The following is a 57,671-nucleotide window of genomic DNA, read 5'->3' on the forward strand; positions in this document are numbered from 1 at the left end:
CGGAAGGTGTACAAGGCGGACGTCCTGCCGCACGGCGGCTGGCTGTCGCGGAAGAACACCCTGCCACCGACCGAACTGCCCTTCCGCGACGGCCCCTTGCCGGACGGCGCGGTGCACCACTTCCTGCTCCCGGCGCTGGGGTGGGGCGCGGTCGCGGGGGAGGGCGAGGCGAAGAAGCTCGCCCCGGGGGAGGCGGCGGCGCTGGGGAAGTGGCGCAAGGGCGTGCAGCGGACGCCGAAGGGGCCGAAGCCGTTCCCGGAGAAGGGCGACGAGTCTCCCGAGGCGCGGCGGAAGCGATACGACCGTTGGGCCAAGGCAGCCGCGAGGACGGACCTCGGACGGCTTCAGGGTGTGGCCCGGCGCGTCGAGTTCCTGTGGGGCCTGGTCGCCAAGCGGCTCGAACTGTCCGAACGCAAGGTGTCCCGGCGGATCGACGTGTGGGGCGCGGACTGGCTGGAACCCTCGGCGGAGGCGACGGACAAGCAGAAGGTACTGGACGACCTGACGGTGACCGGCACGCCGTACTGGCGGCTGAAGACCGTCATGGACACGTGGTGCGCGCTCTGGTTCTGGCCGCTGGACAAGGTCGGCGAACTGGACGGCTCGGCGGGGAAGTACGCGACGGGCGGCATGGTCCGTGAACAGGACCTCGCGGCGCTGCTGTCCGGGGGCGTCCCTGACGTTGACGCTGCTCCCGAACCCGCACCGGACCCGGAGCCGAGCACGCCCGCACCGGGCGATCTCGCCTGGCAGGCCGCCGGACTCTTCGACAGCCCGGACGGCGAGCAGGGAACGCTCGCCGTGGACTCGGACAGCGAAGAGGGCCTGCGCACACCCTCGGCGGGCAAGACGCGTCTCCGGAAGCAGCAGATCAAGGAGGACACCCGGCGGCCGGTGATCCCGCTGAAGAACCTGACGGACTGGATCGAGTTCCTTGAGGCGATCCTCGGCTCGGCGGACATCCCGGACGGCTCCTTCCTGGCCAGCCTGGACGGCCTCTCGGTGGACGAGGCGCTTCCCCTGCTGGAGACGTACGAACGCGGCCTCGAAAGCACCCTCGCCATGGACGGCCCCTTGGCGCTGCGGGAACGCTTCCCCTGGCTCGGCACGGTGGAGGACATCGCCGGCACGAACGAACGCGACATAAGAGCCGAGGACGGCCACGGCTTCTTCCACTGGGACCTGCACTTCGCCCACATCTTCCGCAGCGAACGCGGCGGCTTCGACCTCCAGGTAGGAAACCCGCCCTGGGTTCGGCCGGATTGGGACGAGGCCATGGTACTGGCAGAGATCGACCCGTGGTTTCAGTTGTCCGACAAGCCTTCTTCGGAACGGTGGGGTGAGCATAAGGACGCGGCTCTTGAGGATGCTGGCCGAAGTGCCGCCTACTTTGGTGAGCTGGCGGCGACGAGCGGGATGGCCGGATTCCTGAGTGACCCCACGACATATCCGGTTCTCGCGGGAACGCGGCCGGACTTGTACCGTGCCTTTGTGTGTCAGGTTTGGCGTCACTTGGGAGCGGGCGGTGCGGCTGGCCTGATCCATCCTGATACACACTTCGGAGGGGTGAAGGAGAGGAAGTTGCGTGCAGCGGCATATCGGCACCTGCGAATGCACGGGCACTTTTCCAATCGACGCGCTCTATTCTCCGAGATTCATGCCAATACCGAGTTCGGCGTTCACATTTATGGCGAGGAGCGGAGTCCTCAGTTCTTGCACCTAAGTTGGCTTTTTGACCCGCAAACGCTCAGAGGATCACTGGGCCATGACGGGCAGGGTGAACTGCCTGGTATTAAGTTTAATGGAACGTGGGATTTGCGACCACATCGGGCGCGATTGGTCAACGTAAATTCGGAGTTGCTTGCGCGATGGCATCGGCTGGCAGGTGATAAGTCGACCCCAGCGAGTGAGGCGGCGCTTCTTTATCCAGTGACGATCGATGAGCAGGGTGCTATTTCTGTACTTTCCGGTATTGATGATCGACTGGGTGCCCATAAGCCTCAAATTACCGTTGGGATGTTTGAAAACCTCGCCACGAAAAAGCTTGGATTGTATCGCTGGGAAACATCGACTCCGAATTCTTTCAGTGAACTGATTCTCCAGGGTCCGCATTTCGGGATCTCGTCGCCTTTCAATAAGCAGCCCAATGTCCCTTGTCGGACTAACCGAGACTGGTCCGGCTGGGATCTGACGGACTTGCCCGTCGGCGCAGTGCCTCGGACTAACTATGTTCGCGATTGTACGCTTCTGAAATTCCGCCAAGTTCAAGATCGGTGGTTCGATTACTCCCGAAAGGAAGAAGCTTGGGAGCCCTCGGGCGAGGAGTGGGCGGGGCGCGCTGATCTTCTTGGGGAAGACGCACTGCTACTTCCTGTCGAGCAGCAGCGAAAACTTCTATGCGTGCGCCTGTGGCTCCTCAGGCCATATACGGAGTTTTTCCGGTTGGCATGGCGTGCGATGATTCCGTTCGATACGGAAAGAAGTCTCTTCGCGGCGCTCATCCCGCCCGGTCCTGCGCATATGCATACGGTGCAGTCGATGGCGCTGATTGATAATCGCACTACTGTGCTGAATGCCGGTTTCTGGGCGTCCTTGGTGCTCGACTATCTTCTCCGAATCACCGGCCGCTCGCATCTGCAAGTGGCCGAGGCGAAAAAGATGCCCGCAGCTAACCCCGCTCACCCTCTCGGCGGCGCGCTCCTGGTTCGAGTTCTCCGCCTCAACTGTCTGACCGAAGATTACGCTTTTCTGTGGATGGAACTGCACGACGAAAGCTGGGGAGACAAGGAAGACTGGGCCGTCAAGTGGTCCGGGCTTCCAGCGCTCGGAGTCTGTGAACGTACTTGGAAATATGCTACGCCCTTGCGTTCTGAATTTGAGCGTCGCGCTGCCCTTGTCGAAATCGATGCCTTGGTTGCAGTATGGCTTGGCGTTACGGCTGATCAGCTGGTAGCCATCTATAAGGCTCGTTATCCAATCCTTGTGGACTATGAGTCCGAGACCTGGTTTGACTGCAACGGACGAAAAATCGCTCGCAACCACAATGCCTACGGCTTTGGGCAGACGAAGGAGCATTGGGAGGAGTTCGTCGCGTTCCGGAAGGGGGAGCGTGCGGAGCCGCCGGAGGGGTATGTGGGGCCGTTTTACAAGGCTGAGCGGGAGAAGGAGATGCGGGTGGCGCATGCGTACTTCTCGGAGCGGCTTCAGCGGGCCATCGACAGCGGGGAGTGGACACCCCAAGCGTGACGCGACCGCGCCCCGCGCCGGAGTGGTCCGGGGCGGGGCGCGGGGGTTCGGCGGTCAGGCGCGGGTGGTCGCGTAGGTCAGCAGGCTGGTCCAGGCGGCAGGAGAGAGGGCGAGCTGCGGGCCCGTCCGGTCCTTGGTGTCGCGGACGTGGATGGTGTCCGGGCAGGAGGCCACCTCGACGCAGTCATCACCCGAGCCACCGCTGTAGCTGGACTTGTGCCAGGCCAGGGCCACCTCGACGCAGTCGTCGCCCGAGCCACTGCTGTAGCTGCTCTTGAACCAGGCCAGGTCGGTAGTGCTCACAGGGCTCCTCGCATCCGCTGCAACAGGCTCAGAGAATCGTCAAGGGAGAGAGCCTGTGAGCGCATTCTGGCATACCGCATCTGGAGCTTACTGACCACTTTCGGGTCGGAGATGAACTGGCCGTTCTCCTGGCCCTCGCAGTAGCCGAGCCACCGGTTGTCCGGCGTCTCCAGCAGCCGCACCGGACCGCCCAGACCCGCGTGGGTCTCCCGCATCAGCGGCATGACCTGCACTTCCACGTTCCGTAGCTTTGCGACTTCGAGCACGTGGTCGAGCAGACCGCGCGTGACTTCCGCCCCGCCCGTCTGCCGGAGGAAAAGGTGTTCCTCCAGGATGAAGCTGTACGCCGTGTTCGGCCGCTCGCGGAGCAGACGCTGCCGTTCGGCTCGCGCCGCCCACTGGGCTTCGATCTCGTCGTCGCTCAGTGGCGGCAACTGGGCCAGGAACACCGCACGTGCGTATGCCTCCGTCTGCAACAGCCCTGGCATCAGTCGGCACTCGTAGGTGTACAGACTCAGCGCCTCCGCCTCCAGCTTCGCCCACTGGCGGAACCAACTGGCCAGTCCCGGCCGCCGCGACAGGTGGCGCGCCGCGCCCTTCAGTGCGCCGAACGCGTCCAGGACCTCCTCCGCCCGTTCGATGAAGTCCGTCGGCGGGAAGCGTCGTCCCTGCTCGATCGACGCCACCGTGGGGACCGAGTAGCGCACCCGTGGCGCGAACTGTTCCTGTGTCAGTCGAGCGCGTTTCCGAAAAGCCTTGACGACTTCCCCGAACCCCTTCAGGCTGTCCGACGACTCCGGTTCACTCCCGGAGCCGGGCCCCGCGCCGTCGAACCCGCCCGTACTGTCCGTCACTTCAGGACACCTTTCGTGCACACCCATCCTGCTGGACACCTCAACCCGGCCATGCTCACAGCCGATCGCCCCGACTGTCCACTGGGAGTGCCCGTACGCTGACACAGCGTACGAGTCTGTGATCTGGCACACAGGGCTCGTTCCGCGCCAATTTGGGCCGCATGACACCACCCCCTACCTACCAACACTCCGCGCGTATGCGGGAGTTCGGTCAGCGCTTCACCTCGTCCCCGCTCGGTGCCCGGCTCGCACGGCAGTTCACCGTCCACCGCCTGCGCGAGTGGGACATCCCGTACGGCTCGGCCGTCTCCGACAACGCGGCCCTGATCGTCGCCGAGCTGGCCTCCAACGCCGTGACGCACGGCCTCGTCCCCGGCCGCGAGTTCGAGCTGCGGCTGATGCTCATGGGACACACGCTCCGTATCGACGTGTCGGACGCGAAGGGCGAACGGCGGCCCCCCGAGGCGGGCGAGGCGAGCGCGCCGCCGTTCCTGTCCGACAACGGGCGCGGCCTGCTGCTCGTGGACGCGCTCTCCGACCGGTGGGCGGTCCTGGACCGGCTCCCGATCGGCAAGACCGTCCGCGCCGAACTCGACCTGCCGCGCTGACGGCCGGGTCACCCCCGTCGTCTATAGGCTGGCCGGTGGACCGGAGGCGCACACGGCGAACCGAGGGCGACGGGGAGACATGGCAGGGCTGGACGACAGCGGCAGCGGACGCGCCGGGCGTGAGCGGGAGAAGGGCTTCCAGCGGTACCAGCCGCACCACGAGCCGCGGGAGCTGGACTCGTCCGGGCTCTTCTCCCTGCCCGTGCCGGTCGAGGTCGGCGACGACGGCCGTCCGACCGGCGTCGAGTGGGAGGAACCCCCGGACGAGCCCGGTCCCGCGCCCCGGCCGGACGACCCCGACGCGATCACCGCGCCCTTCCGGCCCGAGGACATCAAGATCGAGACCCAGACGACCACGGTCGATCTGCTCCTGTCCCGGCTGCGGGAAGGCATGATCGACCTGGCGCCGGACTTCCAGCGCCGGGCCGGCATCTGGAGCGACGTCCAGCAGAGCCGCCTCATCGAGTCGCTGCTGCTGCGCATCCCGATCTCGTCGTTCCACATGGCGCAGGACGAGCAGGACAACTGGGCGGTCGTGGACGGCATCCAGCGGCTCACCGCGATCGCCCGGTTCATGGAGCCCGAGGTCGTCAAGATGCCGCCCCTGACCCTGCGCGGCCTCGACTACCTGGAGCAGTACCACGGACGGGGCTACGAAGACCTGACCGGGCGGCTGCGCATCAGGCTGCGCGAGACGCAGCTGGTGGTGCACATCATCCAGCAGGCGACGCCCGAGGCCGTCAAGTTCAACGTCTTCTCCCGGATCAACACGGGCGGCATGCCCCTCAAGCCGCAGGAGATCCGGCACGCGATGATCCCCGGGGCCGTCCGGGGGTTCCTCGCCGACCTGGCCGAGGACCCGGCGTTCACCGAGGCCACGGGGGGCAGCGTGTCCAGTGAGCGGATGGCCGACCGGGAGATGGTGCTGCGCTTCACGGCCTTCCGGCTGGCCGACCCCGCCAAGCACACGACGCAGGACTTCGACCAGTTCCTCGTGAACTCCATGCACCGCATCAACGAGGCGGGCGAGGACGGGCGGGAACGGCTCGCACGGGAGTTCCGGCAGGCCATGAAGTGCGCCGTCGATGTGTTCGGTGAGCACGCCTTCCGCAAGTGGACCGGCGGCAGGGTCAAGTCACCGATCAACAAAGCGCTGTTCGAGACCGTCGCGGTCAATCTCGCCGCCCTGGACGATCAACAGCGTGCCCGTCTGGTAACGTCCCGTGACGCGGTCCGCAAGGGCTTCTTCGGACTGATGAAGGACTGGGACTTCGAACGCTCCATCTCCGTCGCGACCGGCGACCCGAAGAAGGTGCAGACCCGGTTCCGCAAGATGGGCGAGCTCTTCCAGGGGGTGGCGAGCGGTGATTGACCGGCTGACGCTGCGGAACTTCAAGGCGTTCCAGCACGTGGAACTGCCCCTCGGGCCGCTCACCCTGCTCACCGGTCTCAACTCCTCGGGCAAGAGCAGCGTGCTCCAGGCCCTCGCCCTGCTCCACCAGTCGTACGCCGCCGGAGACCTCGCCTGGTCGCTTGAGGAAAGCCACCCGGGGAACGGCTTCCTGCTCAACGGCGAACTCGTCAGCCTCGGCACCGGACAGGACGTCCTGCACGAGGACTTCACCGGCGACACCCCCGAGATCACCCTCGGAGTGGACGAGGGCGACTACCGCTACGCCTGGACCGTCGCCTACGAGCCCGAGCAGAACCTCCTCCCCCTGACCGGCACCTACCTGCCGCTGGACTCCGAAGGCCCGGCCGCGCCCACCGGGGAAGCGGCGGTCATCCCCGGCTGGTTCACCGCTGGATTCCAATACCTGCACGCCGACCGCATCGCCCCGGCCGAGTTCTACCCACGCGACCACCAGGTGGCCATCGGCAGGGGCTTCCTCGGCGTGCGCGGCGAACACACCGTCAACTTCCTGCGCCACCACGCGCGGCAGGAGGTCCCCGAGGGGCCGCTGCGCCACCCGCGCGCCGCGTCGGCGCTGCTGCTCCACCAGACCATCGCGTGGATGGGCGAGCTGTGCCCCGGCGTGGACATCGAGGCCGACGCCATCGAGGGAACGGACGCCGTCCGGCTGTCCTACGGCTTCACCGGGCCGGTGGGCGCGAGCCGCCGCCGCCGTCCCGGCAACGTGGGCTTCGGGCTGACATACGCCCTGCCCATCGTCGTGGCCTGCCTGACCGCACGGCCCGGCTCGCTCGTCCTCCTGGAGAACCCCGAGGCCCACCTGCACCCGCACGGGCAGACGCGCATGGCCTCCCTCGCCGCCGCCGCGGCGGCGCACGGCGCGCAACTGATCGTCGAGTCACACAGCGACCACGTGCTCAACGGGGCGCGGCTCGCCGTCAAGCACGGCCGGCTCGCGCCCGGACAGCTCGTCCTGCACTACTTCAGGGGCGACGGCTCGGGGGCCGCCGTCGTCAGCCCGCGCGTCGATCGCGACGGACTGCTCGACCAGTGGCCCGAAGGCTTCTTCGACGAGCTGGAGAACACGCTCGACCAGCTCATCGACTGACGACCGGGCTCCGGCCCCGAGGCACGTACGACACACGGAGGGGGACACGTGCCACTGATCTTCCTGAACGAGCTGTCCTGCGGCACCGCCTGCGCGCCGGCGCGCGCCGACCGGGCCATGACCGAACTCGTGCGGGCCGTCGCCGCCGTGGCCAGGTCCGACAGGCCCGGCACGACACTGGTCAGCAAGGACCCGATCACCGGCCTCCTGCTCGCCGAGGGGCACCCGATCGGCAAGTGGCACGGCAACCCGAGGAACAAGGAGCTGTGGCAGCGGCTCCTGCTGATGCAGTCCAAGTACCCCCACCGGGTCGTCTTCCCCGAGGGCACCGACGCCTACGACATCGAGTACCGCCACGAGGGCGATGTCGCGGAAGGGCTCGGCGCCGCCCACCTGATGGACGGCCTCGGCGTCTCCCTCCCCGTCGAAGCCCGCTGGGACGCGGACGAACTGACGCTGGAGCGCGAACAACTCGTCGAGGAGGACGACGGGAACACCGGCGCGCGGGTCAGCGCGGTCCGCGTCCGGCACCTGTCCAACCCGGAGCACTGCGCGACGCACCACGGCTGGATTCTCGAAGGCGTCGCGGCCGTCCGCGCGGGCGGTCTCGCGTCCGTACGACGGGGCGACGAACTGTGGGAACGGCGCGCGGAACTGTTCCCCCACCTCCAGTTCATCCCCCGGGTCGAACACGACCTGCGGCAGATGCCCGTCGAATGGGTCGCGGCGGTACGCAACCGGCTGCGGGACCTGGACGAGACGTCCGCCGCATGGGAGCGGGACGCGAGCCGGTCCGAGCCGGTGTGGCGGATCTGGGTGCGGCCCGAAGGGGAGACGCGGGAACTGTTCTGCCGGTTCGAGGACGAGGGCGTACGGCGGCTCTTCGAATGGCACTGCCGGTTCTCGCCGAAGCCGGGGCGTATCCACTTCCGGCTCGTCCCCGAGCAGCGCGTCCTGCGCATCGGCTACGTCGGACGCAAGCTCGGTGTCTGAGGCGCCGCCGCGCGCCGCGTCGTCGCAGGTCGCGGCCCCCCGTGGCGGCCGCGGGCGGCGAGGCCCCGGTTACCGTATGCACGTGCGCCACGCCTGACCCGCGCGCGGACGGCAGGACACCGGAGGACCGGCACAGAAGGAGAACCACGCGTGCGACCCACTCTCGCCGCCGAGCAGGTACGCGACAGCCTGAGCCAGTACCTCTCGACCACCTACGCCCTGGCCGACGAGAGCACCCGGCGCGCCCTGGAGCGCTTCCTCGGCGACCCCGAGGACGGCATCTTCCGCGGCCCCTACCTCCGCGTCCGCACCCCCTTCCGGCCCGCCGCCGACGACAGCTGGCAGCAGCACCTCACCTGGTGGCCGCGCGGCTTCCGCCCGCACCGCCACCAGGCACAGGCATGGGAACGGCTCTCCACCCTCCACGGCCCGGCCAGGCATACCGTCATCACCACGGGCACCGGCTCCGGCAAGACCGAGGCGTTCCTCGTGCCGCTGCTCGACCACTGCCGCCGCGCACGCGAAGCCGGCCGCGACGGGATCAAGGCCGTCCTGCTCTACCCGATGAACGCCCTGGCCACCGACCAGGCCCAGCGCATCAACGACCGCCTCGCCGACCGGCGCGACGCCAGACTGCGGGACGCGGGCGTACGGGCCGGGCTCTACATCGGCGACAGGGCCTCCAAGGACTTCCAGCGCGCCAACCCGCACGTCGCCGTCGACCGGGACGAGATCCGGCGCACCCGCCCTGACATCCTCATCACCAACTACAAGATGCTGGACCTCCTCCTCCAGCGCCCGGAGGACCAGCGCCTGTGGCAGGCCGAGGGCGGCTCCGCGCTCGCGTTCGTCGTGCTGGACGAGTTCCACACCTACGACGGCGCCCAGGGCACCGACGTCGCGATGCTGCTGCGCAGACTCGGCGCCGTCACGGGACTCGCCGAGCCAGGGCGGCCACTGGGCGGGGTCTGCCCCGTCGCCACCTCCGCCACCCTCGGGGAAGGCGGCCCCGACGGGGAAGCCGGCGCCATGCTGGACGTCGCCGGGCAGGTCTTCGGCGTGCCGTTCCCACCCGACGCCGTCGTGGGGGAGGACCGGCGCGGCGTCCAGGAGTTCGTCAGGGCCAGCGACTTCATGCTGCCGTTCCCCGGACCCCACGAGGTGGTCGCGCTCGGCGACCCCACCAAGGACCCGCACGCGCTCGACCGGCTGGCGGCGGCGTTCACCGGCAAGAGCGGCCTCACACCCGCCCAGCTCGGCAGGGAACTGCGCCGCCACCGGCTCACCTCCGCGATCCTGGAGATCCTGGACGGCCGCCCGCGCACCATGGCCGAGATCATGGAAGTCCTGCCGCGCCACGCCTACCACTGGGGCACGGCCGTGCAGCAGCACCCGACCGTCGCGGCGAAGGCGCTCGCCCGCTACATCGCGCTGCTCTCGACGGCCCGCGACCCCGACGACCCCGGCCGGCCGCTGCTCTCCATCGAGATCCACCACTGGGTGCGGTCCGTCTCCCGCGTGCTGCGGGGAATCAGCGCCTCCCGGGCCGAGTTCCGCTGGGACGACGAGCGCGTCGCACCAGGGGGGACACTGACCCGTCTCCCCAGCGGAGGCGCCGGGGCGCCGCGCCCCGACGAGGCGGCGGACGCGGTACCGGTGGGCGACAGCGCGCCGCCGCCCGCCCAGGTGTTCCTGCCCGCCGTCTTCTGCCGCGAATGCGGACGCTCCGGCTGGGCCGCGCTGTCACCCGAGGCCGACCCCGCGACCCTCGACATGAACGCCGCGAAGATCCGCAGCGCCTCCACCGGCCGCGACAAGCGCCGCGTACGGAACATGATCGCCGCCACCGTGCGGCAGGCGTACGACGCCGCCTTCGCGAGCGAACGGCCACGCAGCGGCCCGACCGTGCTGGTGCTCGACGGCCTGAACGGGCGCCTCCGCCCGCTGTCGCCCGAGACCGACTTCGAGGTGACGCCGGACGGCGCGGCGCCGCGCGTCGCCAAACCGCTGCACGACAGCGCGTTCGTCCTGACCGACCTGGCCGACGACCGGGCCGCCGAGGGGGACCAGTGCCCGGCCTGCCGCACGTTCAACGCCATCCGCTACCTCGGCACGGGCCTCGCCGCGCTCGCCGCCGCCTCCATCACCCAGCTGTTCACCGGCGGGGAACTCGACGAGGACCGCGACGAGGACAAGCTCCTCCTCTTCAACGACTCGGTCCAGGACGCCGCCCACCGGGCCGGCTACGTCGCCAGCCGCTCCTACACCTTCTCCTTCCGCTCCCTCCTCGCCAGCCGTATCGACGAGGACAGGCCGATCGCGCTGAACGACCTGGCCGCCGACCTCATCGCCGACGTCGTGGACAGCAGGGCCGCCCAGGCCGCCGTGATCCCGCCCGACCTGCACGTGGTGCGCGGCGTGGACACCCTGCTGGCCGGCCGCGGCCGCGGCTCGCGGTCCACCTGGGAACTCATCGCCCAGCGGCTCTCGTTCGCGGCCGTCCTCGAATTCGGGCTCAGATCACGGCAGGGCCGCACCCTGGAACTCACGCGCACCGTCGCGGCCGACGTCCCGCTGCGGGACCCGGACGGGGTCGCCGAGATCGTCCGCGAACTGCTGTACACCACCCCGGGCGAGATCGCCCTGCCGGACGGCTCCGCACCCGGACCCGAACGCTGGCTCGGCCACGTACGCGGCCTGCTGGAGCGGCTGCGCGTCCGCGGCGCGGTCCGGCACGCCTGGCTGGACGGCTGGATCGACCAGGCGGGCGTGCGGCGCTGGCTCGTCTGGGGCGGGCGCACCACCGGCATGCCCGCCTTCCCACCCGGCGTGTCCGCCCCCGCGTTCCTGCTGGGCGGCCCCAAGCAGGGCAGCGACGACTTCGACGTGGTCACGGGCCGGCTCGGCTGGTACCAGGACTGGACCCGGCGCAGCCTCGGACTGCGGCCCGACGCCGCGAACGCCTTCCTGGGCAGACTGCTGCCCGCGCTCGCCGACGCGGGCGTCCTCGCGGCACGCACCACGAAGGACGGCACGACCCGGGTGTACGGCCTCCAGCCGGGACACGTACAGGTCCGCAAGCTGGCGGACGACCGGCTGGCGGACGCGTCCGCGCACTGCCCCGTCTGCTCCTGGGAACAGACGATCCACCCCGACCTCGCGGACCAGTGGCACGGCCTGCCGTGCCCGCGCTACCGATGCCCCGGCCTGCTGCGTACGGGCGAGGACCTGGCGAGCGGCGTACGGCGCCGGGACTACACGGAGGACTTCTACCGGCGGATGTACCGGGAGGCGGGGGTCTGGACGATCAACACCGCCGAGCACACCGGCATGCTCAGCCGCCCGCGACGCGAAGCGGTGGAGCGCGCCTTCCGGGCCGGCACGCGGGCGCACTACGCCAACCCGCAGGTCCTCTCCTGCACCCCCACGCTCGAACTGGGCATCGACATCGGCGACCTGTCCGCCGTCGTGCTCGCCTCGCTGCCCGCCGGGCCCGCCAGCTACGCGCAGCGCGTCGGCCGCGCCGGACGGGAGACGGGCAACGCCTACCTCCTCACGATGGTCGACCGCCGTCCCCGGGACCGGTACTACCTGGACGACCCGCGCATGATGATCGCGGGCGACATCCGGCCGCCCGGCTGCTTCCTGTCCGCCGTCGAGATCCTGCGCCGCCAGTACACCGCACGCCTCCTCGACCTGGCCGCCGCGGACGAACTCCGCCTCCCGGGCGGCGAGGACGGGGGCGAGGGCGGGGGCGAGGGGGCGAGGCTCCGGCCCATGCCGCATCTCGCCACCGACCTGTTCGGCGAGTCCGCCTGGCTCACCGACTTCCGGGACGCCGCACTCGCGGCCGGCCCGCGCCTGGCGGACGAGTTCCTGGACCTCTTCCCGCCCTACGACGAGGCGAGGGGAACGGGCGTCAGCCCGCAGGCGGCCGAGGAGCTGAGGTCCTACGCGACCGGTGGCCTCGCCGCCGCCCTCGACCGTGTCCGCGAGCGCTGGGAGAGCGGACGGAACGAGCTGCGCCGTCGCGTCGAGGCCATCGACAGGGCGCACGCGGCGCTGGTCGCGGGCGACCCGGAGCACGAACGGCAGGGCCGGGAACTGCGCGCCGAACGGCGCGCCGTGGCGCGGCGTTCCCGCGAGATCAGCCGGGCCACCGCGCACGGCACCCTCGTCGATCTCGGCCTGCTGCCCAACTACAGCCTGGTCGACTCCGTCACGGAGCTGGAAGCCACGATCACCTGGCGCGAGAACACCGGTGGGGACGCCTCCGCGCACAAGAGCCCCGCGGACAAGAGCCCCGAACACAAGAGCAAGGTCCTGAAGTACGACCGACCGGCGTCCCTCGCGCTGCGGGACTTCGCCCCGGGCAACCACTTCTACGTGCAGGGCTACAAACACAAGATCACGGGACTCGACATCGGCAGCCCGGGGCGCCCCGCCTGGGCGTGGTGGCGGATCTGCCCCGACTGCGGGTACGTCCGCGACCACCGGGCGCGGCAGGACACCGACGCCTGCCCGCGCTGCCGTTCCGCCGCCATAGGCGACGCCGGCTGCCTCCACAGGGTGCTGGTGCCCCGCCGCGCGCTCTCCCGCGACGCGCGCGACGACATCCGGGTACGGGACGACAGCGACGACCGCGAGCGCCGCCACTACACCGTCGTACCGGCCGTGGACATCCCCCGGGAGACCGTCGAATCGGCATGGCGGCACAAGAAGGCGACCTTCGGCTGGGAGTTCTCCCGGCAGGCCGTGATCCGGCACATCAACGTCGGCGCCACGCGCGTCGAAGGAGGCTCGGACGACGCCTTCGCCGGGCGGCGGGTGCGCCTCAACCCCTTCTGGGTGTGCGACTCCTGCGGCTACGCCGACCCGGACGGCGGCCCCTCCCCGCACGACCGGGACGCGCTCGTCACGGTCCGGCAGACGAGGTACCACCGCCCCTGGTGCCCCGCACTGCGCGAGAACACGGACGGGACCAGGGCGGCACGGGCGGGCATCAGAGTCCTCCTCGCGCACGAACTCCGCAGCGACGCCCTGCGCATCCTGATCCCCGCCGTGACGGCGCACGAACAGGACAGGCTCATCACCTTCAAGGCCCTGCTCCTGGCGGGTATCGCCCGCAGCTACGGCGGTGACCCGGACCACCTGGCGGTCGTCACCGACTCGATGCCGGAACAGGACGACGCGGACCTGCGCAGGCACTTCCTCGTGCTGTACGACACCCTGCCCGGCGGCACCGGCTACCTCCACCGCCTCGCGGGCGGCGAGGGACTGCACGACGTGCTGACCCGGGCCCGCGCCGTCATCGAGGGCTGCGTGTGCGTCGCCGAGGGACGGACCGCCTGCCATCGCTGCCTGCTGCGGCACGTCGCCGACACCGAGTACGGCCAGGTGTCCCGCGAGCACGCGCTCGACATGCTCGCGGAACTCCTCGGCCGCTCGGGCGACGGCTGGGCCGTCGAGGAGGCGACGACCACACAGGACATCACCCTCGTCCCCCAGGTCGAGAGCGAACTGGAGGCGCTGTTCCGCGAAGGGCTGCTCAGCTGGGCGCGGGACGCGGACGAGGTGAGTGTGCGCACGGCCCTCACGGCGGACGGCACACACGACACCACCCTGCGGTTCACCGCGCCCGACGGCAGGGTCACGGGCTGGCGTATGGAGACACAGACCGATCTCGGGTTCACCGTCCCGGACATCGTGTTCCGCAGCCTCGACGACGACCGGCTGCGCGTCGCCGTCTACCTCGACGGCTACCGCTACCACGCGAGCCCCGCCCACAACCGCGCGGCGGGCGACGCGGCCAGACGCACCCGGCTGCGGTCCGAACACGGCTGGCAGGTGTTCCAGCTCACCTGGGACGACGTGCGCGCCTGGGCCGGCCGGGCGAAGCCGCCCGCGGAGCCGGTGTGGACGCCCTACCAGCACACGGCCCGGCGGACCGCCTCGGACATCCACCGGCGGCTGCACGGCGGCGACCCCCGGGACCTCACGCGCCTCGTCTGGACCAACCCGGTCGAGACCCTGATCGGCTACCTGACCCGGCCCGACGCCGGCCTGTGGCGGCGGCTCGTGCAGAGCGCCCTCGCCGGGTTCGCCACGGTGGCGGCGACCAGCAGGGCGCTCGCGGACGGCCCGGACATCGGCCGGCGGATCGGCGAGGCGCTGACGGGCGGACGCCTGTCCGGCGGCACGGGTGCCGTCCAGGTCATGGCGACCAGGGACGCCGGGGACTGCCCGCTGACGATCGCGCTCGACCTGCGCCGGGGCCAGGCCGCGGCGGCGTGGACCGCGCTGACCGTGCTCGACGACAGCCAGGCGGCCGTCGAAGGCGACGAGAACGCCCACCGGCGCCGCTGGCAGGCGTGGCTGTACTGGACCAATCTGCTCCAGTTCCTCAACGAGGGCGAAGGAGACGGTGTCCAGCTGACGACGAGTCAGCTGCCCGGCTTCACGGTCGGGGAACTGGCCGTGACCGGTGGCGCGGGCTGGCTGGAGTCCCGCCGGAGCACGCGCGAACCGGCCACCGCACCACCACAGCCACAGCCACAGCCGACGGCCGGGCGTGACCCCGCGTGGCAGGACGTGCTCGCCTACCTCGTGGACGAGCCGGGCTTGGCCGGACTGGCCGAGGCACTGGCCGCGGCGGGAGCGCCCGCGCCCGAGGCCGGGTTCGAACTGGGCGAGGCGGCCTGGCCGGCCGAACTCGCCTGGCCGCCGCACCGCGTCGCCGTCGTCCTGGCACACCGGCCCGGCGCCGGTGGCACGCCCGACCGCGACGCGGAGAACCGTGACCGGGCGTACGAGGCGGCGGGCTGGCGTGTCCGGCCCGCCGTCGAGTGGGATGCCGGGGAACTCCTTGACACACTGGCGCGGCCTCCCGCGGGAGACGGCCGCCCGACCGGCGGAAGCGACGACGAGGGAGACGGATGACGGGCAGCCGCGGCACGGGCGTGACGCTCCGCCTGCTGGACAAGGCGGACAGGGAGATCGTCAAGCTGGACCGGACGGTCATGGGGGCCGTCTACAAGTTCCAGCACGAGTTCCGCAGGAATCCATGGACCAACGGCATGGACTTCAAGCGGCTCAAGGGCCACGACCGGCTCTGGTCCGCACGGGTCAACCGGGAGTACCGCGCCCTGCTGCTGCGGCTGGACGACGACGACTGGCTGCTGGTCTCGGTCAAGCACCGGCGGGACGTCCACCGGAACCTCGACCGGCTGGCCTACGGCATCAACCAGGTCACCGGCGCGATCGACTACGTGGACCTCCAGGTCGTCGAGGCGGGCGTACGGGGACCGGACACCCCTGCGCCGGACGCGGCACCGGAGCCGGCCACGGCCCCCGAACCGGCAAGCGCCGAGACGCTGTTCGCGCGGTACGACGCGGAACAGCTGGCCGCCCTCGGCGTGGCCGAATCCCTCATCCCCATCGCCCTCAAGCTGACGACGGACGACGAACTGCTCGGCCTCGCCGAGCACGCGCCCCGCCACACGGGCGAGGTCCTGCTGCGGCTGTGCGACGGTGTCCCGTACGAGCAGGTGCGGGAGGAGGTCACCGAGCCCGTCGCGGTCGCGGGGGAGGACCGCCCCGACACCGAGGACTGGCAGGCGGCCGTCGCCCGGTCGCAGACGGTCGTCATCACGCACGACGAGGCGTTGCAGAGCGTCCTGGAGGAGGGGGACTTCGGACGGTGGAAGGTGTTCCTCCACCCGACGCAGGAGAAGCTTGTCCACCGGACGTACTCGGGCCCCGCGCGGGTCAGCGGCGGCCCCGGCACGGGCAAGACGATCGTCGCCCTCCACCGGGTCAGACACCTCGTGGACCGGCTTCCCCCCGGGCACAGCAGGCCGGTACTGCTCACCACCTTCACCAGGAACCTGGCCGCCGACCTGCGGGCGCGCCTCATCTCGCTCGGGGGCCCGGAACTGCTGGCGCGCGTCGATGTCGTCCACGTCGACCAGCTGGCCCAGCGTGTCGTCAGCGAGTCGGCGCCCGGCGGGACCCGGCGCAGGATCGACGACACGCAAGCCCTGCGCGAGTGGCGGGAACTCCTGGTGGAGGCGGGCGAGAGCCGCTGGGACGCCGCGTTCCTCAGCGACGAGTGGAACCAGGTGATCCTCGGCCAGGCGGTCGCCACGAGGTCCGACTACTTCCGCGTCAGACGGGCCGGCCGGGGCCGCAGTGTCTCGCGGGCCGACCGGGCCGAGATCTGGCAGCTCGCGGAGAAGTTCGTCCACCGGCTGGAGATCAAGGGACTGGAGACCCACCGGCAGGTCGCCGAACGGGCCGCCCAGCTGGAGATCGGCCGCGAGGCCAGGATCGAGGAACGGCGGAGGCGGCGGGAGGAACGGGGAGGGCTGGACAACATCCATGCCGAAGCCGGTTCCGGCGCCCGGCTCCGCCACCGGTACCGGCACGTCGTGGTGGACGAGGCGCAGGACCTCGCCGCCGCCCACTGGAAGATGCTGCGTGCCATGGTGCCGCACGCGCCGGACGACATCTTCCTCGTCGGGGACACCCATCAGCGGATCTACGACAACCAGGTGACGCTCGGCAGCCTGGGCGTCAACATCCGCGGCCGGTCGGCCAGGCTGACCCTCAGCTACCGCACGACGCGCCAGATCCTCGGCTCCGCCCTCGGGCTCCTGGAGGGCACCGGCTACGACGACCTGGACGGCGGCGACGAGGAACTGGCCGGATACCGCTCGGTGCTGAACGGCCCCCGCCCGACCCTGCTGGGCGCCGCCGGCTGGGACGAGGAGGTGGACGTGGTGATCGCCCAGCTGGACGCGTGGGACGACGTGGCACGGGAGGCCGTCGCGATCTGCGTCCCGACGAACGAGATGGCCGACGACGTCGTCTTCCGCCTCGGCCGCCGGGGCATCGCGGCGACGAAGATCACCTCGGACGGCACCCGGCGCGAGGAGGGCGTGCACGTCGGCACCATGTACCGCTTCAAGGGACTGGAGTACCGCCGCATGATCATCGCCGGTGTCTCGGAGGGCCTGGTCCCGCGCGCGTCGGTGGACGCGTGGGAGCGGACCGACCCGGCCCGGCACCGGCGTGAACTGCAACGGGCGCGCTCGCTGCTGTTCGTCGCCGCCACGCGGGCGCGGGACGGCCTCGTCATCACCTGGAACGGCGAACCGAGCCGCTTCCTGCGGCCCCTGCGGCCGGCGCGCGCGCGGCGGTGAGCGTGCCGGGCGTGCCCTTTTCTGACGGAAACGGGTGCTCGTTGTCAGAGCGACCGTTTAGCGTGGGTCGGGACGCAAGCGGCGGGGCGTGGCGGAAAGGGGCGGGAGGGCGTGCGCAGGGTTCCACCGGACATGTTCCGGTTCACCACGGGGGAGAAGGCCGACACCTACGGAGCGGTCCTCGACGCCTTCGGCGCCGCCGGGGAGAACCTGGAGACGGCGCTCGGCGCCGACGCCGTACGGGAGCGGCTGCGCACCGTCGGCTGGCTCGCGGCGATCGAGGACGGGGAACTGCACGAGACGCTGAAGCGGCTCGTCCACTGGGGGCTCCTCGACGTCGTGCAGAACCACGCCGAGAACTACCGCACGGCCGAGGAGTACGAACGGCGCAACGTCCAGTACTCCCTGACCCGCCGGGGCGAGGCGGCACTCGCCGGCGTACGGCACGCCCTGGACGTCCTCGCCTCGACCGGCGCGCTCCAGACCGCCGTCCTTGAGGCGATCGCCGACCGGCTCGACGAACTCGCCCTCCTGGCCGCCGAAACCGCGCCCTCGGCGGACCGCCGGATCTTCAGCACCCTGCGCGAGCTGGAGGGCCACCTGGAAGCCCTCGTCGAGAACACCAAGGCGTTCAACGGCGAGTTGCAGCGCCTCCTGCGCGCCGAGGGCGCGGACGCGGAGGTCTTCCGCGAGGTGAAGGCCGCCACCGTGGCGTATCTCCAGGAGTTCCTGGTCAACCTCGACCGGCGGGGGCGCGCCGTCGGTGAGGCGGTCGCCCGCGTGGAGGAGCGGGGCATGGCCCGGCTGCGGGAACGGGCGCTGCGCGGCGCCGAACTGCCCCCCGTCGCAGGACAGGACGCCGGTCCCGCGTGGCTGGAGAGCCGCCGGGCCCGCTGGGCGGGACTGCGCGCCTGGTTCCTGCCCGACGACGGCGCCCGGCCCAGGATCGAGGAACTGCACGCCATCGCCAGACGGGCCATCGTCTCCCTCCTCCAGGTCCTGGAGCGCATCAACGAGGCGCGGCGCCGCTCGTCCAGCGCCGTGCAGGACTTCCGGGAGCTGGCACGCTGGTTCGCCGCCGCACCGGGCGAGGAGGACCTGCACCGGCTCTGGGCCACCGCCTTCGGCCTCGGCTCCGCGCGCCACGCCCATCTCGCGCACGAGGACCCGGAACTGGTCCCCTCCTCGCTGTCCTGGACAGAGGCGCCGCCGGTGCGGGTGTCCGCGCTGCTGCGCACCAGCGGGAAGACCGAGCGGTTCACCCGTACCGCGAAGGTGCGCGACGTCAGGGCGATCCGGGCGGAGCGTGCCGCCCGCGCCCGGCAGGAGCGCGAAGAACTGGCGCGCGCGTGGCGGGACGTCGCCACCGAGGGCCAGGTGCGCCTGTCGTCCTTCGGGGAACTGGCCCCGGCCGTCTTCGAGCGGCTGCTCGACCTGCTCGGCCGCGCGCTGTCCGCCCGCCCCGACACCACCGGGCTGCGCCGCGCGACCACCGGGGACGGCCGTGTGGAGATCGTCCTCGCCCCGCCACCCGATGACCGCGCCGCCGTCCTGCGCACGGCACAGGGCGAACTGCGCGGCCCCGACTACCTGGTGAGTGTCTCGGCGCCGGGCGCCTGGGCGGACGGGCCCACGAGCCGCGCCACGGACGAGCCGGCAACGGCGGGGCGGGAGGCCACGGGATGAGCACACTCGCCAACCAGCTGGCCGCGGCCGAGCGGGAAGAGGTCGCCCGTGGCATCCGCCTGCTCCTGGCCCGCCCCCTGTTGACGGAGGCCGCCGACCCGCCGGGCTTCGCCCTCGTCCGGCGCCGGCGCGAGTCGCTGGCCGCGTGGTTCGACTACACCTGCGGATGGAGCCTTGTCGTCGAGCCCCGCCGGGGCTACGCGCGGCTCGGCAAGGTCCGCCCGGGGACGGACGCCTCCCGCCCGGCCCGCAGAACGCGGTCCGGGCGCGCCCCCTTCGACCGCAGGCGCTACGTGCTGCTGTGCGTGATCGCGGCCGAACTGCTGTCCGTTCCGATGACGACCATCGGCCTGCTCGCCGACCGCGTGATCGCGGCCACCACGGCCGACGAGGCACTGCCCGCGTTCGATCCCGTGCAGCGGCCGGAGCGTACGGCCTTCGTGGACGCGCTGAAGCTGCTGGAGTCCTACGGGGTGCTGCGCACCGTGGACGGCGCGACGGACGCGTACGTGGAGTCGGCCGACGCCAAGGTGCTCTACCGGGTGGACGCCACCCTGCTGATGCGGCTCCCGGCCGCGCCGGTCGGCGCCTCGCGCTCCGCCGTCCCGGCGGACGAGGTGCCGGCGCGCTTCGGGGAACTGCTCGCCGGTCTGGTCCGCGAGCGGCGCTACGGCATGACGCAGGACCCCCCGGGGGGCCGGCCGCCGGAGGACCCGCACGGTGAGCCCGTCGCCGCCTCGGACGCGCAGCGCAACCTGTGGCTGCGGCACTCCGTGCTGCGGCGGCTCTTCGACGAGCCGGTCCTCTACCGCGCCGGCCTCACCGACGAGGAGGCGGCGTACATCACCTCCCTGACGGGGCGGCAGATCCTGCGCCGTGCGGTGGAGCAGGCGGGCTTCCTCCTGGAGGAGCGTGCCGAGGGGTTCCTGCTCGTGGACCCGGACGCGATCGCCACCGATCTGCGCTTCCCCGACGACACGTCCACCGCCAGGGTGGCCGCCCTGCTCCTGCTGGAGCCCGTCCGCGCGAGGCCGGGCGGCATGCTGCCGGAGCAGGTCGCCGAGGCCGCCGCCGGGCTGCTGCGCCGGTTCCCCGGCTGGGCGAAGACCTACCGGTCCGAGGACGGCGCGGCACGGCTTGCGGAGGACGCCGTACGTGTCCTGCGCGACACCGGGCTCGTCCGCCGGACCGGCGAACTCGTCACGGCGCTCCCGGCGGCGCACCGCTACCGCGTGCCGGAGCCGGAGACGGCCGGCACGGACGGGCGGGGCGCGCGAGGCGGTCGCGGAGCCGCTGCCGGCGCGGGACAGGACGGAGAAGACACATGGTGAACGTGACCCCGCTTCCGGTGCCCCGGCAGGAGCGGCGCTCCGGGACGCCCGCGCCGGACGCGGTCCGTGACCGCTGGCAGCCGCAGCGGGCGGGCATCCTCAACGTCTGGCGGTACTACGACGAGACGTTCACGTTCCACCAAGGCCGCCTGCTGCTGCGCGGACAGAACGGCTCGGGGAAGTCCAAGGCCCTCGAACTGCTGCTGCCCTTCCTCTTCGACGCCAGTCTCCGCCCCAACCGGCTGTCCACGTTCGGCGGTTCCGAGCGCACCATGCACTGGAACCTGCTGGGCGAGGGCGCGGCGGGCAAGACCCGCGTCGGGTACGTGTGGATGGAGTTCCGCCGCGCCGGCGACGACGGCGGGGCGGAGCGGTGGTTCGGCTGCGGCGCCCGGCTCCAGGCGAGTGTGCACACCAGCGGCGTGCACACCGACTACTTCACCACCACCGACCGGCTCGCCCACCCGGGCGGCGTGCCGCTCGTCAACGAGTCCGGCCAGCCGCTGACGCGCGCGGCACTCGCCGAGGCGCTGCGCGGACGCGGAGAGGTGCACGCGTCGGCCGCCGAGTACCGCACCGCCGTACGGCGTCACTTGTTCGCCGGAATGGGTGAGCAGCGTTACGAGTCGCTGCTCACCGCGCTCCTCCAGCTCCGGCAGCCCAAACTGTCCGAACGGCTCGACCCGTCCCTGCTCTCCACCCTCCTGTCCCGGGCCCTGCCGCCGCTCGGCGAGAGCGAGATCTCCGAACTCGCCGAAGGCTTCGAGCGGCTGGACCGGCAGCGTGAGCACCTGCGGCAGCTCGACGCCGAGGTGGCGGCGGCCGAGACCGTCGCCTCCCGCCAGCGCGGGTACGCGCGGCGCGTGCTCAGGGCCGGCGCCGCCGCGCTGATCTCGGCGACGACCGACATGGACAACCGCACCCGGGACGCCCGCGTCAGCGCGGACGAGCACGAACGGGCCGACCGCGCACGCGACTCGCTCGAAGCGCGCCGTGCCGAACGCGGTGAACGCGCACGGGTCCTGGAGGAGACCATCGAAGGGCTGCGCGACAGCGAGGCGTACAAGCGGGGAGAAGAACTGGGGAGGCTGCGCCGGGAGGCCGAGACGGCTGTCGCGGCGGCCAGGACACAGGACCGGAAGGCCGCGCGGCTCCGGCAGGCCGCCGAGGCGGACCGGTCGCGCGCCGACGAGGCGGCAGACGGCGCCCGCACAGCCGGTGAGCGTGCCGGGGCGGCGGCGGACGACGCCCTGGCGGCGGCCCGGACGGCGGGCCTTGAGTCCGTCTTCCACGAGACGGGCGCGCTCCTGGCCGGCGGAAACACCGCCCCGGACCGGTCGGCCGAGGAACGGGCGCACGGCGCGCGGGCGCTGCTGCGCGGCGCGGTCACCGCCCGCCGGGAACAGATCGCCCACGTCACGGAAGCTGTGGAGGCGCACGAGCGGGCCGTCCAGGAGCGGGGCGGCGCCGAGAAGTCGCTCGACGACGCGCGCACCCGCCTCGCGGACGCGGCCCGCCGGCGTGACGATGCCGCCCGCGCCTGGGACGAGGCCCTGGCCCGCCAGGAGGAACGGCTGCACGCGTGGGTCGCGAAGTGCAGTGAGCTGCGGTTCGACGACCCGGCCGCACCGGCCGCCCACGCGGCCTCCGAGACGGAGGTGCGGGCGCTGACCGACGCCGCGGCGCTTCCCGTGGAACGGGAGATCACCGAGGCGGAGATCTCCACCGGGACCGCGAGGCGGGCCGCACGCGACCGGCGCGACTCCCTGGCGGCGGAACTGGCCAGGCTGCGCGCGGAGACCGACCTGCCGCCCGCGCCCCCGCCCACCCGTACCACGGACCGTTCCGCCACGGCGGGCGCGCCGCTGTGGCGGCTGGTCGCGTTCCGGGACACCGTGCCCGTCCCCGTACAGGCCGCGGTGGAGGCGGCGCTGGAGGCGTCAGGGCTGCTGGACGCCTGGGTGACCCCGCACGCGGGTGTCGTCGTCACCGGCCACGACACCCGCGCCGAGGCGGCCCTCGCCGTGGCCGCCCCCGGGCCCAGCCTGCTGGAGGTGCTGCGCCCCGAGGACGACATGCCCGTCCCGGCGGAGACCGTGACCCGGCTGCTCGCCGGTGTGGCGTACGGCGACCGGCTGCCGGACGGACATCCGGCGGCCGTCGGCGCGGACGGGACCTGGCGTCTGGCGCCCGCCACCGGGAGCTGGGCGAAGGCGGAGCCTTCCCACATCGGCGCCGTCGCCAGACAGCGCGCCAGGCAGCGCCGGATCGCCCGCCTGGCCGCCGAGGCGGAGGCCGCGGACGCCGCGCTCGACGCGCTCGACGACACGCTGCGCGCCCTGGCCGGGCGCCGGGCCGCTCTCGACGCCGACCGCGCGCTCCGTCCCGACCACAGGGAACTGGACGCCAGGGACAGGGACAGGACCGGTGCCGAGGAAGGGGTGGCCGCCCGCGACGACGCCGTACGGTACGCCGTGCTCCTGCTCGGGGAGTGCGAGACGGCGGTGGCCGGGGCCCTGCGGGCGCTCAGCGCGCGTTCGGCCGAGCACCGCCTGCCCACCGACCGGGCACGGCTGGGTCGATCGGCCACGCGCGTCGACACGTTCCGCGACGCGTCCGACACCTGGGTGGACGCCTGGCTGAGCGCGACGGCGGCGGACGTCAGCGCGGGGCAGCTCGCCGCTGTCGCGGCCGGCTCGCAGGCCGCCGCCACGGAGCAGGCCGGGGAAGCGGCCACGGCGCGGGACGCCGCCGTGGGACTCAGGGCGCGGCTCGACGCCGTGGAATCCACCGCAGGCGCCGACCACCGGGAGGTCGTCCGCCGCGTCACCGAGGCGCGGGCCGAACTGGACCGCTGCCGCGCGGAAGCGGGACAGGCGGCCGAGGACCTGCTGGCGCTCGCCGGGCGCATCGGCGAACTGCGCGCCACACGCGACGAGGACGCACGGCGCCGCGAGGACGCCGTCGCCGCCAGGGACAGCGCGGCACGGCGCTTCCGCCACCTCGCGCTCGTCGGCCTGGCCGAGGACGCCGGCATCACGCTCGAACTCGGCGACGAGTACGGGGCGAAGGCCACGCTGGAGGCCGCCCGCGCGACCGCCGCGCAGTGGCCGGACGCCCCGCACGCGCCCCGCAACCTCGGCGACGCCGCCACGCGACTGTCGGAGGCCGTCCACCAGGCCAGGCAGCACCTCGGCGCGCGCGCCGATCTCGACCTGGAATCCGACGACGACGTGCAGCTCTTCACCGCCACTCTGGACGGGACACGTGTCGGAGCCACGGGACTGCTGCGTACCCTCCGGCAGGAACGCGACCGCAGCGGTGCGGACATCACGACAGCCGAGCGCCGCCTGTTCGACCAGATCCTCACCGGGGACATCCGCCGCCACCTCGCCGCCCGCATCCGCCAGGCCACCGAACTCGTGGAGCGGATGAACGGCCATCTGGAGCGTGTCCGCACCGCCTCCGACATCGCCGTGCAACTGGTGTGGCAGGTACGCCCGGATCTGCCCGAGGGCACGCGCGCCGCGCGCGAGCTGCTGCTGAAGGACCCGGGCCGGGTCACAGGAGCGGACCGCGAGGCGCTGCACGCGTTCTTCCGTACGCGCATCGAGGAGGCCAAGGGCAGGGACACGGCCGCGAGCTGGGAGGAACAGCTCGGCGACGTACTCGACTACACGGCCTGGCACCAGTTCACCGTGCGGCTCGACCGGGCGAACGGCTCCGGCTGGCAGCCCCTGACCAAGAAGCTGCACGGCGCGCTCTCCGGCGGCGAGAAGGCCATCGCGCTCCATCTGCCGCTGTTCGCCGCGGTGGCCGCCCACTACGAGGCGGTACCGGCCGCACCCCGGGTGATCCTGCTCGACGAGGTGTTCGTCGGCGTGGACACCACCAACAGGGGACAGGTCTTCGCCCTGCTCACCGCGCTCGACCTCGATCTGATGCTCACGTCCGACCACGAGTGGTGCCACTACGCCGAGTTGCCCGGCATCGCCGTCCACCAGCTGCTCACCGGCGCGGACGACGACGCCGTCACCACCGCCCGTTTCGTGTGGAACGGCCACGGGATGGAGGCGGAGTGACGCCCGGCCGGCCGGCGCACGGGGAGCGGACCCTTCGCCGGCCCGAACTGCGCCCCCTGTGGCTGGCGGTCCACGAGCGGCTCTCCTCCGGCCGCACCGTCACCCGCGTGCGCGTGGGTCCGCTGGACGACGCCCAGCGCGAAGCGCTCGCCGACCTCCTCGGCCTCGACCGCCTGCCGGACGCGCGGCCCTCCGTAAGCCTGGCCGGTCTGGAGGAGGCCGTCGGCGAACTGTGGGGCCGTACGCTGCGCGAGACCGTCACCGCCCTGGTCGGCCCGCCCGCCGACCGCGCGGCCGAGCGGCACCGGCGGGCGGACGAACGGGCCGGACTGTGGGCCTGGCTGGAATCCCACGACACGGTGCGGGCACAGCCGGCGCTCGCCGCGTGGGCCGCCTCCTGCCGGACCGCCGGCCTGGTCGGCGGCTCCACGGAGCGCACCCGCGCGCTGCTCACCGACGCGCTCGCCGTACTGGCGGCCCTGCCCGCCCTCGCCGAGCCGCTGCCCGTCTTCGCCGCCCGCGTCCTGCGCGGCGACTCCCACGCGCTCGACGACGGAACACGCCTCTCCGCCCTCGTCCTGCGCGCCCTGGCCGCCCTCCGCGACACCGACCCGCCGCGATCCGCCGAGGCACGGCGGGCCCTCTGGGCCGCGGCGGGCATCGCCACCGACGAGTTGTCCGCCACCGTCCTCGCCGGCGGGCTGCGCCCGGGTGGCGGCGGGCTGGCCGCCCGGCTGACGGCGGCCTGCGCCGAGGAAGGCCAGGCCGCCAGTCTGACGCTCGCCCAGGTCCGGAACGCGGGTGAGTTCACCCTTCCCACGGCTCCGGAAGCCCCGGCACCCGTCGTCCACGTCGTGGAGAACCCGAGCATCCTGGCACTGGCACTACGCCGCTTCGGCCCCCGGTGCCCGCCGCTCGTCTGCACGTCCGGATGGCCCAACAGCGCCGCGATCCAGCTCTTGCGGATACTCGCGGACCGGGGCGCCGCACTCCGCTACCACGGGGACTTCGACGGCGAGGGAATCCGCATCGCCGCATACGTCCTGGACAAGACCCCGGCCCGCCCCTGGCGGATGTCGGCGGCGGACTACCGCGCGGCGGTCACGTCCCACCCGGGCGGCCCGCGGCCCGGTCGCGTCACCGCGGCGCCCTGGGACGCCGAACTGGCCGGCGCGCTGTCGGAACACGGCACCTCGGTGGTCGAAGAGCTGGTGGCGCCGGTGCTGCTGGCGGACCTGGCGCCGGACGGGGCGGCGGCAGCCGGCGCGATCCATCCGGTGCGGACGTGACAGCGCTGCGGACGGGCCCCGGGGGTCCGTCCGCAGCGGTGGTGTGCCGGTGTGGCGGGGTCAGTTCAGGCCGTTGCCGATGGCCCGGACCAGTTCGCCGTTGGTCGTGTCGCCGCTGAACTCCCAGGAGAACGCGCCGCCGAGGCCCTGCTGGTTGACCCAGTTCATCTTGCCCGCGATGGTCGCCGGGGTGTCGTACGACCACCACTGGTTGCCGCAGTGCGCGTACGCCGTGCCCGCGACGGTGCCGGTCGGCGGGCAGGAGTTGCGCAGGACCTTGTAGTCCTCGATGCCCGCCTCGTACGTGCCCGGCGCGGCGCCGGTGGCCGTACCGCCGGGTGCCGACTGGGTGACGCCGGTCCAGCCGCGCCCGTAGAAGCCGATGCCGAGCAGCAGCTTGGCCGCCGGGACGCCCTGCGCCCGCAGCTTGTTGATCGCCGCCTCGGACGTGAAGCCCTGCGTCGGCAGGCCGTTGTACGAGGTGAGCGGCGAGTGCGGGGCGGTCGGGCCCGTGCTCGCCCAGGCGCCGAAGTAGTCGTAGGTCATGACGTTGTACCAGTCGAGGTACTGGGCGGCGCCGCCGTAGTCGGCCGCGTCGATCTTGCCGCCCGTGGAGCCGTCACCGGTGATGGCGGCCGTGACGAGGTAGTCGGGGCCGAACTCGGTGCGCAGCGCCGAGACGAGGTTGCGGAACGCGGCCGGGCCCGAGGTGTCGCAGGTCAGGCCGCAGGCGTTCGGGTACTCCCAGTCGATGTCGATGCCGTCGAAGACGTCCGCCCAGCGCGGGTCCTCGACCACGGCGCGGCAGGAGTCCGCGAACGCGGCCGGGTTCTGCGCGGCCTGGCCGAAGCCGCCGGAGTAGGTCCAGCCGCCGAAGGAGTAGAGGATCTTGATGTGCGGGTAGCGCTGCTTCAGCTGCCGGAGCTGGTTGAAGTTGCCGCGCAGCGGCTGGTCCCATGTGTCGGCGGTGCCGCTGACGGACTGGTCGGCGGTGTACGTCTTCTCGTAGGCGGCGAAGGTGTCGTCCACGACGCACTGGCCGTTCCTGACGTTGCCGAACGCGTAGTTGATGTGCGTGATCTCGGCGGCGGTGCCGGAGGTGACGAGGTTCTTCACGTGGAAGTCGCGGCCGTAGACGCCCCATTCGGTGAAGTACCCGAGGTTGATCTTGTCGCCGCCGGGACCGGGGCCGGGGTCCTCGCCGCCGCCGGTGGTGCGGACGGACACCGCGCCGCTGGGCGGGCCGAGCTGGTTCGCGGTGTCGCGGGCGCGGACGGTGTAGGAGTACGCGGTGCCGGCGGTCAGCCCGGTGTCGGTCCAGGTGGTGCCGGTGACGGTGGCGACCGTCGCGCCGCCGCGCAGGACGTCGTAGTTGCGGATGCCGCGGTCGTCGGTGGCCGCCGTCCAGGAGAGCGTCACCGAGGTGTTGGTGACGCTGGAGGCGGTCGGGGTGCCGGGAGCGGAGGGCGGCTGGTCGCCCGGCTGGGTGGAGCCGTCACAACTGGCGCCGTTGAGAAGGCAGTTGGCGGGTGAGCCGGTGCCGGAGCCGTTGAAGCCGAAGGAGACCGAGGCGCCGGGGGCGAGGGTGCCGTTCCAGGACTTGTTCCTGGCGGTCCAGTGGGTGCCGGACGAGGTGAGGTCGGCGTCCCAGAAGGCGCCGGCCGTGGTGCCGGAGGGGAAGTCCCACTCGACGGTCCAGCTGGTGAGGGTGGTGGTGCCGGTGTTGCGCACCGTCCACTTGCCCTCGAAGCCGGAGCCCCAGTCGGAGACCTTGGTGTACGTGGCGGTCGCGGACGCCGCGGCCTCGGCGGGGCTCGCCAGTCCGACGAGTCCGGCGAGCGGGAGGAGGAGTGTGGCGAGGGCGGCGACGAGTCTGTGCCGGGAACGCGTGTGCCTGAAGCGCATGAGCGCCTCCCTGTTCTCGAAGGGAGTCGGGACCTGCTGGGCCTCACACAAGCAGTGCGCCGAACGATAGAAAGGTCTGAACCAATCGGTCAATAGGTCTGGACCACTGTTTTGTTGGCGTACGGTCAAACGCCAGATCAGCGCCGGTCGGCGGCCGGGCCGTGTCCGAGCGTCTCGCCACGCGGCCTTCCGCCGTTCCCCGTCAGCAGGGCAACGCCTGGTGCGCCGACAGGCGACGCGGTGGAAGGCGGGACGGCCTCCAGTGCGTACGGCAGCGCAGGGCTCGATCCGGGTGCCGTGCTTCTGGGCGTGGCCGTTCCGCCGGTGAGGGCGTGGACGGTGGGCGAGTAACGCGGTGGGCGCCACCGTGCGGCGTCGTCTCGGTCACGGCACGCACGCCCCGCGGTGTCTCAGTCCTCCGGGCCCGGCGCGTGCTGGAGCGCGACGGCCGCCTCGGCGACAGCCGCGTCCGCCGCCCCGTCGGCGAGCAGCAGTTCGCCCAGGTGAACACGCAACGGCACATCCTGCGGCACGGCGGCGACGGCGGCCCGCAGACTCTGTATGAGAGGTGACTCGCCCGGCACGGCGCCCACCTCAGGAGCCCGCCACGGCCTGACGGGTGGGGCGGCCCCGGTGGGCCAGAGGTGGCCGGTCATGTCCGGACCTCGTCCGTCCGCTTGTGGTTCGGGAACGGCGACGCGGTAGCCGTTGGGTCCGGTGGCGGCCTCGGTCTTCCGCAGCGCCGCCGCGAGACGGCGGCGTGCCGTCGAAGGCGTACGGCCCCCAGACGTCCTGTGCGCGCCGCCGCCGTCCAGCCAGGTGCCGGCCCAGGAGGGCGAAATGGTAGACCCGGGAGCCGGGGAATCCGGCCGGACGGCCCTGCGGGAGGCGGCGCGGTCGTCGCGAACAGCTGCTCCGCCGGAACGCGTGTGCTCCGGCCCACCGATGCCCCGGACCGTGCCCACGTCGCCCGTCAGCGCGGCGTGATCCAGCTCCGGCTGGGCGAGATTCCCGCTGAACCGGGGGACGCCCGGCGGATCGACCTGGTCAGGGCGTTGCGTTGCGCCTCGGCGGTCATCGCGAGGCCACCGTCCAGGTGCGCCATGGTCGCGGACGACGCGCCCTGCAACGAGGCGCCCGCGTGCAGCGCGACGTTGCCAGAATCGCCCGCGTCTGCCCGACGAACGCGGCGAGCGCGGCGCCCAGGCCCACCAGCTCCCGGCGGTCCCGGCGTCGGCCAGTGTGCCCGCCGCCGAGTAGGCGTGCTCCGCAGATGCTTCACGCGTGACCGCGCCGCCCGCGACCTGGTGCTCGCGGCGGCGTGGAGGGCCGTGCGGTGCCGCCTGACGGGGCGGCCGCCCGCCGGGTGGGGCACGGCGGAACCGGCCCGTGTCCCGTAGGCGGGCGGCGTCGAGCAGGACACGACGTTCGTCCTCGGCCTGCCGCCGGGCACCGAGCCGCCGCCAGCCGAACTCGCCGCGCGGACGCGGGAGTCGGCGGAGGAGCTGGTCACCGGGCACGGCCCGGTGTCCCTTCTCGTGCTGACCGTCCCGCCGCCCCTGGAGGGTGTTCCCGAGGCGGAGTCGACCGGGCGGCAGCGGGTCGGCGCCCGTGGCGCGGCCCGGGTTCCCCTACGCGCTGGACGGCGCAGGGTGGGGCGGGTCCACGCGGCTCGTGGGCCACTTGCGGGGTGACGCGGCCGCCGGGTGATGCCGGCGGCGGGTGGTGGCGCGGTGGGGTGGAGTTGGCATGCCCACTTCCGTCAACGCGCGTTGCTTGGTACACCGGTCGCGCAGTGATCCTGCCGATGGAGGCCCCCGTGAGACTGCCAAGATCCCTGACAGCCGCGTCCGTTCTACTGTTCACGCTCGTCCTCGCCCTGCTGGGCACGGGTCCGGCGAACGCCGCCGCGCCCGCCTATGTGGCGCTCGGCGACTCGTACTCGTCCGGCAACGGCGCGGGCAGCTACATCAGCGCCAGTGGCGACTGCCACCGGAGCAACAACGCCTACCCGGCGCTGTGGGCGAGGGCCAACAGCCCGGCGTCGTTCACGTTCGCCGCCTGCTCCGGCGCCGTCACCTCCGATGTGACGTCGGGGCAGCTCGGCGCGCTCAACGCGTCCACCGGGCTCGTCACCCTCACGATCGGGGGGAACGACGCCGGGTTCGCCGATGTCATGACGACCTGCGTGACCGGCTCGAACAGCACCTGTGTCAACCGCGTCAACACGGCGCGGAACTTCGTCAACAGCACACTCCCCGGGCGGCTCGACGCCGTGTACGGCGCCATCCGCGCCAAGGCGCCGAACGCGCGGGTCGTGGTGCTGGGCTACCCCCGCATGTACATCGAGCCCTCCTGGTGGTGCATCGGCATCGGCGAGACCAAGCGCGAGGCCATCAACGACGCCTCCGACGTGCTCAACACGGTGATCTCCGCCCGTGCCGCCGCGCACGGGTTCGCGTTCGCGGACGTGCGCGGCACGTTCGCCGGCCATGAGCTGTGCTCGGGCGACGACTGGCTGCACGACCTGGCCCTGCCCATCTGGGAGGCGTACCACCCGACGGCCCGCGGCCACTCGGGCGGCTACCTGCCCGCGCTCAACGCGAAGGACTGAACGCCCCTCCGGCCACGGCCACCCTCCCTGCCCGTCCTCCCAGACGCCGAGGGGCGGTGGCCGTGGCCGGAGCAGGTGCCGTGCGCGCGGTCCGCCGTCCTCAGGAGGGGGCGTACGCGGTGACGACGTCCATGACCCAGATGACGCCGAACTTGTCCTCCAGCATCCCGTAGAGCGGTGTCCACTTCTCCGGGCCGAGCGGTCGCAGCACGGTCGCGCCGTCGTCCAGGCGCTCCCACAGGGCGGCGAGCTCGTCGGCGCTCTCGCTGCGCAGCGAGACATAGAACGCGTGCGCGCCCCGGTCCCACGGCAGCTGCGGCGGCACGTCGTACGCCATCACGCCGATCCCGCCGGGCGAGACCACCTGGCCCCACATCACCTGGTCTGCCGGCGACGGGTCGGCGGTGTCACCCATGTCCCCGTAGGTGACCACCGTCAACTCGCCGCCGAACACGGACTGGTAGAAGGTGAGCGCGGCGCGGGCGTCGCCCCGGAAGTTCAGATGGGTCACAGCGTTGACGGTCATGGTCGTCTCCTCGTCCGCCGGCGGAACGTTCCCGCCGGTCCTGGGGACCACCGTCGCAGCAGTGGCGGACAGGTTGTGTCCGCCACCGGAGGCAGGATGGGAGCATGCCGAAGACCTCCGCGCGCCTGCTGTCCCTCCTGTCGCTGCTCCAGCTGCGCCGGGAGTGGCCCGGGGCGCTGCTGGCCGAGCGGCTCGGCGTCAGCACCCGCACCGTCCGCCGGGACGTCGAGCGCCTGCGCGAGCTGGGGTATCCGGTCGCCGCGGCCAAGGGGCCGGACGGCGGGTACCGGCTCGGCGCCGGGACGGAGCTGCCGCCGCTGCTGTTCGACGACGAGCAGGCCGTGGCGCTCGCCGTCGCCCTGGGGACGGCCTCCGTCAGCGGCGCCGCGATCGGGGACGCGGCGGCACGCGCGCTGGGGACCGTCCGCCAGGTGATGCCCGCCCGGCTGCGGCGGCGCATCGACACGTTCCAGGTGACCGCCGTCGAGCGGTCCGGGGTCCGCGCGCCCTCCCCGGTGGACAGCGGTGTGCTGATGGCGCTCAGCGCCGCCGTGCGGGCGCGGGAGACGCTGCGGTTCGACTACGCGCGGAAGGGCCGGGACGGCGCGGAGTCCGCCGTACGCCGGGCGGAGCCGCACCATCTCGTCACGTGGGACGGGCGCTGGTACCTCGTCGCCTGGGACCTCGAACGCGGGGACTGGCGTACGTTCCGCGCGGACCGGATCACCCCGCGCACCCCGGCCGGGCCGCGCTTCACGCCGCGGGCGCTGCCCGGCGGCGACGTGGCGGCCTTCGTCGCGGGCCGCTTCCAAGGGTACGGCCGCCAGGACGGCATGCCCTGCCGCGGCGAGGTCGTCCTCGGCCTGCCCGCCGCCGACGTCTTCCCCTTCGCGCGGGACGGCGTGGTCGAGGCGCTCGGCCCCGACCGCTGCCGGCTCGTCCTCGGCTCCTGGTCCTGGGCCGGCCTGGCCGCCGCCGTCGGCGCGTTCGACGCGGACATCGAGGTGGTCGGTCCTGACGCACTGCGGGCGGCCTTCGCACGTCTCGCCGGGCGCTGCGCCGCCGCGGCGGCCGGGGGAGAAGGTCGGCAGCCGGACGGGTGAACGGTGGGAGACCTCCCGGCCGGCACGCCCGCGGGCGGTACGCGGCGGCCCCCGGTGTGTGAACCGGGCTGTCACCTTCGCCTGGCCCTGGCCCTGGTTCTGGTCCTCAGGGAGGCGGCGACTGCCCCTGTCTGGACGATCATTGATCGGGTGTCTGTATGAAGAAGGCCGGGAAATCCGGCCGTTACAGTATCTTGACGCTCCATACATCGGATCTATAGCCTCCGCTGTGATCAACGTCACCCGCACCCCGCCGTCACCCGAGGACGAGGATCCGATGACCGAACGAGGCTTCCCCAGACGTGCTTTCGTGGCCGGCGCCACCACCGCCGCCGCCGCGCTCGGCCTCCCGGCCGTGAACGCGGGCTCCGCGCTCGCGGCCGGTCCCGGCCGGCCGCCCCGTCCGCAGGCCACCGGCCCGACGCTGTGGTACGACGCACCGGCCGCCGACTGGGAGTCCCAGTCCCTGCCGCTCGGCAACGGCGCGCTGGGCGCGGCGGTGTTCGGCGCGACCGCCAGGGAGCAGCTCCAGTTCAACGAGAAGACGCTGTGGACCGGCGGCCCCGGCTCGCCCGGCTACAACTTCGGCAACTGGACGTCGCCCCGCCCCGGTGCCGTCCAGGAGGTCCAGCAGCGCATCCGCGACGAGCGGCGCGTCGGCCCCGACTGGGTCGCCCAGCGCCTCGGCCAGGGCAAGACGGGCTTCGGCGCGTACCAGACCTTCGGCGACCTGTTCGTGACGATGACCCAGACACCCACCGGGGTGACCGGCTACCGCCGCAGCCTGGACATCGGCGAGGCCGTCGCCTCCGTCACCTACGCGTCCGGCGGTGTCACCTACACCCGCGAGTACTTCACCTCGGCGCCGGACAACGTGCTCGTCGGCCGCTTCACCGCCAGCCAGGGCGGCCGGATCAGCCTCACCGTCTCCGTCACCGCGCCCGCCAACCGCACGCGCAACATCGCGGCGCGCGGCGGCCGGATCACCCTCGCGGGGCGGCTCGACGACAACGGGATGCGCTTCGAGTCGCAGATCCAGGTCGTCAACCAGGGTGGCACCCGCACCGACAACGGCAACGGCTCGGTGACCGTCTCCGGCGCCGACTCGGTGACGATCGTCCTAGCCGCCGCCACCGACTACTCCGTCCAGTACCCCACCTACCGCAACGGCGTGGACCCGCACGGGCCCGTCACCCAGCGTGTGGACGCCGCGGTCGGCAAGGGCTTCTCCGCGCTGCGCTCGGCCCATGTCGCCGACCACCGGGCCCTGTTCGGCCGGGTGGCGCTCGACATCGGCCAGCAGGACCCGGGTATCCCCACCGACGCGCTGCTCGCCGCCTACCAGGAACGCAGCGCCACCCCGGCCGCGCGCAAGGCCCTCGAAGTGCTCCACTTCCAGTACGGCCGCTACCTCCTGATCGCCTCCTCACGCCCCGGCACGCTGCCCGCGAACCTCCAGGGCGTGTGGAACAACTCGACCAGCCCGCCGTGGAGCGCCGACTACCACGTCAACATCAACCTCCAGATGAACTACTGGCCGGCGGAGACGACGAACCTCTCCGAACTGACGGCACCGCTGTTCGAGTACACCGAGTCCATGGTGCCGCCGGGCCAGGTCACGGCCCGCGAGATCTACGACAACCGCGGCTGGGTCGTCAACAACGAGACGAACCCCTTCGGCTTCACCGGCCTGCACAACTGGGCGACGTCCTTCTGGATGCCCGAGGCCGGGGCCTGGCTCGCCCAGCACTTCTACGAGCACTGGCTGTTCACGCGCGACGCCGCGTTCCTGCGCGAGCGCGCCTACCCGCTGATGAAGGCGCTCTCCCAGTTCTGGATAGACGAGCTGGTCACCGACCCGCGCGACAACAGGCTGGTCGTCTCGCCCAGTTACTCGCCCGAGCAGGGCGACTTCTCGGCGGGCGCGTCGATCTCCCAGCAGATCGTCCACGACCTGCTCACCAGCACCCGGGCGGCCGCCCGCGAGGTCGGCGACACCAGCTCGTTCGTGCCCGAACTGGACGGCACGCTGCAACGGCTCGACCCCGGACTGCGCGTCGGCTCCTGGGGCCAGCTCCAGGAGTGGAAGGAGGACTGGGACGACCCGAACAACGACCACCGGCACGTCTCGCACCTCTTCGCCGTCCACCCCGGCCGCCAGGTGACGCCGCGCGAGCACCCGCAGTACGCCGAGGCGGCACGCGTCTCGCTGACCGCGCGCGGCGACGGCGGCACCGGCTGGTCCAAGGCGTGGAAGATCAACTTCTGGGCGCGGCTGCTCGACGGCGACCACGCGCACGTCATGTTCTCCGAACTGCTGCGCTTCAGCACGCTGGACAACCTGTGGGACACCCACCCGCCGTTCCAGATCGACGGCAACTTCGGCGCCACCGCCGGTGTCGCCGAGATGCTGCTCCAGAGCCACGGCCCCGCGATCGAACTGCTGCCCGCGCTCCCCGCGTTCTGGGCCACCGGCTCGGTACGCGGCCTGCGGGCGCGCGGCGACGTGACCGTGGACGTGGACTGGCAGGGCGGCACGCCCACCCAGGCGACGCTGCGCGCGGGCAGGACGGGCGACCTCACGTTCCGCAGCGGGCTGTTCGGCGGCCTCTTCGAACTGCGCGACCAGCAGAACGGCCGGCGGATCACGCCGACGCGCGACGGCGACACGATCACCTTCCGCGCCACCGGCGGACGTGTCTACTCGGCTGTCTCCCAGGTGCGGATGACGCTGACGGCGCCCGAACAGGGCGGTCAGGGAACGCCGTTCACCGCGCAGGTGCGGGTGGAGGCGGTCGGCGGGACCGTCCCGGCGGCCACGCTCGCACTCGACCTGCCGGACGGCTGGACGGCCGCCCCGGCGTCGCAGCAGGTCCCGCAGCTGGCCAGCGGCGGGAACCGCACGTTCACATTCCAGGTGACACCCAGGACGGGCGAGCGGCCGGAGAACCGGCTGCGCGCCGTGCTGAACGGCGGCAACTGGCGCACCGCCGCCGTCGCCCTCGTCACCGTGGACGTCGGGCCGCCCTGCCCGGTGCCGCAGGAGGGCCTCACCCTCGTCGCCTGGGACGCCACCTCGGGCGGGACGGTCGACGACCGGGGCGGCCAGAACCGGCACGCCACCGTCCAGGGCAACGCGTCGTACGAGTCCGCCGGCCCGACCGGCACCGCCCTGCGCCTCGACGGCCAGACGTTCCTGCGCACCGCGCCGACGACCCTCGGCTTCCTGCGCGTCGCGACGTTCGCCGCCGAGGTGCGGGTGGACGGCAGCGGCGGCTACCGGCGGCTGTTCGACTGGCAGCCGAGCGGCAACGACGGCAGCGACGGCGTGCTGATCGACCTCACGCCGTCCAACCAGGTCCGCTTCATCGGCGCGGGCACCGGCGTCACGACCTCGGCCGTCCTGCCGACCGGCCGGTTCGTGAACCTTGTGATCACCATGAGCGACGGCGGCCGCCTCACCGTCTACGTGGACGGCGACGAGGCCGCCACCGCCCAGGTCTCCGACGCGGGCATCAACGGCTGCGCCAACCGCCAGCTGCGCTTCGGCGCCGACCAGGACGGCGGCCAGCGGCTCACCGGCGCGCTCGACCGGGCGGCGGTCATCGCCGGCCACCTGAGCGCCGACGAGGTCAGGAACTGGCAGACGCGCGTCTTCGGCTGACACCCCGGATCCGCCACCCCCCACAGCCGTGTCGGGCATGGAGAGATGCAGAGGATCTGGTGATGTTTTACCGCCCCATCTGCATCTTTGTTGCTACGAAGTGACCAAAACTTGGCGTTCTGTTACATCGCGACATGGGTACCGGTCCCCCTGGTCCGAGGGTGAACGAGCCAGCGGACGGTACGAGGCGGCGCCGCCCGGCGCCGGGGCGGCGGAAGGTACGGGAATGGTCCGAGTTCATGTCGTGCACAGCGCGGATCTGCTGCGGTCGGCGCTGGTGGCGCTGCTGGAGCAGCAGGGTTTCGAGCCGACGGCGACGGCCGCCGCGGGCCCCGGCGACCTGAAGAGCGGAGCGGACTTCGACGTGCTCCTCTTCGACAGCGGCTGCCCCGCCGGCTCCGTCTACCTCGAACACCGCGCCCTGGGCGGCGGCGGGAGGCAGGGCGCCCGCACAAGCACGTCCGGCGCCACCCTCGTCGTCCTGGGCAGCGCCGACCACCCCCGCGTCCTGCGCACCGCCTACGCCGCCGGAGCCGCCGGCTTCGTGGACCGCAACGGCCCCGCCCCCCGCCTCGCGGAGGCCTTACGCCGCGTCGCCCACGGCGGGCGGTACGTGGACGACTCCCTCGCCTTCACGCTCCTGCGCGCCACCGAGATACCCCTGTCCCCCCGTGAACTGGGCGTCCTGGCCCGCGCCGCCGAGGGCGACACCATCGCCGAGATAGCCCGCAGCCTGTGCCTGTCCGACGGGACGGTCCGCAACTACATCGCCGCCGCCACCCGCAAGGTCGGCGCCCGCAACCGCGTGGACGCCATCCGCATCAGCCGCCTGGCGGGCTGGATGTGACGGCCGGGACGGCGGCCCCGGCCCGCGCGCGTCAGCCGCCGTCCTCCCACGCCCCCACCATCGCCCGGTAGGCGTCCGACTCCCGCAGCAGCCCGGCGTGCGTGCCCAGCGCGGGCCGCACGCCGTCGAGCAGCAGCACGCGGTCGGCCCGCGCGGCGGACGACAGGCGGTGCGCGACCACCAGCAGCGTGCCCGGCCGCGCCGCGAGCGCCGTCTCCGCGCGCTCTTCGGCGGCCGGGTCGAGCCCGCTCGTCGCCTCGTCGAGCAGCAGCAGCGGCGCGGGGGACAGCCAGGCGCGGGCCAGCGCCACCGACTGCCGTTCCCCGGCCGACAGCCGCGCCGGGTCGAGCGGCGCGTCCAGGCCGTCGAGGCGGTCCACGAGCCCGTCCAGTCCGAACGCGGCGACCGCCGCGCGCACCCGTTCCGGCGGCGCGTCCGGGGCGAGGTAGGCGAGGTTGTCGCGCAGCGGTCCGGAGAAGACGTACGCCTCCTGCGGCACCAGCGCGCGTAGACCGGCCAATTCCCGCCGGTCGAGACCGGCCACGGGACGATCCCCCAGGCACACGCGTCCCGTGTCCGGGACGAGGGTCCCGGCCAGCAGGGCGGTGAGAGTCGATTTGCCGATACCGCTCGGGCCGACGACGGCGAGGCGTTCGCCCCGGCGCAGCGTCAGGTCGAGGTCGCGGACGACGGGCTCCGCCGCCGGGCCGTGGGCGAAGGTGACGGACCGCAGTTCGGCCGCCGGGGCGTCGCGCCGGGGCGAACGCGGGCGGGGCGAACGCGGGCGGGGCGCGGTGCGTGCGGCCGGTACGGTCCTGGGCGCCGGGGGACCGGGTGCCGTGAGGCGGTCGAGCACGACCACCAGCCGCGTCCCCGCCGCGCCGAGCGCGGTGAGCAGCGCGTGCACGGCGGGCAGCAGCGCCGACGCCGCGTACGTCAGCGCGCCGATCAACTCCCCGCTGCTCACTCCCCGTTCCAGCAGCAGCGGCGCGCAGCCGAGCAGCGCCAGCACCGGCAGCTGCCCGGCGGCACCCAGGGCCACCGTCCGCACGGCGCCCCACCGAGCCAGCGCGGCCGCGGTGCGCCGTTCGGCCGCCACCAGCTCCGCGGTGCGTGCCGACGCGGTGCCCGCCGCCCCGTACGCGACGATCTGCCGCGCGCCCGAGTCCAGCAGCCCGGCGTGCGCGGCCAGTTCCTCGTCGGCGTCGAGCAGCGCGCGCTGCCGCGCCGCCATCGGGCGCAGCGTCGCCGCGAACAGGGCGAGACCCGCCAGCAGCGGCACGAGCACCACCGGCAGCAGCACGGGCGCGAGCAGCGCCAGCCCGGCGACGGCACCCGCCGCCGTGAAGACGAACGCCCGCGCCGTCAGCAGCAGTCCGGCCGCGCCGTCCCGGGCGATCTCGGTCTGCGCGGTCAGCCGCGACACGGCCGCCGTGTCCGCGCGCGCCGGGTCGGCCAGCGCCGCGGCGAGCGCCCGCGCCACGACGCGGCGCACCAGCGCGTCCCGCAGCGGCTCGACCACGCCGCCGAGCGCGCCGAACACGCCCCTGGCGGCGAGCCCGCCGAGCAGCGCGCCCACCGCCGACACGGCCAGCCACAGCAGGCCCGTGCCCGGCCGCCCGGCGAGGAAGCCGTCGTCCAGCGCCCGCGCGACGCCGAGGCCGGTGAGGAACGTGTGCACCGACTCCAGCACCGACCACCCGGCCAGGACGCCGAGGGCGCGCCGCCGCCCCCACAGGAACCGCCGCGCACCGGGCAGCAGCCGCCGCAACGCACCCCGCCCGGCGGGCGGCTGACCGTCACGGGCCGCACGGGTGGCGGCGGCCTGCGCGGCGGGGGTGACAGTGGCGGTCATCTCCCCGCCTCCCCGCCCCCGGCCGCGAACACCGCCCGGTACGCCGCCTCCCGCCACAGCCGCGCGTGCGGTCTCACCGCCCGGACCCGGCCCGCCTCCAGCCACACCACCACGTCCGCCCGCGCCGCCACCGCGACCCGGTGCGCCACCACCAGCCGCGTGCACGGCCGCACGTCCTCCGTCAGCGCGCGCGTCACCAGCCGCTCCGTCACGCTGTCGAGGCTCGACGTCGCGTCGTCCAGGATCAGCAGCCGTCCGGTGTGCGCGAACGCCCGCGCGAGGCCGAGCCGTTGCCGCTCGCCGCCCGACAGCGGCGCGTCCCGCAGCGCCGTCCCGTAGCCGTCCGGCAGGCGCCGGACGAACGGGTCGGCCCCCGCCGCCCGCGCCGCCGCCCGTACCTCCTCTTCCCCCGCCTCCCACGCCCCGGCGCCGATCGCCGCGCCCACCGACCCGCCGAGCAGCACAGGCCGCGCGAACGCGTACGTCACCTCCCGCCGCAACGCGCCCTCGCCCAGGGCCCGCAGGTCCACGCCGTCCAGCAGCACCGTCCCCGCGTCCGGCTCCTCCAGCCGCCCCGCGACCGCCGCCAGCAGCGACTTGCCCGCCCCGGACGCGCCGACCACCGCCGCCGTCGACCCGCCGTCAACCACCAGGTCCACGCCGTCGAGCAGCGTCCGCCCGTCCCGCACGACCCGGACACCGCGCAGCTCCAGCGTGCCGTTCCCGCCGGGCGGCGGCGCGTCCGTCCCGTACGCGGTCTGCCGCAGCTCCGTGACGGCGGCGAGGCGGTCGGTGGCGGCACGCGCCCGCACCCAGCCGTTCAGCGCGCCGACGACCGCGCCCGCGCCCGCCGCGAGGACGGTGTACCGGGCGACGGCGAGCAGTTCACCCGCCGTCAGGTGCCCGCCGGTCAGCCGCAGCCCGGCGACCGCGAGGACCCCGGCGGTCAGCAGCGGCATCAGCAGCCCCGCCGAGCCCGCCGCCCTGCCCTGCACCCGCCACGTACGCCGCCCCGCCGCCACCAGCCCGCCGAGCGGCGCGAGCACGCGCTCCCGCTCCCGTTCCTCCGTCCCGGCCGCCGCGATCGTACGGGCGCCTCCGAGTGTCTCCGCGAGCCGCCCGGCGACCTGCGCCTGGGCCTCCTGGTACGCGGCCAGCGCGCCCGCGCCGTCGCGCACCGACGTCCGCAGCACCAGCAGGAGCAGCGGCAATCCGGCCAGGAACGCGGCGCCCGCCCACACGTCCAGCACGAACAGCCCGGCAAGACCGCCCAGCGGCACGAGCACCGACGCCACCGCCCCCGCCGCGGCCACCGGGGCCGTACCGGCGTCCAGCGCGTTCACCGTCAGCCGCGTGGCAAGGCCGCCCGGCGTACCCGCCGCCGCGCCACCCGCTGCGACGAGGAACCGGTCGCCCGTCAGCCGCCGCAGCCACGCCGTCGTACGCGCGCTCCCCGCGCCGCCCGCCCACGCGGCCAGCGCGTCGAGCGCCACCTCGCCCGCCACCAGCAGCGCGCACAGCGCGGCCCACCGCCCTGCGCCCTCCCCGGCCAGCAGCGCGTCCACGGTGCGCGCCAGCACCAGCGGGAACGCGACGGCCGCCGCCGCGCCTGCCGCCGAGCAGGCGAGGACGGCGGCGGCCGGGGCCCGCCCGTACCGCAGGGTCCTGCGCAGCAGGGTGGGCGTGACGGCTTTCACGGGCGGCTCCGGCGGAGTGGGAAGTGGGGAGTGGGGAGTGGCGGCGGGCATGGGCAGGCCCCGGGCGGTCGGTGACCACCCGGGACCTGGGGACCACGGGCGGGCGGGCGCCGGAAGGGCGCCCGCCCGCATACCGCGACGACAGCAGCGTCAGAGCCGCAGTGTCACGGGGTGCAGAGGGTGACGCTCAGGGAGCTGTACTCACAGATCAGCAGGGACACCTGGCTACCGGTGGCGAGGTCGCCCAGCGCCTCGTCCTTGGGGGTGTCCATCGCCTGGAGGTCGAGAAGAGCCATGTCCGTCTCCTGTTCGGTGGGTTGATGTGGTGGTGCGCGGCCCTGGTGTCAGGGCCGGTCCTGGGGCCGCCGGTGCGGCGGCGGGAGGAACGGCAGGTGCGCGCCGGGGGCGCCGTGCGCGGCGCCGAGCGCCAGCAGGCAGCCGGCCGTTCCGGTGGCGAGGTCCATGGAGAGGCGGGACAACTGCTCGCCGGGGAAGGCGAGATGCCCCTTGTACGGGACGGCGTGCCAGCCGAGCAGCGCGCTCTGGCGGCGTACGTCGGCGGCCCGCCCGTCAGGGTCGCCCGGGGCGCCCGGCGCCGTCGTGCGCGCCAGGTGCAGCAGCAGGCCCGCGACGCCACGGAACAGGCCCGGCTGCACGTAGAAGGACGAGCGGGCCGCCCGCAGGATGCCCTGCCTGGCCGTCTCGAACGCGTCGTCGGCGCGGTGCGCGAGCCAGTCGTCCAGCACCAGACCGATCCCGGCGCTGCCCGCGCCCGCGTACGGCATCGTGCGGCGGCCCTCGTCCACCACGAGGGAGTCGTCGGGGCCGGTGACGCAGCGCGCGAGGTCGCGGCGCAGGGCGTCGGCCGCGGCGTCAAGCAGCGGTTCCTGGCCGGTGCGTTCGTACAGCCGGATGCACAGCAGCGCGGTGCCGGTCGGGCCGTGCAGCAGTCCCGCGCGGTCGCCGGGTACGGGGCGGCGCAGGGCGTCGAGGGCGGCCTGCGCGCAGCGGAGTCCGGCGCCGCGCAGGCCCTCGTCGCCGGTGGCGTCGGCCAGGTCGAGCAGGCCCAGGGCGACCCCGGCGGTGCCGGAGTGCAGCCCCGGCCCGAGGGCTTCGAGGGGCTGCCGCGCGATCAGGTGCCCCAGTTCGACGGCCGCCTCGCGGCGCCCCAGCCGGTCCAGCGTCCAGGCGACGCCCGTCAGCCCGTCGTAGAAGCCGACCGGGCTGCCGGACGCCGGCTCCTTGGCGCGCAGGACGAGCCACTCCTCGGCCTCGTCGCAGCGCGCACCGGCCGACGCGAGCGCGTGCAGCACGCCCGCCGTCCCGTAGCCGAACGACCAGCCGCCGCAGGGGGACGCGAACTGCGCGATGTCGCCGGGGAAGAAACGGTCCTCCCGCTCCGGCGACGCCGACGCCAGGACGGCCGCCACCATCGCGTCACGCCCGGCCGGCCACTCCCCGGGCCCCACCGGCAGGTACCCGCCGGGACCGTCCGCCCGCCCGCCGCCGATCTCCCGCACCGCCTCGTCCAGCACGGCACGGTCCACCGGGTAACGGGCGGCCGCCAGGTCCGCGAGGTGCGCCGCCTTCCTCCGGTCGAGCGGCAGCAGCGTCGTCAGCGGCACGAACAGCGCCAGCAGCAGGCACGCCAGCGCGTACCGGTCGATGTCCGTGCCCCGCCGGTCGGGCGGCGCGACGAACGCCGGGTTGGCCACGATCTGCCGCCGCCGCTCGTCCGCCGGGGCCGCCGCCTCGAAGTCCAGCAGCGTCACGGACCCGCCGTCCGGGGCGACCATCACATTGCTCATGTGGAGGTCCCCGAACGCGATGCCCCGCCCGTGCACGGCCGCGACCGCCTCGGCCACCATCGCGTGCGTCCGCAGCGCCCAGGCCGTGTGCTCCGCCAGGTCACCGGCGGACGGCTCGGCGTGCGACAGCGGGAAGCGGCGGGCGAAGACGGTGTTCAGCGTCGTGCCCTCGACGTACTCCATCGCCAGGAAGCAGTGCTCGCCCACCGCGTGCATCCCGTACAGCCCGGGGACGCAGGGCAGGCCCGACAGCCGTTCCAGCGCGCGGTGTTCGCGCTCAAGACGCTCGATCGCGTCGGCGCCGTCGGCGGCCAGACCCGCGTGCGGGCGCGCCTCCTTCAGCAGGACGCGCGCCCCCGTCGCCCGGTCGCGGCCCTCGTAGACCCCGCCGCCGTTGGAGAAGTGCAGGGCGCGTTCGACGGTGAACGGCAGCTCCGTCACGTCCTGCGCCGAGCGCGCCGCGACGTGCGGGGCGAGGAACGCGGGCACCTCCACCCAGTGCGGCACGCGGAACGCCGGGCCGCGCAGGTCGGGCACCAGCCGCCCGGACGGGTCCGCCACCGCCGGGACCGTCCCGCCGTCCGCCCCCTGCGCGAAGCGCTGGGCGAACGCGCCGTAGCGCACGTGGACCGGCCCCGCGCCCCAGCGCACGTCGCTCAGGACGTACGGGCCCGGCTCGCCGTCGAGGGCCGCCGCCAGCTCCTCGGCGAGGACGCGGCAGCGCTCGTCGTCCTCCGGGTAGACGGTGACGAACTTCCCGCTGCCCGCGCGGTCGGCGTACTTGGTGTTCCGGTGCAGCAGCAGGTACGGGCTCGGCAGGAACTTGAAGGCGGCGCCCCGCTCGACACACACCGCCGTCACCCGGTCCAGCACGCGCTCGGCGTTGTCCGGCGTGGCCGAGACGTGGACCTTCCAGCCCTGGTCGGGGAGCCGGTGGCCGAGCGGGGCGAGCGAGAGCCAGTCGCCGCGCCGCCGCCGTTCCCAGCCCTCGGGGGCGGGGCGGCGGGCGGCGGGGTACAGGGCGCCGCGCGGGTCGTCGGTCTCGGTGACGCGGCGCGGGGCGTCGTAGAACCAGCGGTCGGCGTCGCAGTAGAGCGCGTACTCCGGGTTCACTCGTCCCCCTCGATCGGTCCCGCGGCCGGTGACGACAGCTACGGTGCCGGAGCGCCGGGGGCCGGGAACAGTCGCCGATGTCACCGGCGGACCGTGCGAATCGCACGGTGGGGACATGCGGTCCTGTGCCCGCCCCGGCAGCGCGCGAGGTCAGCCGCTCGGCCCGGACGCCACACCCGAACCGCCCGACAGCGTCGAGGACTTCCGGCTCCCCGCCGCGCTCGCCCGGGTACTGGCGCGTCCGGCCCTCCTCACCGGCATCCGCGCCGCGCCGCCCCCCTGACCCGTGCCGTCTCCAGCGGCTTGCGCGCGTCAGCGCGGATCGGCATCGAGGGCGGCCATTCCCGCGCGGACCGCCGCCGCCGTCTCGTCGAGCCGGCGGCGCTCGTGCACCCGCCAGTCCGCTTGCAGGCGGAACGAGTCCCCTGCGAAGCGCGGGAAGACATGCAGGTGGACGTGGAAGACCTCCTGGAACGCCGCCTCGCCGTCGGCCAGGAAGAGGTTGACTCCTTCGCACCGCAGGCCGGACAGCCGCAGTGCACGGCCGAGCCGGTGCGCCACCGCCCAGACCCGCAGTCCGGCGTCATCCGGCAGATCCGCCAGCCCTTCGGCATGGGACTTCGGGATGACGAGCAGGTGCCCCGGGGTCACGGGCTGGAGGACCATGAACGCCATGACCGTGTCGTCCTCGAAGACGACGCTGGCTTCCTCCCGGCCTCGCGCGATCGCGCAGAAGACACATCTGTCGCCGGACAACGCGGCCTCCGTTCAAAGACGTTCCTCGCACCGACGACACCATGTGCCGGGGCCCGGCGCCAGTCGATTTCCGGGGATGCCGGACAGGCAGGGGTCCGGCGAGGACTGCGGCCGCGCGCCAGGGAAGTCGTCGGCGCCCGTGGCCGGCGATCACGCTGTCCGCGTCCGGAACGGGTGACCAGGCTGCGGTGGCCGGCGGCGTCCTGCGACATCTGCGGGGTCGTCTGCGGTGCAGGTGGCGCCGCGTTGTCCGTCCGGGCCGATCCGCCGGAGTCCGGCGAGGGCCCGGGGTGGGAGTGGTCGCGTCGCCCCGCCTGGCCGTCCGGCGCCGCGGGGTGGAACGGACGCGCTGGGTGATCTCCCTCGCGTCCCCGCTCAGTTCGGTCGGTCCGCCGACGGCGTCGGAACAGCGGCCGGGGCCGTCGTACTCCCGGCTCAGCGCGACGGAGCGCGGCTGGGACGCGCAGCGGGTCGTCCGCTCGCAGAGGATGCCGCCCTCCCAGGCGATCACCCGGCGTCGGATCAGAATCCATCCCCACCGGAGACCGATCAGAAGGCCGCGCCATCATTCCCCCTCGTCCACGGGCATCCACGGGCATCGCCCGCGTGACTTCCCTGACTTTCCCAGGCAGGACGCGAGGGGACTACCGCCGATTCCCCGGCCGGGCGGCCGGGGCACCGCGTTCCGCGCCCCGGGGGAGGGCGCCTCAGCCGCGTGGCCGTCCGGCGGATGCCGCCGCCGTGGCCACCGGCAGCGGGTCGGTGGCCGGGCGGCCCAGCAACGTGGCGAGGCCGGGGCCGGTGGCGTCCAGGAAGCCGTGCCGCACGGCCGTCGCGATCGAGGCGAGCATCGGCGGCTGGAACGGCAGCAGCCCCGGCGTCTCCGCCAGCAGCCTGCGCCGGTACTCGCCCAGGCCGATCGCCCGGTGCGCCACCCCGAGCCGCCCGGCGACGTCCGCCGCCGTGACCGGCGCGCCGACCAGGTCGTACGTCCGCCCGGCGTGCGCCGCCGGGTCGGCAGCGACCACCGCCGCCGCCTCGGCGAGGTCCGCGCGGGCGACCGCCGCCAGGGCGCCGTCGCCGAACGCCGACTCGACGTCCCCGTCCTCCGCCCACAGCAGCAGGCCGCCGAACAGCTCGGCGTACAGCCCGTTGCGCAGGATCGTCCACGGCAGGCCGCTCGCCTTCACCAGCCGCTCGGTCGCCCGGTGCGCCAGGGCGAACGCGAGGTGGTCCCCCGCGCCGGTCAGGCTCGTGTAGACGACGTGCCCCACGCCGTCCCGCACCGCCGCGTCGAGGACGGCGCCGTGCCGCGCCACGACCCGGTCGTCCTCCGCGTACCCGGCGGAGACCAGCAGCAGGGTCGAGACGCCGGTCAGGTCGATGCCCGCCGGGTCGTCGAAGTCGAGCCGCCGCTGCCCGTCGGCCGGGGTGCGGCTGCCGCCCGCCGCCTGCACGCCCCGCGCCCGCAGCTCCGCCAGGGTGGCCGAGCCCAGGTGTCCGCCCGCTCCCGTGACCAGGATCATCGCGCTGTCCTCCGTCGTGCTTCGCTCCGGTAACTACGATCGATCCTCGAACGCGCCGGGAACCGCCACAAGGAGGCAGTTCGATGTCACCCACGCACAGGGAAGTAACCACACCGGTCGTCGAGCCCGCCGCGCTCGACCCGTGCGGCCGCGCCGGCCACCCCGACTGCGGCATCCGCGACGTGCAGGACCGCCTCGGCGACAAGTGGACGGTCCTGGTCGTCGTGGAGCTGGCGAACGGGCCGCGCCGCTTCCGCGAGCTGCAACGCGCGATCGACGGCATCTCGCAGCGCATGCTCACCCTCACGGTCAGGCGGCTGGAGCGCGACGGCCTCGTCCTGCGCACCGTCTACCCGACCGTCCCGGCGCAGGTGGACTACCGGTTGACGGAGAGGGGTGCGGAATTGACACATCTGATCAAGGCCCTGACCGACTGGTCCCTCGCGCACCGCCCCGCCATCGCCGACGCCCGCGAGGCATACGACCTCGCCCACCCCGGGCACGACATCCGCTGACGCCGGGTGGCAAAAAGAAAAGGCGGGGGGAGAACACTTCCCCTCGCCATACTCAAGGTATAGCGCAAGGGGGGCCTTGCGGCAAGGCCCCCATGGTGCCGCACAATCGCTCTCTCGCAGGCCGGAAACCGCCGAAACAGGAGATACGCGAAGTGCGCACCCCTTTGTCCCCGCTCACCCCCACCGACGACCCCGCCACCAGCGCGTTCGCCCTCCCCGACACCCTCGCCGCCAAGGCGGACCCGGCCATGATCGCCGACGACGAGCGGCACTTCGCGGCCGTCGCCCGCAGCGTCGCCGAAGCCGTCGCCGACCTGTCCGCCCAGCTCGACGCCGCGCGCAAGGCCCCGGGCGGCATCGGCCGCGCCGCCATGGACCGCGACACCGAGGTCCACCGCCTGTCGGGCCGGCTGCGCACCCTGCGCCGCTTCGGCCTCGACCTGTGCCTCGGCCGCGTCGTCCACGCCGACGCCCCCGAGCCCGTCCACATCGGCCGTATCGGCCTCACCGACAGCACCGGCCGCCGCCTGCTGCTCGACTGGCGCGCGCCCGCCGCCGAACCGTTCTTCGCCGCCACCCACGCCCACCCCCAGGGCCTCCTGAGCCGCCGCCGCTACCGCTGGACCGGCGGCCGGATCACCGACTACTGGGACGAGGTCTTTACCGCAGAAGGACTCGAAGGGCACGCCGCGCTGGACGACCAGTCCGCGTTCATCGCCAGCCTCGGCGGCGAACGCTCCGACCGCATGCGGGACGTCCTGTCCACCATCCAGGCCGACCAGGACGCGATCATCCGCGCCGGTGCGCAGGGCGCCCTCGTCGTGGACGGCGGCCCCGGCACGGGCAAGACCGTCGTCGCCCTCCACCGCTCCGCCTACCTCCTGTACGCCGACCCCCGTCTGCGGCAGCGCCGCGGCGACGTCCTGTTCGTCGGCCCGCACCGGCCGTACCTGGCCTACGTCGCCGACGTCCTCCCCAGCCTCGGCGAGGACGGCGTGCGGACGTGCACGCTGCGCGACCTCGTCGCCGAGGGCGCGGCGGCGGCCGACGAGACCGACCCGGAGGTGGCGCGCCTCAAATCGTCGGCGGACATGGTGCGCGCCGTCGAACGGGCCGTCCGGATCTACGAGGAGCCGCCCGCCAAGGGCCTGACGGTCTCGACCGGCTGGGCCGACATGTGGCTGGGCGCCGACGACTGGGCCGAGGCGTTCGACGCGCCGGGCCCGAGCACGCCGCACAACGAGGCGCGCGAGCAGATCTGGGACGCGCTGATCGAGATCCTGTGGGACAAGTACGGCGACGAGGACGACGAGGACGTCACGCCCGAGAAGTTCCGCGCGGCCCTGCTCCGCGACGAGGCGCTGGTGACGGCCCTCCACCGCGCCTGGCCGCTGCTCGACCCGGCCGACCTCGTCGGCGACCTGTGGACCGTGCCCGCCTACCTGCGGCTGTGCGCCCCGCACCTCGGCGCCGACGAGGTGCGCGCGCTCCAGCGCGACGACCCGCACGCGTGGACAGCCTCCGACCTGCCGATCCTGGACGCCGCGCGGCAGCGCCTCGGCGACCTGGGCGCCGACCGCCGCCGGCGCCGCCGCGAGGCCGAACTCGCCGCCGAACGCGCCCGCATGACCGACGTCATCGACCACATCATCGCGGCCGACGCGGACGGCGAGGGCGCCGTGACGATGCTCCACGGCCAGGATCTCCGCGACACCCTCGTGGACGGCCTCGCCCCGCCCGCCGGCGATCCGGAACCCCTCGCCGGGCCGTTCGCCCATATCGTCGTGGACGAGGCGCAGGAACTCACCGACGCCGAATGGCAGATGCTCCTCCAGCGCTGCCCGTCCCGCAGCTTCACCATCGTCGGCGACCGCGCCCAGGCACGGCACGGCTTCACGGAGAGCTGGGAGGAACGGCTGCGGCGCGTCGGCCTCCAGCGCGTCACGGTCGCCTCCCTCACCATCAACTACCGCACGCCCGAGGAGGTCATGGCGGAGGCGGAGACCGCCATCCGGGCCGCGCTGCCGGACGCGAACGTGCCGACGTCCGTCCGCAGCACGGGAGTTCCCGTCACGCACGGGACCCCCGCCGACCGGGACGCCATCCTCGGCGCATGGCTCGCCGCGCACACCGAGGGCATCGCCTGCGTCATCGGCGACCCGTCGTTCCGCGCCACGCCGCGCGTCAGGTCGCTCACCCCCGAGCTGTCCAAGGGCCTGGAGTTCGACCTGGTCGTGGTCGTGGACCCGGACGGCTTCGGCGACGGCATCGAGGGCGCGGTGGACCGCTACGTGGCGATGACGCGCGCTACGCAGCGCCTCGCCGTCCTCACCACACCCTGACGGCGGCGGGGTCATGGCGCCGTGCCCTCGCACGACGCCCTGACCCCGGGCCCGCCCGCGACATCGGTCGCCACGGTCGTGCCGTCCACGACGATCTGACAGCTGACGTCGCCCGAACCACCGCCCGCCACCCGCACGTTGAACAGGATCAGGTCCCCGCGCGCGGCTTCGAGCAGCACCGGCCCCGTCGGCAGACCACGCAGGTCCTCGCCCGACCGCCCGTTCACCGACCAGGTGAGGGACACCGCAAGGACCACGCCGCCGGCGCGCAGCTCCACCTGGCGCGGATCGGATGGGTCCGGCGGGATGTAGGCCACGGCGAACTCACGGTCCACGGCCTCCGGTTCCTCCTCACCACCCCGCCCCCCACCACAGCCCCAGCGCACCCCCGGCGATCACGACAGCACCCACGATCCCCACCACACGCCCCGCGCCCACAGGCTCACCCCTCCACTCGCTCACGGCACGGTACCGGCACGGCGATGAGTCCCCGGCGCGGCCGGAGTCACTTCCCTCGAAGCGACCCGGCCGCGCGAGGGAGAGACATGACCGACGACAGGACGCAGATCCGCGAGCTGGTCGAGAGGTGGGCACGGGCGGTGCACGCGGGCGACCTCGACACGGTGGTGGCCGATCACGCCGAGGACATCGTGATGTTCGACGTGCCGCCGCCGTACGAGGGCGTGCGTGGCCTCGCCGCCTACCGGGAGGTGTGGCCGCCGTTCTTCGCCTGGCAGGCCCAGGGCGCGTCCTTCGCCGTCGAGGACATCGAGGTGACGGCGGGCGCGGACGTCGCGTTCGCCCACGCCCTGCTCCGCTGCGGCACCCCCGACGAACTCGCCGCCAGACCGGGCTTCCGCCTCCGGCTGACCCTCGGCCTGCGAAAGGAGGCGGGCCGCTGGACCGTGGCCCACGAGCACCACTCGTTCCCCGACCTCTCTGGCGCCTGACACTCACCGAGTCGGGTTGCTACTGCGGGCGTTGACGCTACCGTCCCACTCGCCCGTGGAGTTTGTGCCATTTGGTATGCCCACTTTGGAATGAGCGACGGTGAGACGAGCGCTCGTAAGAATCGGGACTCGGCGCCGTGGAAATATCCGTCTGTGCTGTTGACCTACATTGATGAGTCGTACGACCGGAACCGCTATTGGATGGTTGCGTTGATGGTCGCGGAGCGACGGCTCAGACCGTTGCAGCGCGCCCTGGACGCGGTGGTCGACAAGGCCGCCGACAGCTACCCCGTGGATCGGCATGCCGAACTTCACGGCCATGCGCTGGTGCAGGCGCAGGACGACTGGGAGTGGATGGGCAGCAAGGGGCGGGACATGGTGCGTGCCCGTATCGGTGTCTACGGCGATGCGCTCAAGGCGATTCGGGACCACGAGGCGCGGGTGGTTGTGAGGGGGGTTGACCGGAACGCGCATCGTGCCTGGCCGTCGGGCGCTTCCGAGTATCAACTGGTTCTGCGGCATCTACTCGAACAAGTGTGCCGTCATGTGGAGGCGCGGAACGAGCTGGCTCTCGTCATCGCTGACGAAGTGGAGGGGGCTGACGACCATCGACTGCACTTCCGCGACTATCAGCGTGTCGGAACCGGTGGCGTCATCAGCAGCATGCTGCCGTGCCTCGTGGACACCATCCATTTCGCTCCGTCGAAGGCAAGCCGCCTCCTTCAAGCCGCAGATCTGATCGCCTACCTGCATCGCCGTCTGGCGAGCGGACAGGATGGCGATCCACGCTCCCGCCGGGCGAACGAAAAGCTGTGGTCCTATGTGCAGCCCTGTCTGGTGCACCATCGATGCTGGAGCCCTGGCCCGGAGCGGGGGAGCCTCTGACCCGTTCGGGCAGCACAAAGGCCCCGCGCAAGCGGGGCCTGAGGCGAACCGGGCATCGGCATCAGGACTGAGTTCCGATGCGATGTCACCTGATGCCGACGCTAGCACGCGGTGCCAAGCGGGTGCACTGCGAACGAAGCCTGAGGTCAATCGAACAAGCTTGCGGCAATCGGGTCGGCTCCGTCACCCGTCTGCCTCCACGAGAGGGCGCTGCCGCTGCAAGGTTCCTTCACCGCTACGGTCGGCCAGGAGCTGTTCCCCTGCACCCGAGTTCGTCGCGGTCCGCGTCCACGATCGGGGTGATGAGGTAGCTCAGGATGCGGGCCGATTCCTCGTCGTCCTGGGGGTGGAAGGTCTCCAGGACGATCGAGTGGGAGGTCGCGTCCTGGGGGTAGCGCGTGTCCGTTCCCCGGTTGTCGCACGTTCCCCGCGCCACGGCGGCGTGCGGCCACACGACCGTCTCGTACTCGGCGGGCATCATCTTCCCGTCGCGCATCTCGTACTCGTCGCCCCAGGCCAGCAGGTACATGTCCGGGGCGCGCCCGTCGGACTGGCCGATGTCGAACCGCAGGACCGTCTCGTCATCGACGGACACGGTGCAGTAGCTCAACCACGTGGTGCCGGGGCGGCCGCCACTGACCTCCAGCCTGCGGCCCGGCGGGAACAAGCCCTCGTACAAGGCCTGTTCGACGCGGAGGCCGCACAGGGTGTCGGGCAGCGCGTACTCGCGCTCGGCGGGCGCGCGGTCATCCGTGCAGGAGGCGGTGAGCACGGCCAGGAGGACGGCGGACACCGCTGCCCTGGGCGCGCGCTCACGCGCGGCGGCCCGGCGGCGTGCGCGCAGTTGTCGTCTCACCAGTACGATCCCCCCTGCTGTCCGGCGCTCCGCCGATCGCGTCACCGATCCCGGGCCCCAGCTTCGCACAGCGTCGCACACCCGCTGTCAACGCCCGTGTGCGCTCCGGGTATTGTTCCGTGCGATCAGGGGGGTCTGATGGGACGACGGATGACGCGGCGCGCCTGGACGGCGGGGGCCGTGGGCGTGGTGGCGCTGGTGCTGGCCGGGGCGGGCGCCGTCGTGTGGTGGCCGGACGGCGGGTCCCGGGCCGAGGACTGCGCCGGGTTCGGCGACGAACTGCTGGGCGAGACGGGCATGCCGCTGGAGGCGTCCGAGGCTTCCGGCGGGCCCGAGCTGGGCCGGTACGACTGCGTCATGACGTTCGGCTCCCGGGGAGGGCCGGACATCCGGGCGGTGACGGTGACGGACCGCGCGGCGGTGGAGGCCCGGCTGACGCGGGAGACCCTGGTGCCGGGGGACGGGGTACCCGCGCCTGTCGCGCCAGGACTGCCCGGCGTGGTGAGCAGGGAGAACGGCGTCGTCCTGGTGCAGGACTGCCCGCAGGTCCCCTCGGGTGCCGTCCTCACCAGCGTGGGGATGCACAGCTCACTCGGCCCGCGGCTCCTGACCGCCCTGGCCGTCGCGGCGGCGAACGACGGGGCGCGGCGGATGGGCTGTGAGATAACCCCCCTGTCGGCGCCGTTCGAACGGGAGGAGCCCGGGACGGGTCAGGCGGGCGGCTGCTGGGCATTCGGAGGGGACGCGGTCGGGTCGGTCCCGGCGGCGGAGCTGGTCCTCGAAGCCGGGGCCCGGTCGCTCGTCGCACCGCTGACCGGCTGCGCCGTGGCGACGGGCGAGAGCCCTGACGCGGACACCCGCGTCGCGCTGAGCGGCGTCTTCGGCGGGTGGAGCCTGCCGTGGCTGTCCGGGACGCTGTACGACGAGGACCGGCCGGTGCCGGTGGCCGGGGCATGGGCGGCCGGTTCCGCCGGCTGGGACAGCTACGCGCTCGCGCGGTGCGACGGCGAACCCGCCGTGTTCCTCGGCCGGATCGTGTCGTACGCGAACGACTCGCCCGACCTGGAGTTCGCGCACGAGGCGCTGGTGGCGTTCGCCCGCGAGCAGGCCGGAGCACGGGACTGCACGGATCTGCAACTGCCGCCCGCACCAGGGCAGTGACCACCGGAAGGGGAGGGGACGTCATGGGATCACGGAATCTCCGTCGGCTGATCAGCGGCGCCGTGGTGCTCGGTTCGATCGTGGTGGCGGTGCCGGTCCTGTCGGTGCCGCACCTCTGCTGGAGACCGCCGCAGACGGTCGCCGAGTGGGCAGAGGACCCCGCCGCGGCCACGGCCGCGCTGGACCCCGGCACACCGTCGCGGCCCGGTGCCACGGACCTGCCCGTCCTGCTGCGGATGGCCGAGCTGCCGTCGTGCGCGGACGGGCCGGACGGCGCTGACCTCCTCGGACAGGCGCTCGTGGCGGCCGCCACCGGCCGGACGGTGGCGGAGCAGGACGAGCCGCCGCTGCCCCACACGGAGGCGATGGCCCGCACCGCCACGCGCGTGGTGGAGGACGTCGCCGGCCGCTACCTCCGGATCGAGGGCCCGCTGGCCGTGCACATGGCGCGGGTGCTCGCCGCGTACGCGCGGGACGTCTCGGCGGTCCTGTGGCTGGCCGAGCTGTACGACCAGCCGGAGACGGCCGACCCGGTCCTGGAGGGAGAGGCGGAGTTCCATCCGCAGCCGCAGCGCCCCGGCTGGGTGACCGGGGCCCTGGTCCGGCAGCTCGCCGCCGACCCGTTGGCGTACGCCGTCCTGGACGACGCGTTCAGGGCCGACACCGCCGCGTGGCTCGACAGCACGCGGATCGACTCCTCGGGACGGGTCGTCCAGCCCGACGGCGAACCGCTGGCCCCCGGGCGGTACGGGCAGTTCGGCGAGGTCACCATCGGCCTGGCCGTCCTCGCGTCGGGCCGCGAGCACGCCCTGCTGGACAGCGGTGCCGACGTGGACGACTACGACCGCCAGGTGCTGGACCACACGCGGGGGACCTTCGCGCCCGGCACCCCCGCCACCGGAGACCCCGACGCCCCCGGTCTCACCGGCGCCGCCACCTCCCGGCCCGCGAGCGGACCGGCGGACACCGGACACCACCTCGACGGCCACGCACAGGTCCTCGCCATGGTCCAGCAGTGGGCGCGGGACCGGGGCATCTCCGCCGATGAGGACAGCCCGCACGTCTCCGCCCTCCTCGGCCAGTACCTGGGCGGTGTGATGGCGGTGCAGATGAACGCCTTCGACGACCTGTAGCCGCGCCCGGCGCGACGGCACGGGCCCCGGCCTCCGGCACCGTCGCGGGGACGCCGGAGCCGGCGGGACCCCGTGGCGAGCCGTCCGGGTGGTGGCGGCCGTCGGTCCTCGGCGGGTGCGCGCGCGTCCGCCGGACGCGGGGTGGCTCACCGCGCCCCCGTCAGGGCGTGGCCGCACGCTGCCTCGCGGCCTCCCGCTCGCGGTGTTCGGCGCGGACGCGCTGCCACGGCCTGACGGGGGCGGCGGTGTCGATGTCGGTCAGGATGTCGTCCACTCGGCGACGGTGTCGTTGATCCGCTCGTCCGTTCCGCCGGCGTCGATCCGGCGCGGCACGCGGCCGCGCAGCGTGTCCACGCCCTTGGCGTCGCGGAGCTGGACCTGGAGGGTCCTGACGAATCCGGAGTCGGGGGAGGGCGAGAGCCGCCGGTGCTCCGCGGGCTCGGGCGCGAGGAAATGCCGCCCGCTCCGCGCCGGGCTCCCGAGTGCGGGCGACACCTCCGGTGAACGCCGCGTCGGGGCCTCTCAACCCTCCGGCGGCGTCAGGCGGTTCCGCCCGGCGGCGGGGTTCGGGTGCCCATCCACTGGTCGGCGCCCCACTCCTCGAAGCGCAGCGTCTCGGTGAAACCCAGCCTCGACGCGAGGCGCAGCGCGCGGTCGTTGGCGGTCTGGGTGCAGAGCACCACCGGTTCGCCCGGGAGTTGGGCGGTGTACCAGGCGAGTGCCGCCGCGCACGCCTCGGCGGCGTAGCCGTGTCCCCATGCCTGCGGCAGGAACAGGAAGCCCAGCTCGGCCTCCCCGCCGTCCGGGCGGACCCGACTGCGGTGTTGCTCGCCGCGCCGGTTCAGTTCCACTGTGCCGATCATCGTGCCGTCCCGCTCGACCACGAAGAGGCCGGGGCGCCTGCCGGGGATCTCCGGCATCGCGCGTTCCACCTCGTCACGCGGCCGGGCGCCGCCCACGTGGGCGCCCACCTCCGGCGAGGCGAACAGTTCGACGAATGCCGTACGGTCCCCGGCCTCCGACTCGCGGAGCACGAGCCGTTCCGTCCTGATCGGCGCGGGCGGCCAGGCGAAGCGCTGCGGTTCGGTCATACCGGGGAATCTACCGGCGGCCCGTGGGCGGGCGTACGCGGGTCAGCCGGTGAGGGGCTCGGGGCCGAAGCGGCCGATGGCGACGAAGAGGGCCAGGGCCAGGTAGGCCGCGTCGATCAGCATGTAGGTCAATTCGTGACGGCGTATGCGCAGCGCCGTCGCGCCGGCCATGATCACGGCCAGGCCGAGCGCGGCCGACGGCACGAGACCCGGTGCGATGTCCAGCAGGGCGGGCACGACGAGCCCGGCGGCGCCCAGGACTTCGAGCGCCCCGATGGCCTTGACGGTGCCGGGGCGGAATTCCGTCGCCCAGCGGGAGGCGTCGTTCATGCCGCCGAGTTTCCCGTGCGGTATGAGGAGTTTGGTGCTGCCGGAGAACAGATAGGCGACGGACAGCAGCCAGGCGACGGTCCACAGTGCGGTGTTCATGATGCGTGCGTTCCTCGGGGGTCGGAGGCCGGGCGGGTCCGGGGACAGCCGGGCCCGCCCGGTGGCGTGGGCCGTGGGGTCAGGCGTGCGCGCCGACGGCGTAGTCGCCGCCGACCTGGCGGGTGATCACGTTCAGCCGGTTGAAGGCGTTGATGATCGCGATCTGCGCGGTGAGAGCGAGCAGTTCGTGCTCGTCGAAGTGCTTGGCCGCGTCCGCCCACACCTCGTCGCCGACACCACCGCCGTCGGCGAGGCGGGTGCCCGCCTCCGTCAGGGCCAGCGCGGCGCGCTCCGCCTCGGTGAAGACGTTGGTGTCCCGCCAGGCCGCTATCAGGCTCAGCCGCAGCACCGACTCACCCGCGGCGGCGGCCTCCTTGGTGTGCATGTCCAGACAGCCCCCGCAGCCGTTGATCTGGCTGGCGCGGATCTTGACCAGCTCAAGGACGGCGGGCGGCAGGGTCGAGTCGGTCACGACCTTGTCGGCCGAGACCAGGTACTTCACGAGCTTGGGGGCGAGCGCGCTGCCGAAGACGTTGAGCCGGGCTTCCATGACGACCTCCGTCGTGGTGGTGGGTCCTTCACTCCTTATGACGGCCCAGCCCGCCCAGACGTGACAACGCCCAGGTCGGAGGCCCTTCCGGGCGGGGCGGCGCGGAGGGCCCGGACGTCGCGGAAGCCGCGCGGGCTACCGCGAGGACCTCACCCCGGGTGGGACGGGAGGGTCATGGTGGCGAGGCGGGACGGGTCGCTGACGGAGAGCATCTCGGTGATCCGGCCGTCCACGACCGTGCACGACATGATGCCGAGCAGCTTCCCGGCCCTGTTCCAGGTGACGAGTCCCGCCTCGCCGTTGACGAGTGCCGGCCGCGCCGTGACCGACGCGCGGGCGCCGTGCCGGACCCGGGCCGCCACCTCCTCCGCGCCCACGCGGACGACCACGCCGCGCGCGGTGTACGAACGCCAGGTCACCCCCGGGTCGAGAATCCGCACCAGCCCCTCGAAGTCCCCCTCCCGCGCCGCCGCGAGGAACGCGTCGACCACCTCGCGCTGCCGCCGCCGCTCGTCGGCCGGGCGGTACGTGCCCCGCACCTTGCGGCGGGCGCGGCTGGCGAGCGTCTTCGTCGCGTCCGCCGACTTCCCGACGACCGGGCCGATCTCCGCGAACGGCACGCCGAACATGTCGTGCAGCACGAACGCCAGCCGCTCGGCCGGGCCGAGGGTGTCCAGCACCACGAGCAGCGCCAGCCCGACCGACTCCGCCAGCAGCGAGTCGTCCTCCAGCGACGCGCCGCCGCCGTCCTCGGCCACCGTGATCTCGGGCAGCCGCTCCTCGTACGACTCCTCGGGCCTGGCCTGGCGCGACCGCAGCACGTCCACGCAGATGCGGCCGACCACGGTGGTGAGCCAGCCGCCGAGGTTGCCGATCTCCGCCGCGTCCTGGCGGGCCAGGCGCAGCCACGCCTCCTGCACCGCGTCCTCGGCGTCCGCCCGCGAGCCGAGCATCCGGTACGCCACCGCGACGAGCCGCCCGCGCTGCTCCTCGAACGCTCCGGCGAGTACGTCGTCCGGGCCCGCTGCCACCATGGCGTCACCTCTCTCGCACGCGCTACGTCAGCACTATGACGAACGGGCCGCCGCCGACGTAACAGCGGTCCGCCGACAGGCACGCCGCGGCATGTAATGGTAGATTCGATCTACGTAAGATTTGGTCTACCTTTTCAGGCGGTGGGTGCGGGTGGAGTTCCAAGGCCGGGGCGCGGATCTGGCGCTGCTCGCGGAGCAGTACCGCATCGTCGCGGACGGTGAGGGGAGCACGCGCGGGCGCGCCGTCACCATGATGGGGCGCCGCCGGGTCGGCAAGTCGCGGCTCGCCCAGGAGTTCTGCGACCGTTCGGGCGCCCCGTACGTCGTCTTCCAGGCCACGCGCGACCGCGACCCGGCGGCCGAGCGCGCCGACTTCGCCGCGACCGTCGGGCGCGCCCCGTTCCCCGGCGCGGAGCTGGTCGCCGGACTCCGGCCGCAGGACTGGAACCAGGCGCTCCGCTCCCTGGCGCTTGCCCTCCCCGACGACCGGCCCGCCGTCGTCGTGCTGGACGAGGTGCCGTGGCTGGTCGGGCAGGACCGGGAGTTCGAGGGCGCGCTCCAGACCGTCTGGGACCAGTACCTGTCCGCCAGGCCCGTCCTGCTGCTGCTGGTCGGCAGCGACGTGTCCGTGATGGAGGCGCTCCAGACCTACGGCCGCCCGTTCTTCGGCCGGGCGACGCCCATGACCGTCCGGCCGCTCGACCCGGCGGACGTCCGGGACATGACGGGGCTGGGCGCGGCCGAGGCGGTGGACGCCCACCTGATCACCGGCGGGTTCCCCGAGATCGTCCAGTCGTGGCGGCCCGGCATGGGGCGCGCGGACTTCCTGCGCGCCTCGTTCGCGCATCCGCTGTCCCCGCTGCTGGCGGCCGGGGAACTGTCGCTGCTGGCGGAGTTCCCCACGGCGTCGCACGCGCGGGCCGTGCTGGAGGCGGTCGGCAGCGGCGAGCGCACGTTCGGCGCCATCGCCGCCCAGGCCGGTGGCTCGGGCGCCCTGCCGTCCGGGACGCTCACGCCGCTGCTCACCAGGCTGCGGGACAAGCGCATACTGGCCGCCGACCTCCCGCTGTCCACCAAGCCCGACAGCAAGAACAAGCGGTACCGCATCGCCGATCCGTACCTGCGGTTCTGGCTGGCCTTCCTCCAGCGCTCGATCCCGCTCATCGAGCGCGGCCGGGGCGATCTGGCGCTCGA

General features: G+C 73.3%; 43 protein-coding genes (2 of these 43 running past the window's edge). 24 read left to right on the forward strand and 19 right to left on the reverse strand.

Features of this window, described 5'->3' with window-relative positions; translation table 11 throughout:
• Nucleotides 1-3,246 carry the 3' portion of a DNA methyltransferase gene (locus ACL02R_RS14970; RefSeq protein WP_412797376.1) on the forward strand. 2,313 nt of this gene lie to the left of the window's left edge, so 3,246 of the gene's 5,559 nt are visible here — the last part of the coding sequence; the start codon falls outside the window, past its left edge; the stop codon is at nucleotides 3,244-3,246.
• A gap of 54 nt (nucleotides 3,247-3,300) precedes the next feature.
• Here ACL02R_RS14970 and ACL02R_RS14975 read toward each other — a convergent pair whose 3' ends face one another.
• On the reverse strand, nucleotides 3,301-3,549 hold the full coding sequence (locus tag ACL02R_RS14975; RefSeq protein WP_412797377.1) for a DUF397 domain-containing protein: 249 nt from the start codon (nucleotides 3,547-3,549) through the stop codon (nucleotides 3,301-3,303).
• Nucleotides 3,546-4,430 carry a helix-turn-helix domain-containing protein gene (locus ACL02R_RS14980; protein ID WP_412797378.1) on the reverse strand — a complete coding sequence of 295 codons (885 nt, stop codon included), beginning with the start codon at nucleotides 4,428-4,430 and terminating at the stop codon, nucleotides 3,546-3,548. Before ACL02R_RS14980 ends, ACL02R_RS14975 begins: the two co-directional genes overlap by 4 nt.
• A gap of 134 nt (nucleotides 4,431-4,564) precedes the next feature.
• Here ACL02R_RS14980 and ACL02R_RS14985 point away from each other — a divergent pair, with 134 nt between their 5' ends.
• From ACL02R_RS14985 to ACL02R_RS15030, 10 genes are all read left to right on the forward strand, one after another.
• Nucleotides 4,565-5,011, forward strand: a complete 447-nt coding sequence (locus tag ACL02R_RS14985) for an ATP-binding protein (protein ID WP_412797379.1) — start codon at nucleotides 4,565-4,567, stop codon at nucleotides 5,009-5,011.
• 79 nt (nucleotides 5,012-5,090) lie between these two features.
• Entirely contained in the window at nucleotides 5,091-6,383 is a 1,293-nt protein-coding gene (locus ACL02R_RS14990; RefSeq protein WP_412797380.1) for a DUF262 domain-containing protein, read from the forward strand.
• Nucleotides 6,376-7,533, forward strand: coding sequence for an AAA family ATPase (locus ACL02R_RS14995; protein ID WP_412797381.1), 1,158 nt, complete (start codon nucleotides 6,376-6,378; stop codon nucleotides 7,531-7,533). Before ACL02R_RS14990 ends, ACL02R_RS14995 begins: the two co-directional genes overlap by 8 nt.
• Before the next feature lie 48 nt (nucleotides 7,534-7,581).
• On the forward strand, nucleotides 7,582-8,526 hold the full coding sequence (locus tag ACL02R_RS15000) for a hypothetical protein (protein WP_412797382.1): 945 nt from the start codon (nucleotides 7,582-7,584) through the stop codon (nucleotides 8,524-8,526).
• Nucleotides 8,527-8,676: 150 nt separating this feature from the next.
• On the forward strand, nucleotides 8,677-15,465 hold the full coding sequence (locus ACL02R_RS15005; protein ID WP_412797383.1) for a DEAD/DEAH box helicase: 6,789 nt from the start codon (nucleotides 8,677-8,679) through the stop codon (nucleotides 15,463-15,465).
• A complete protein-coding gene (locus ACL02R_RS15010; RefSeq protein ID WP_412797384.1) occupies nucleotides 15,462-17,729 on the forward strand; it encodes a UvrD-helicase domain-containing protein in 2,268 nt (755 codons plus the stop codon). The genes ACL02R_RS15005 and ACL02R_RS15010 overlap by 4 nt, the downstream gene beginning before the upstream one ends.
• Before the next feature lie 132 nt (nucleotides 17,730-17,861).
• Complete coding sequence (locus ACL02R_RS15015) at nucleotides 17,862-19,415, forward strand: TIGR02677 family protein (protein ID WP_412797385.1); 1,554 nt, start codon at nucleotides 17,862-17,864, stop codon at nucleotides 19,413-19,415.
• Entirely contained in the window at nucleotides 19,412-20,746 is a 1,335-nt protein-coding gene (locus ACL02R_RS15020) for a TIGR02678 family protein (RefSeq protein WP_412797386.1), read from the forward strand. Before ACL02R_RS15015 ends, ACL02R_RS15020 begins: the two co-directional genes overlap by 4 nt.
• Nucleotides 20,743-24,828: a TIGR02680 family protein gene (locus ACL02R_RS15025; RefSeq protein ID WP_412797431.1), complete on the forward strand. Its 4,086-nt coding sequence runs from the start codon at nucleotides 20,743-20,745 to the stop codon at nucleotides 24,826-24,828. Before ACL02R_RS15020 ends, ACL02R_RS15025 begins: the two co-directional genes overlap by 4 nt.
• On the forward strand, nucleotides 24,825-26,117 hold the full coding sequence (locus tag ACL02R_RS15030; RefSeq protein ID WP_412797387.1) for a TIGR02679 family protein: 1,293 nt from the start codon (nucleotides 24,825-24,827) through the stop codon (nucleotides 26,115-26,117). Before ACL02R_RS15025 ends, ACL02R_RS15030 begins: the two co-directional genes overlap by 4 nt.
• A gap of 60 nt (nucleotides 26,118-26,177) precedes the next feature.
• Here ACL02R_RS15030 and ACL02R_RS15035 read toward each other — a convergent pair whose 3' ends face one another.
• From ACL02R_RS15035 to ACL02R_RS15045, 3 genes are all read right to left on the reverse strand, one after another.
• Complete coding sequence (locus ACL02R_RS15035) at nucleotides 26,178-28,022, reverse strand: glycosyl hydrolase family 18 protein (RefSeq protein ID WP_412797388.1); 1,845 nt, start codon at nucleotides 28,020-28,022, stop codon at nucleotides 26,178-26,180.
• Between the two features lie 410 nt (nucleotides 28,023-28,432).
• On the reverse strand, nucleotides 28,433-28,678 hold the full coding sequence (locus ACL02R_RS15040) for a hypothetical protein (RefSeq protein ID WP_412797389.1): 246 nt from the start codon (nucleotides 28,676-28,678) through the stop codon (nucleotides 28,433-28,435).
• 317 nt (nucleotides 28,679-28,995) lie between these two features.
• Nucleotides 28,996-29,169: a DUF6507 family protein gene (locus ACL02R_RS15045; protein WP_412797432.1), complete on the reverse strand. Its 174-nt coding sequence runs from the start codon at nucleotides 29,167-29,169 to the stop codon at nucleotides 28,996-28,998.
• On the opposite strand from ACL02R_RS15045, the gene ACL02R_RS15050 reads away from it, so the two are divergent.
• Nucleotides 29,126-29,422 carry a DUF6177 family protein gene (locus ACL02R_RS15050; protein WP_412797433.1) on the forward strand — a complete coding sequence of 99 codons (297 nt, stop codon included), beginning with the start codon at nucleotides 29,126-29,128 and terminating at the stop codon, nucleotides 29,420-29,422. The genes ACL02R_RS15045 and ACL02R_RS15050 overlap by 44 nt on opposite strands.
• A gap of 419 nt (nucleotides 29,423-29,841) precedes the next feature.
• Nucleotides 29,842-30,636 carry an SGNH/GDSL hydrolase family protein gene (locus ACL02R_RS15055; protein ID WP_412797390.1) on the forward strand — a complete coding sequence of 265 codons (795 nt, stop codon included), beginning with the start codon at nucleotides 29,842-29,844 and terminating at the stop codon, nucleotides 30,634-30,636.
• A 100-nt stretch (nucleotides 30,637-30,736) separates the two neighbouring features.
• On the opposite strand, the gene ACL02R_RS15060 is transcribed toward ACL02R_RS15055, so the two are convergent.
• The gene (locus ACL02R_RS15060; RefSeq protein WP_412797391.1) at nucleotides 30,737-31,162 is read right to left on the reverse strand and encodes a VOC family protein; all 426 of its coding nucleotides are present in this window, start codon (nucleotides 31,160-31,162) and stop codon (nucleotides 30,737-30,739) included.
• A gap of 104 nt (nucleotides 31,163-31,266) precedes the next feature.
• On the opposite strand from ACL02R_RS15060, the gene ACL02R_RS15065 reads away from it, so the two are divergent.
• The 3 genes from ACL02R_RS15065 (at nucleotide 31,267) to ACL02R_RS15075 (ending at nucleotide 36,776) form a co-directional block, all read left to right on the forward strand.
• Entirely contained in the window at nucleotides 31,267-32,265 is a 999-nt protein-coding gene (locus ACL02R_RS15065) for a helix-turn-helix transcriptional regulator (protein ID WP_412797392.1), read from the forward strand.
• A 277-nt stretch (nucleotides 32,266-32,542) separates the two neighbouring features.
• Nucleotides 32,543-35,929: a glycosyl hydrolase family 95 catalytic domain-containing protein gene (locus ACL02R_RS15070; protein WP_412797393.1), complete on the forward strand. Its 3,387-nt coding sequence runs from the start codon at nucleotides 32,543-32,545 to the stop codon at nucleotides 35,927-35,929.
• 226 nt (nucleotides 35,930-36,155) lie between these two features.
• Nucleotides 36,156-36,776 carry a DNA-binding response regulator gene (locus tag ACL02R_RS15075; RefSeq protein WP_412797394.1) on the forward strand — a complete coding sequence of 207 codons (621 nt, stop codon included), beginning with the start codon at nucleotides 36,156-36,158 and terminating at the stop codon, nucleotides 36,774-36,776.
• A gap of 31 nt (nucleotides 36,777-36,807) precedes the next feature.
• On the opposite strand, the gene ACL02R_RS15080 is transcribed toward ACL02R_RS15075, so the two are convergent.
• The 4 genes from ACL02R_RS15080 to lanKC form a co-directional block, all read right to left on the reverse strand.
• A complete protein-coding gene (locus ACL02R_RS15080) occupies nucleotides 36,808-38,631 on the reverse strand; it encodes an ATP-binding cassette domain-containing protein (RefSeq protein ID WP_412797395.1) in 1,824 nt (607 codons plus the stop codon).
• Nucleotides 38,628-40,379: an ATP-binding cassette domain-containing protein gene (locus ACL02R_RS15085; protein ID WP_412797396.1), complete on the reverse strand. Its 1,752-nt coding sequence runs from the start codon at nucleotides 40,377-40,379 to the stop codon at nucleotides 38,628-38,630. Before ACL02R_RS15085 ends, ACL02R_RS15080 begins: the two co-directional genes overlap by 4 nt.
• A 113-nt stretch (nucleotides 40,380-40,492) precedes the next feature.
• Nucleotides 40,493-40,624 (reverse strand): SapB/AmfS family lanthipeptide, encoded by a 132-nt coding sequence (locus tag ACL02R_RS15090; RefSeq protein WP_362960290.1) that lies wholly within the window; start codon nucleotides 40,622-40,624, stop codon nucleotides 40,493-40,495.
• A gap of 48 nt (nucleotides 40,625-40,672) precedes the next feature.
• Entirely contained in the window at nucleotides 40,673-43,249 is a 2,577-nt protein-coding gene (gene lanKC, locus ACL02R_RS15095; RefSeq protein ID WP_412797397.1) for a class III lanthionine synthetase LanKC, read from the reverse strand.
• A 115-nt stretch (nucleotides 43,250-43,364) separates the two neighbouring features.
• On the opposite strand from lanKC, the gene ACL02R_RS15100 reads away from it, so the two are divergent.
• Entirely contained in the window at nucleotides 43,365-43,532 is a 168-nt protein-coding gene (locus ACL02R_RS15100) for a hypothetical protein (RefSeq protein WP_412797398.1), read from the forward strand.
• Nucleotides 43,533-43,561: 29 nt separating this feature from the next.
• Here the strand turns inward: ACL02R_RS15100 and ACL02R_RS15105 are convergent, their stop codons facing one another.
• Complete coding sequence (locus ACL02R_RS15105; RefSeq protein WP_412797399.1) at nucleotides 43,562-44,005, reverse strand: HIT family protein; 444 nt, start codon at nucleotides 44,003-44,005, stop codon at nucleotides 43,562-43,564.
• Nucleotides 44,006-44,712: 707 nt separating this feature from the next.
• On the reverse strand, nucleotides 44,713-45,531 hold the full coding sequence (locus ACL02R_RS15110) for an NAD(P)H-binding protein (RefSeq protein ID WP_412797400.1): 819 nt from the start codon (nucleotides 45,529-45,531) through the stop codon (nucleotides 44,713-44,715).
• Nucleotides 45,532-45,614: 83 nt separating this feature from the next.
• Here ACL02R_RS15110 and ACL02R_RS15115 point away from each other — a divergent pair, with 83 nt between their 5' ends.
• Together ACL02R_RS15115 and helR are read left to right on the forward strand one after the other, a co-directional pair.
• Complete coding sequence (locus ACL02R_RS15115) at nucleotides 45,615-46,046, forward strand: winged helix-turn-helix transcriptional regulator (protein ID WP_412797401.1); 432 nt, start codon at nucleotides 45,615-45,617, stop codon at nucleotides 46,044-46,046.
• A 152-nt stretch (nucleotides 46,047-46,198) separates the two neighbouring features.
• Nucleotides 46,199-48,388, forward strand: coding sequence for an RNA polymerase recycling motor ATPase HelR (gene helR, locus ACL02R_RS15120; RefSeq protein WP_412797402.1), 2,190 nt, complete (start codon nucleotides 46,199-46,201; stop codon nucleotides 48,386-48,388).
• Nucleotides 48,389-48,399: 11 nt separating this feature from the next.
• On the opposite strand, the gene ACL02R_RS15125 is transcribed toward helR, so the two are convergent.
• Entirely contained in the window at nucleotides 48,400-48,723 is a 324-nt protein-coding gene (locus ACL02R_RS15125; RefSeq protein ID WP_412797403.1) for a hypothetical protein, read from the reverse strand.
• Between the two features lie 210 nt (nucleotides 48,724-48,933).
• Here ACL02R_RS15125 and ACL02R_RS15130 point away from each other — a divergent pair, with 210 nt between their 5' ends.
• On the forward strand, nucleotides 48,934-49,338 hold the full coding sequence (locus ACL02R_RS15130; RefSeq protein WP_412797404.1) for a nuclear transport factor 2 family protein: 405 nt from the start codon (nucleotides 48,934-48,936) through the stop codon (nucleotides 49,336-49,338).
• Between the two features lie 153 nt (nucleotides 49,339-49,491).
• A complete protein-coding gene (locus ACL02R_RS15135; protein ID WP_412797405.1) occupies nucleotides 49,492-50,223 on the forward strand; it encodes a DUF3800 domain-containing protein in 732 nt (243 codons plus the stop codon).
• 235 nt (nucleotides 50,224-50,458) lie between these two features.
• Here ACL02R_RS15135 and ACL02R_RS15140 read toward each other — a convergent pair whose 3' ends face one another.
• Entirely contained in the window at nucleotides 50,459-51,079 is a 621-nt protein-coding gene (locus ACL02R_RS15140) for a hypothetical protein (protein ID WP_412797406.1), read from the reverse strand.
• A 138-nt stretch (nucleotides 51,080-51,217) separates the two neighbouring features.
• Here ACL02R_RS15140 and ACL02R_RS15145 point away from each other — a divergent pair, with 138 nt between their 5' ends.
• Entirely contained in the window at nucleotides 51,218-52,240 is a 1,023-nt protein-coding gene (locus ACL02R_RS15145) for a hypothetical protein (protein ID WP_412797407.1), read from the forward strand.
• 23 nt (nucleotides 52,241-52,263) lie between these two features.
• Nucleotides 52,264-53,373 carry a hypothetical protein gene (locus ACL02R_RS15150; RefSeq protein ID WP_412797408.1) on the forward strand — a complete coding sequence of 370 codons (1,110 nt, stop codon included), beginning with the start codon at nucleotides 52,264-52,266 and terminating at the stop codon, nucleotides 53,371-53,373.
• A 258-nt stretch (nucleotides 53,374-53,631) separates the two neighbouring features.
• On the opposite strand, the gene ACL02R_RS15155 is transcribed toward ACL02R_RS15150, so the two are convergent.
• The 5 genes from ACL02R_RS15155 to ACL02R_RS15175 all read right to left on the reverse strand — a co-directional run bounded on the left by ACL02R_RS15155 (nucleotide 53,632) and on the right by ACL02R_RS15175 (nucleotide 56,477).
• The gene (locus ACL02R_RS15155; protein WP_412797409.1) at nucleotides 53,632-53,868 is read right to left on the reverse strand and encodes a hypothetical protein; all 237 of its coding nucleotides are present in this window, start codon (nucleotides 53,866-53,868) and stop codon (nucleotides 53,632-53,634) included.
• 44 nt (nucleotides 53,869-53,912) lie between these two features.
• The gene (locus ACL02R_RS15160; RefSeq protein WP_412797410.1) at nucleotides 53,913-54,464 is read right to left on the reverse strand and encodes a GNAT family N-acetyltransferase; all 552 of its coding nucleotides are present in this window, start codon (nucleotides 54,462-54,464) and stop codon (nucleotides 53,913-53,915) included.
• 42 nt (nucleotides 54,465-54,506) lie between these two features.
• Nucleotides 54,507-54,893: a DoxX family protein gene (locus ACL02R_RS15165; RefSeq protein ID WP_412797411.1), complete on the reverse strand. Its 387-nt coding sequence runs from the start codon at nucleotides 54,891-54,893 to the stop codon at nucleotides 54,507-54,509.
• Between the two features lie 79 nt (nucleotides 54,894-54,972).
• A complete protein-coding gene (locus ACL02R_RS15170; protein ID WP_412797412.1) occupies nucleotides 54,973-55,443 on the reverse strand; it encodes a carboxymuconolactone decarboxylase family protein in 471 nt (156 codons plus the stop codon).
• A 149-nt stretch (nucleotides 55,444-55,592) separates the two neighbouring features.
• Nucleotides 55,593-56,477, reverse strand: a complete 885-nt coding sequence (locus ACL02R_RS15175; protein WP_412797413.1) for a sigma-70 family RNA polymerase sigma factor — start codon at nucleotides 56,475-56,477, stop codon at nucleotides 55,593-55,595.
• 151 nt (nucleotides 56,478-56,628) lie between these two features.
• On the opposite strand from ACL02R_RS15175, the gene ACL02R_RS15180 reads away from it, so the two are divergent.
• Nucleotides 56,629-57,671, forward strand: the 5' portion of a protein-coding gene (locus tag ACL02R_RS15180) for an ATP-binding protein (protein WP_412797414.1). Its footprint extends 397 nt past the window's final position; 1,043 of the gene's 1,440 nt are visible here — the first part of the coding sequence; its start codon is at nucleotides 56,629-56,631; its stop codon lies off the right edge, out of view.

This window comes from Streptomyces sp. MS19, from assembly GCF_047200595.1.
Classification (GTDB): domain Bacteria; phylum Actinomycetota; class Actinomycetes; order Streptomycetales; family Streptomycetaceae; genus Streptomyces.

Bases quoted from the DNA above. Each gene is read 5' to 3' on its own strand.
- ACL02R_RS14980 (WP_412797378.1), bottom strand. From the start codon at position 4,430: ATGGGTGTGCACGAAAGGTGTCCTGAAGTGACGGACAGTACGGGCGGG.
- ACL02R_RS14985 (WP_412797379.1), top strand. From the start codon at position 4,565: ATGACACCACCCCCTACCTACCAACACTCCGCGCGTATGCGGGAGTTC.
- ACL02R_RS14990 (WP_412797380.1), top strand. From the start codon at position 5,091: ATGGCAGGGCTGGACGACAGCGGCAGCGGACGCGCCGGGCGTGAGCGG.
- ACL02R_RS15010 (WP_412797384.1), top strand. From the start codon at position 15,462: ATGACGGGCAGCCGCGGCACGGGCGTGACGCTCCGCCTGCTGGACAAG.
- ACL02R_RS15015 (WP_412797385.1), top strand. From the start codon at position 17,862: ATGTTCCGGTTCACCACGGGGGAGAAGGCCGACACCTACGGAGCGGTC.
- ACL02R_RS15020 (WP_412797386.1), top strand. From the start codon at position 19,412: ATGAGCACACTCGCCAACCAGCTGGCCGCGGCCGAGCGGGAAGAGGTC.
- ACL02R_RS15035 (WP_412797388.1), bottom strand. From the start codon at position 28,022: ATGCGCTTCAGGCACACGCGTTCCCGGCACAGACTCGTCGCCGCCCTC.
- ACL02R_RS15040 (WP_412797389.1), bottom strand. From the start codon at position 28,678: ATGACCGGCCACCTCTGGCCCACCGGGGCCGCCCCACCCGTCAGGCCG.
- ACL02R_RS15050 (WP_412797433.1), top strand. From the start codon at position 29,126: ATGGTCGCGGACGACGCGCCCTGCAACGAGGCGCCCGCGTGCAGCGCG.
- ACL02R_RS15060 (WP_412797391.1), bottom strand. From the start codon at position 31,162: ATGACCGTCAACGCTGTGACCCATCTGAACTTCCGGGGCGACGCCCGC.
- ACL02R_RS15065 (WP_412797392.1), top strand. From the start codon at position 31,267: ATGCCGAAGACCTCCGCGCGCCTGCTGTCCCTCCTGTCGCTGCTCCAG.
- ACL02R_RS15070 (WP_412797393.1), top strand. From the start codon at position 32,543: ATGACCGAACGAGGCTTCCCCAGACGTGCTTTCGTGGCCGGCGCCACC.
- ACL02R_RS15075 (WP_412797394.1), top strand. From the start codon at position 36,156: ATGGTCCGAGTTCATGTCGTGCACAGCGCGGATCTGCTGCGGTCGGCG.
- ACL02R_RS15080 (WP_412797395.1), bottom strand. From the start codon at position 38,631: ATGACCGCCACTGTCACCCCCGCCGCGCAGGCCGCCGCCACCCGTGCG.
- ACL02R_RS15085 (WP_412797396.1), bottom strand. From the start codon at position 40,379: ATGCCCGCCGCCACTCCCCACTCCCCACTTCCCACTCCGCCGGAGCCG.
- ACL02R_RS15090 (WP_362960290.1), bottom strand. From the start codon at position 40,624: ATGGCTCTTCTCGACCTCCAGGCGATGGACACCCCCAAGGACGAGGCG.
- ACL02R_RS15100 (WP_412797398.1), top strand. From the start codon at position 43,365: ATGCGGTCCTGTGCCCGCCCCGGCAGCGCGCGAGGTCAGCCGCTCGGC.
- ACL02R_RS15110 (WP_412797400.1), bottom strand. From the start codon at position 45,531: ATGATCCTGGTCACGGGAGCGGGCGGACACCTGGGCTCGGCCACCCTG.
- ACL02R_RS15115 (WP_412797401.1), top strand. From the start codon at position 45,615: ATGTCACCCACGCACAGGGAAGTAACCACACCGGTCGTCGAGCCCGCC.
- ACL02R_RS15130 (WP_412797404.1), top strand. From the start codon at position 48,934: ATGACCGACGACAGGACGCAGATCCGCGAGCTGGTCGAGAGGTGGGCA.
- ACL02R_RS15145 (WP_412797407.1), top strand. From the start codon at position 51,218: ATGGGACGACGGATGACGCGGCGCGCCTGGACGGCGGGGGCCGTGGGC.
- ACL02R_RS15150 (WP_412797408.1), top strand. From the start codon at position 52,264: ATGGGATCACGGAATCTCCGTCGGCTGATCAGCGGCGCCGTGGTGCTC.
- ACL02R_RS15160 (WP_412797410.1), bottom strand. From the start codon at position 54,464: ATGACCGAACCGCAGCGCTTCGCCTGGCCGCCCGCGCCGATCAGGACG.
- ACL02R_RS15165 (WP_412797411.1), bottom strand. From the start codon at position 54,893: ATGAACACCGCACTGTGGACCGTCGCCTGGCTGCTGTCCGTCGCCTAT.
- ACL02R_RS15170 (WP_412797412.1), bottom strand. From the start codon at position 55,443: ATGGAAGCCCGGCTCAACGTCTTCGGCAGCGCGCTCGCCCCCAAGCTC.
- ACL02R_RS15175 (WP_412797413.1), bottom strand. From the start codon at position 56,477: ATGGTGGCAGCGGGCCCGGACGACGTACTCGCCGGAGCGTTCGAGGAG.